Origin of the sequence: Streptomyces sp. NPDC005866 (genome assembly GCF_040629895.1) — a bacterium.
Classification (GTDB): domain Bacteria; phylum Actinomycetota; class Actinomycetes; order Streptomycetales; family Streptomycetaceae; genus Streptomyces.
The window spans coordinates 113,050-170,720 of sequence record NZ_JBEXWP010000015.1 but is presented as its reverse complement, the minus strand read 5'-3'; the positions used below and the strand labels follow the sequence as shown (position 1 = coordinate 170,720).

The window sequence follows — 57,671 nt, the reverse complement described above, 5'->3', positions numbered from 1 at the left end:
CGCCTCGGCCACGTCCGTCGGATCCGGGTGTCGGTCGGATAACTCCATCCGCTTAGCGGGGTCCGTCGCCCAGCGCGCCCCGATTGCGCTCAGACCACCTCCGTCTCGCAGCGCAGCATCCGGTCCGGCCCCAACCGCCTTACCGGACCCGTCAGTCGCAGCCGTACCGCGCCCCGGACCTCCGCGCTCGAAGCTCCCGCCCGCAGCTCCAGGGCGCCCGGCTCCACCACCCGTGTCCCCTCCCGGTCCGTGAACGCCGAGAGGTCCGCGTGGAAGCGGAAGGTCACCCGGCGGGTCTCGCCCGGGGCCAGGTCCACGCGCCGGTAGCCGATCAGGCGGACGTCCGGGCGGGTCACCGACGCCACCGGGTCGTGCAGGTACAGCTGCACCACCTCCGCGCCGGCCCGCTCGCCCGTGTTGCGGACCGCCACGGTCAGGTCGTACGAACCGTCCGTGCCGATCTCGGCCGCGCCCCGCGACACCAGCTCCCACGCGAACGTCGTGTACGAGCGGCCGTGCCCGAACGGGTACAGCGGGGTCGGGTCCAGATTGCTGACCTCGCCCGCCAGGCCGAGCGGGGGCTGAAGGTAGGTCCAGGGCTGGCCTCCGGGCACCCGCGGGACACTGACCGGCAGCCTCCCCGACGGGTTGACGCGGCCCGACAGCACTCCCGCCACCGCCGGGCCGCCCTCCTCCCCGGGGAAGAACGCCTGCACCACCGCGCCCAGCCGGCCGTGCCAGCGGCCCAGCGCGTAAGGCCGGCCGGTGAGCAGGACCAGGACCACCGGGATGCCCGTCGAGAGCAGCGCGTCCAGCAGGTCGGCCTGAACGCCGGGCAGCGACAGGTCGGTGACATCGCAGCCCTCGCCCGAGGTGCCCCGCCCGAACAGGCCCGCCCGGTCGCCGAGCACCGCCACGCACACGTCCGCCTCCGCCGCGTGTGCCACCGCCTCCTCGAAGCCGGCGGTGTCCGGGCCGGAGACATCGCAGCCCTCGGCGAACGTCACCTTCGCGTCCGGGAGCTCGGCGCGCAGCGACTGCAGGAGCGTCGGGACGGAGATGCCGAGGTCCACCTCCGGGTGGTGGGTCAGGACGTGGGACGGGAAGGAGTAGCAGCCGAGCATGGCCAGGGCATCGGCCGCCCGTGGGCCCACCACCGCCATGCGGGTGTCGGGGGCCAGGGGGAGCACGCCGTCGGGGTTGTCCAGCAGGACCACGGACTCCTCGGCGAGGCGGCGGGCCAGGCCGCGGTTCGCCGCAGAATCGAGATCGACGGGTCCGGCCGGTTCCGGGTCCCAGTCCTCGTCCAGCAGTCCCGACTCGCACTTCTGGAGCAGGACCCGGCGGGCCGCCCGGTCCACCAGGGACTCGGGGATCGTGCCCTCCCGCACCGCCGCCACCAGCGGGCGGCCGTAGCACTTCAGCGTCGGCAGTTCGACGTCGATGCCCGCCGCGAGGGCGAGACGGGCCGCCTCCGCCTCCGTGCCCGCCACCCGGTGCAGGGTCTGGAGGAAGCCGATGCCGAAGTAGTCCGCGACCACGGTTCCCGTGAAGTCCCATTCCTCGCGGAGCAGTTCGGTCAGCAGACGGGGGTCGGCGGACGCCGGCACCCCGTCCGTCTCGTTGTACGCCGCCATCACCGAACGGGCCCCGCCCTCGCGCAGCGCCATCTCGAACGGGGGCAGGGTGACGTCCGCGAACTCCCGTACCCCCGCCCGGACCGGGGCCAGATTGCGGGCTCCGGCGGAGGAGGCGTACCCGGCGAAGTGCTTCAGCGTGGCGATGATCCCGGCCGACTCCAGGCCCCGGACGTATGCCGTGCCGATCGTGCCCACCAGATACGGGTCCTCGCCGATCGTCTCCTCGACCCGCCCCCAGCGCGGGTCGCGGACCACGTCCAGGACGGGGGCCAGGCCCTGGTGGACGCCGACCGAGCGCAGATCAGCACCGATGCTCCGGCCCAGTTCCTCGACCAGCGGCGGGTCGAAGGCCGCGCCCCAGGCCAGCGGGACCGGGTAGGCCGTCGCCTGCCAGGCCGTGAAGCCGGCCAGGCACTCCTCGTGGGCGATCGCCGGGATACCGAAACGGCCGGCGGCGGTGATCCGGCGCTGGGCGCGGGCCAGCGCTCGCGCGCCCAGCGCCGGGACCACCGGGGCGGTGCCGAAGGAGCGGGTCAGCTGGCCGAGGCCGAGGGTGATCAGCTCGTCCCAGTCGTCGTCGGCGGTCATCTCGCGTTGCAGCGGGGCGACTCCGTCGCCGTCCGTGGTGGCGCCCACCCACACGCCGTAGAGCTGGGCGGTCTTCTCCTCCAGGGTCATCCGGGGGAGCAGGTCGTCGACCCGGGCGGCGGCGGGCAGTGCGGGGTCTCGCCAAGGAGCGGTGGTCATGAAACTCCCGTCCCGAATGTTTCGTACAACACACCGAATGTTCCGGGAACCTATGGCGTGCGCAGGTCTTCGTCAAGGGGGAGTGCGGGGATACGATCGCGGGCATGACGCCTCCGAAGCCCGCAGAAACGCAGACGGCGACGCTCGCCGAAATCGCCCGTGAGGCCGGCGTGTCCGCTCCGACTGTTTCGAAGGTCCTCAACGGCCGCGCCGACGTCGCCCCCGCGACCCGCACCCGTGTCGAGGACCTGCTGCGCGCCTACGGCTACCGGCGGCGCCGCGCAGAGGCCTCCCGGTCGCCGCTGATCGACCTGGTCTTCCACGAGCTGGAGAGCGCCTGGGCGATGGAGGTCATCCGGGGGGTGGAGAACGTGGCCCGGGACGCCGGGCTGAGTGTGGTGCTCAGTGAGAGCGCCGGGCGGCTCACTCCGGGGCGGACCTGGGCCGACCAAGTCGCAGCGCGGCGGCCGCACGGCGTGGTGCTGGTGCTGTCGGGGCTGGACGAGTCGCAGCGGGCGCTGCTGATGAGCCGGTCCATTCCGTTCGTGGTGATGGATCCGGCGGGGGACCCCGGGCCCGACGTCCCGTCGATCGGGGCCACGAACTGGCAGGGGGGCCTGGCCGCCACCCGGCACCTCGTCGAGTTGGGGCACCGGCGCATCGGGGCCATCAGCGGGCCCTCGCGGATGATGTGCAGCCGGGCCCGGGTGGACGGGTACCGGGCCGCGCTGGAGACCGCCGGGCTGCCCGTCGACCAGAGCCTGGTCAAGGCCGGGGACTTCCACCACGACGCCGGCTACCGGCTCGGCCTGGAGCTGCTGCGCATGCCGGACCGGCCCACCGCCGTCTTCACCGGCAACGACCTGCAGGCCATGGGGCTGTACGAGGCCGCGCGCGAGCTGGGGCTGCGGATCCCGGAGGACGTGAGCGTCGTGGGGTTCGACGATCTGCCGGTGGCCCGCTGGGTGGGCCCGCCGCTGACGACCGTACGGCAGCCGCTCACCGAGATGGCAGAGGCGGCGGCGCGGCTGGTGCTGGAGATGGGGCGGGCCGAGGAGGCCACCACCGCGACCCGGGTGGAGCTGGCGACCAGCCTGGTGGTGCGGTCGAGCACGACGGCGCCGGCCGGGAAGTGACGCCGGCGGCCGGAAGCCGGCGTGTTGACGGGCGGCGTGGCCACCTCCACACTCCTCCGAAGTCAATCGGTTGCGCGACCGAAACTTTCGGAAGGCGCGAACGCCGCCTATAACGCCGCCCGTCACCTTGGCCTGAATCCGGCCTCAGAAGAGTGAGATTTTCCGAAGAAAACGTCTTTGCCGTGCTCGTGCTAACAGTCCCCTAATAATTCGGACTTACGTTCCTGTCTTGTGACGGGACACGAGGAGCAAGGCGGCGCGGGCATGCGGGTGGGCCGGCGGTCCAGAGGGCTGAAGATCGTCGGCCTCGCCCTGGCGGGGGTCATGACGCTGGGGATCGCGGGCGCGGGGTGGGTCTACTGGCACCTCAACGACAACATCAAGAGCGTCGACATCAACAGCGCGCTCGGCGACGACCGTCCGGCGAAGGCGGTGACCACGCCGACGGCCACCGCGTCCGCCTCGCCGCTGCCGACCGGTTCCGTGAACGTCCTGGTGCTGGGCTCGGACTCGCGCAGCGGCAAGGAGAACCAGAAACTCGGCGGCGGCGACAACTCGGGCGCCCGCTCCGACACGGCGATGGTCGTCCACATCGACGCGGGCCGCACCGAGGCGACCGTCGTCAGCATCCCGCGCGACACGCTGGTCACCCGCCCTGCCTGCCCGCTGTCCTCCGGCGGCTCGACGTCCGTCGCCCACAACGCGATGTTCAACAGCGCCTACTCGATGGGCGGGGCGGTGTGCGCGGTGAAGACGGTCGAGTCGATCACCGGCGTACGGATGGACCACTATCTGGAGATCGACTTCTCCGGCTTCGCGAAGCTGGTGGACGCGCTGGGCGGGGTGACCGTGACCACCGACCAGGACATCGACGACAACGACAGCCATCTGCACCTGAAGAAGGGCACCCACCACCTCGACGGCACCACGGCCCTGGCGCTGGCCCGCACCCGGCACGGCATAGGCGACGGCAGCGACCTCGGCCGGATAGGCCTCCAGCAGAAACTGGTGAAGGCCCTGCTGGACCAGATGGCCTCCATCAGTCTCCTGAGCAACCCGGCCAAGCTCTACGAGGTCGCCGACGCGGTCACCTCCAGCCTCACCACCGACACGGGCCTGGACTCGCTCAGCGAACTGATGCGCCTCGGCCAGAGCCTCAAGGGCCTGACCTCGGACCACGTCAGGACGGTGATGATGCCCGTGCGGACCGCTCCCTCCGATCCCAACAGGGTGGTGGCGGAGGAGCCGGAGGCGAGCGAACTGTGGGACTCGCTGAAGTAGCGGGATCCTCGCCGGAAAAATACTTCGGGGAATTCGGCGTGCGTGTCGATCCCGGGGCGGGTCGTTCGACGCAAGGGTGAGATGCGGGGAGAGACCCCGCAGGAACCCGAGGAGTCACCATGCCCCGTTACCTGTCGCTCGTGCGGATCGACGAGGCCGCCGCCCCCGCCGAGGGGCCCAGCGAGGCGCTGATGCAGCGGATGGGCGAGCTGATCGAGGAGATCACCAAGGCCGGCGTGATGCTGGACACCGCAGGGCTCACGCCCACCGCCCAGGGCACCCGGGTGCACTGGGAGGGCGGGAAGATCTCCGTCACCGACGGGCCGTTCACCGAGTCCAAGGAGGTCATCGGCGGTTACGCGATCATGCAGTGCAAGGACAGGGCCGAGGCCCTGGAGTGGACCAAGCGGTTCCTCAAGGTGCACGAGGAGTTCTGGACGGTGACCTGCGAGGTGCGGGAGATCGCGGAGGGCTGACCCTCCTGGCGTACCGCCGTCCGGGGGTGTCGAATGGGGGGCTGTGAGACCACAGCCCTCCGCCGACGCCGATCCCCGGCACGCCATCGAGACCGTCTTCCGCCTGGAGTCGCCCCGCGTGATCGCCGGCGTCGCCCGGATCGTCCGGGACGTCGGCATCGCGGAGGAACTGGCGCAGGACGCGCTGGTCGCCGCGCTCGAGCAGTGGCCGCGGGACGGGGTGCCCGACAACCCGGGCGCCTGGCTCATGACCACCGCCCGCCATCGTGCCGTCGACCTGGTCCGGCGCCGGGAGAACTACGCCCGCAAGCTGGCGGAGATCGGCCGCGGCATGGAGACGGCCGCCCCGCCGGAGGAGCCCGCCGACCCGGACGACATCGACGACGACCTGCTCCGCCTGGTCTTCACCACCTGCCACCCGGTGCTGTCGCCGGAGGCCCGCACGGCCCTCACCCTGCGCCTCCTCGGCGGTCTGAGCACGGCCGAGATCGCCCGCGCCTTCCTCGTCCCCGAGCCGACGATCGCCCAGCGCATCGTCCGCGCCAAGCGCACCCTCGCCGCGAGGAACATCGCCTTCGAGGTGCCGTACGGCCCCGACCGCGAGGCCCGGCTCGGTTCCGTCCTCGACGTCATCTACCTGATCCACAACGAGGGGTACGCGGCCACGGCGGGCGACGACTGGCTGCGCCCGTCGCTGTGCGAGGACGCGCTGCGGCTGGCCCGCGTCCTGTCCTCCCTGATGCCGAAGGAACCGGAGGTCCACGCCCTCACCGCGCTCCTCGAATTCCAGTCCTCCCGTACGGCCGCCCGCACCGGCCCCGACGGCGAGCCGGTCCTCCTGAGGGACCAGAACCGCCGCCGCTGGAACCGCATGCTCATCGCCCGCGGGATCAGGGCGCTCGCCCGCGCGGAAGCCACCGCGACGGGGGCCCCGGGGCCGTACGTCCTCCAGGCGGCCATCGCGGCCTGCCACGCGCACGCGTACACGTACGAGGAGACGGACTGGACGGCCATCGCCACCCTGTACGGTCTGCTGGCCGCCCGGTCCCCGTCCCCGGTCGTCGAGTTGAACCGGGCGGTGGCCGTGTCGATGGCGGACGGCCCGGCGGCGGCCCTGGCGATCGTGGAACCGCTGACGGCAGAACCCGCCCTGCGGGACTACCACTTGCTGCCCAGCGTGCGCGGCGACCTGCTCGCACGTCTCGGGCGTACGACGGAGGCCCGCGCGGAGTTCGAAAGGGCGGCGGGGCTGGCACGCAACGAGCGGGAGCGGGAGTTGCTGCTGGCCAGAGCGCTGGAGCCGACGCCGGCACCTGGCGGGACGCGGTCTCCGCGGGCTCGGCGATGAACATCTACGGGCCCGTGCTGTGGACCTCCCGGCCCGCCCCGTCCGACGAGGCCAAGAGCTGTCTGCTGCGCGAGTCCGCCGGCACCCAGGCCGCGATCGCCTTCGGTGACACCGGCTCGGTCACGACAGGCGCGCTGAACACGGCCGGCTCGTCGATCAGCGCGAGCGGGAACGACTTCGTGCACCGGCCGTACTGCAACGGCGTCGCCTCGACCGCGAGCACGTTCCGGCTGCGCACGGACGCCGGTGACCCCGTCTCGGCCGCCGCCAAGTCCGGCCGGCCGGCGGCCGGGCCGAAACTCGGCTCGCTCAGGACGGCTCAGCACCAGTAGCCGGTGCGGGGGCGCCGACGAGCATGGTCGGCGCCCCCGCCACCCGGGTCAGGAACACGGTCGCCGCGTTCGGCCCCTGCGGCTTGACCTTCCTGCGCAACTCCTCCGGCTCCACCGCCGACCCGCGCTTCTTCACGGTCAGCGTGCCGACCTCGCGCTCGCGCAGCAGTGCCTTCAACTTCTTCACGTTGAAGGGGAGTTGGTCGGTGATCTCGTACGGCGTCGCGTAGGCGGTGGCGCGGAGTCCGTCGGCGGTGATGTACGCGATCGTCGGGTCGACGAGCCCGCCGTCCAGCTCCTCGGCGACCTCGGCGACCAGATGGGCGCGGATGACGGCGCCGTCCGGCTCGTACAGGTACCGCCCCACGGGACGGACCCGGGGATCGGGCAGGCCCCTGCCGAGCAGCGTGCGCGGGCCGGGCAGGAGGGTGGCGCGGATCGCCCCCGGCGCCGTCCCGAACCACAGGACCGCCTCCTTCACATCGCCCGCGTCCGAGATCCACTCCGCCTCGGCGTCCGCCGGGACCGCCTCGTGCGGGACGCCGGGGGCGATCTTCAGCGCGGCGGTGTGCGAGGCCCTGCGGGCCGCCTCGACCGCCCAGGACAGGGGCGGTGAGTAGGCCTCCGGGTCGAAGATGCGGCCGCGGCCGCCGCGCCGGGCCGGGTCGACGAACACGGCGTCGTAGCCGTCCGTGTTCACCTCCGTGACGTCGGCCTCCCGCACCTCGATCAGGCCGGCGAGTCCCAGCGCGTCGGCGTTCGCCCGCGCCGCGGCCGCCGTCACCGGGTCCCGGTCCACCGCGAGCACCCGGATCCCCGCCCGCGCGAGGGCGATGGCGTCGCCCCCGATGCCGCAGCACAGGTCGGCGACCGAGGTCACCCCGAGCTCCTTCAGCCGCTCCGCCCGGTACGAGGCGACGCTCGCCCGCGTCGACTGCTCGACCCCGTTCGGTGTGAAGAACATGCGGTCCGCGTCCGCGTCGCCGAACTTCGCCACCGCCCGCTGCCGCAGCCGGGCCTGGGTGAGCGCCGCCGACACCAGCTCGGCGGGGTGCTCGCGGCGCAGCCGGGTCGCCACGGCGAGTTCGTCGGCGGGCGCGGTGCCGCGCACCTCGGCGAGGAGGGCGCGGCCCTCGGGCGTGAGGAGGGGGGCGAGGAGGTCGTTCACCGGGTCATTGTCGGCCAGTCGGTGGATGGTTCGCCTCCGGCGGCGGTGTCGGCGCCGGTTACGGGGGAGGGCCTGGAAGGATCCGGCACCATGCGAGTAGTCGTACAAAATGACAAAAAAGGGTTGATGGTGGGCACGGCGGGCCTGCTGGCCGCGGCCGCCCTGATGTCCGGCTGCGCGGGGCCAGACGCCGGCTCCACTGCCCGTCCCGCCGCCGGCCAGCAGCCGCACCGTGCCCCCGACTCCCACGCCGCCCTGGTCGCCGCCGCCAGGCACTGGGGCCTTGACGCGGTCCCGCTGCGGCCGCCGGCTCCGCCGAAAGTGAAGCCGAGGATCACCGCGCGCGGCGGCTTCGAGGTGGACGGGCAGGAAGAGGAGGACCTGCCCCCGGTCTTCACCACGATCCCGACCAGACAACGGGTCGTCTTCCTCACCATCGACGACGGCTGGAACAAGGACCCGCGGTTCCTCCGGATGATGAGCGACCTGCGGATCCCCTACACCGCCTTCCTCAGCAACTACCTGATCAAGGACGACTACGGCTACTTCCGCACGATGCAGGCCGAGGGCCACACCCTCAACAACCACACCCTGACCCACCCCTACCTGCCGGGCCTGTCCTACGACGAGCAGAAGGACGAGATCTGCGGCATGCAGGCGATCATGAAGAAGCAGTTCGGCAAGGCACCGACGGTCTTCCGCCCGCCCTACGGCAACTACAACGGCGACACCCTGCGCGCCGCCAAGGCCTGCGGTATCAAGTACGCGCCGATCTGGGACGAGGAGGTGTTCGTCGACCACTGGGAGTACCGCGAGTGGGACCGCGGCCTGCACCCCGGTGACATCGTGCTCACGCACTTCCGCGGTCGGGACGACTGGGACGGCACGATGGTCGACGACATGCGCCGCTTTCTGAACAAGGTCACGCGCGAGGGCTATGCGGTGGCGCGCCTGGAGGACTACCTGTGAGCCGTCCGAGGGCGGCGGCCGCGATCCTGACCGCCGCCCTCCTGCTGTCGGGCTGCGCCCAGTCCGTCGACCCGATCGAACGGCTGGGCAAGAAGGCGGCCGACCGGGTACGAGCGCACGGCCCGGCCGGCGAACAGCGGTACCGTCACTGGGGCCTGAGCGCGCCCCTCCCTCCGGCGCCGCACCCCCCACCTCACCCGCTCTCCCTCCGCACGACTCTCCCCCCGGTCGTCGACCACATCCCCACCGCCGACAAGGTCGTCTTCCTCACCTACGACGACGGCGCCGAGAAGGACCCCCGGTTCGTGGACATGGTCCGTGAACTGCGCCTCCCGGTGAGCATGTTCCTCACGGACAGCGTGGTCGGCCCCGGCTACGGCCACTTCGCCCGCCTCCAGGAGGTCGGTGCGAGCGTCCAGAACCACACCCTCGACCACGCGGCCCTCCCCGGCCTGCCGTACGCCGGCCAGCGTGCCGAGATCTGCGGCCAGCAGGACAAACTGAAGTCCCGCTTCGGCATCCGCCCGCGCCTCTTCCGCCCGCCCTACGGCACGTACGACACAACCACCCTCCGCGCGGCGGCCGACTGCGGAGTGACGGCGGTGGTCCTGTGGCGGGCGGCGATGACGGCGGACAGCATCACCTACGAAAATGGCGAGAAGCACCTGCTCCCCGGCGACATCGTCCTGGTCGGCCCGGACGAGGCCACCGGCCCGACCCTACGAGAGCGCACGGCACGCCTGCTCCGCCGCGTACAGGCAAGCGGCCTGACGGTGGGACGCCTGGAGGACTACCTGTAGCCGAAGGCGACCCGACACCAAGACCAGCCGACCAGCCGATCGCCGCGAGGGCGCTCTGCATGGCATATCAGCCCGGTCCGGCGCCCGCGGAGAACGGCGCTCGGCCACGAGCATCGCCCGGTCGGGTGTCTGCGGAGGACGGTGCTCAGCCACGAGGATCGGCCCGTCTCCGGCGTTCGGCGACGATGGAGCTAGCCACGCGTATCAGCCGGTTCGGTGTCCCCGGAGGACGGCGCTCGGCCACGACCATCGGCCGGTCCGGCGCCCGCGGGGGATGGCACTCAGCCATGCGTATCAGCCGGTCTGGTGTTCGCGGAGGACGGCACTCGGTCACGCGTATCGACCCGCCCGGTGTCCCCGGAGGTTGGCGCTCGGCCACAAGCGCCGGCCGGTCCGGCGTTCGGTGACGATGGCGCTCAGCAACGGCTAGCAGCCCGTCCGGTGTCAGCGGAGGTTGGCGCTCGGCCACATGCGTCGGCCCGTCCCGCCTTCGACGACGATGCCGCTGGCCACCCGTATCAGCCGGTTCGGTGTCCCCGGAGGAGGGCGCTCAGCCACAAGCATCGGCCGTCCGGTGTCAGCGGAGGACGGCGCTCGGCCACAACTGTCAGCCTGTCCGGCAACTATCAGCCCGCCGGCGTTTGAGGACGAGGCCGTCCAGGCCGAAGCGGGGGGCTGGGGGCGGCAGCCCCCGGGGGCGGTCGCCGCGGCTCCGGTCACCCAATTTCGGCGCCGCGCCGCAGGCAATTGGCACTCCGCTTGACCGAGTGCTAATCGCGGTCATAGTCTCAGCATTGGCACTCGGCAGATGAGAGTGCCAACAAGCGACGGGCAGGTCCGGCACCCGCGACGACGGATCGACCTGGTCGCCACCTCAGACAGTTAACCCCGTGAGATCTCCGAAGGGGGAGGTCGGATCGTGACGACCGCCAGCTCCAAGGTTGCCATCAAGCCGCTCGAGGACCGCATTGTGGTCCAGCCGCTCGACGCCGAGCAGACCACGGCCTCTGGCCTGGTCATCCCGGACACTGCGAAGGAGAAGCCCCAGGAGGGCGCCGTCCTCGCTGTGGGCCCGGGCCGTTTCGAGAACGGCGAGCGCCTGCCGCTCGACGTCAAGGTCGGCGACGTCGTGCTGTACAGCAAGTACGGCGGCACCGAGGTGAAGTACAACGGTGACGAGTACCTCGTCCTCTCGGCTCGCGACGTGCTCGCGATCATCGAGAAGTAAGCCTGCGACTTACCACCTCAAGCACTCCGCTTGAAGCTGCGCCCCTGGCCCCCGCGATTCTCCGAGAAGCCGGGCGCCAGGGGCGCAGTCTTGTTCACCCGAGAATTCCGAGAGGGCTCCCGCTGCCATGGCGAAGATCCTGAAGTTCGACGAGGACGCCCGTCGCGCCCTTGAGCGCGGCGTCAACAAGCTTGCCGACACCGTCAAGGTGACGATCGGCCCCAAGGGCCGCAACGTCGTCATCGACAAGAAGTTCGGCGCCCCCACCATCACCAACGACGGTGTCACCATCGCCCGCGAGGTCGAGATCGAGGACCCGTACGAGAACCTCGGCGCCCAGTTGGTGAAGGAGGTGGCGACCAAGACCAACGACATCGCGGGTGACGGTACGACCACCGCCACCGTGCTGGCCCAGGCGCTCGTCCGCGAGGGCCTGAAGAACGTCGCCGCCGGCGCCTCCCCGGCCGCCCTGAAGAAGGGCATCGACGCCGCCGTCGCCGCGATCTCCGAGGAGCTCCTCGCCTCGGCCCGCCCGATCGACGAGAAGTCCGACATCGCCGCCGTCGCCGCGCTGTCCGCCCAGGACCAGCAGGTCGGCGAGCTCATCGCCGAGGCGATGGACAAGGTCGGCAAGGACGGTGTCATCACCGTCGAGGAGTCCAACACCTTCGGTCTGGAGCTGGACTTCACCGAGGGCATGGCCTTCGACAAGGGCTACCTGTCGCCGTACTTCGTGACGGACCAGGAGCGCATGGAGGCCGTCCTGGAGGAGCCCTACATCCTCATCCACCAGGGCAAGATCTCCTCCATCGCGGACCTGCTCCCGCTGCTTGAGAAGATCATCCAGGCCAACGCCTCGAAGCCGCTGCTGATCATCGCCGAGGACGTCGAGGGCGAGGCGCTCTCCACCCTCGTCGTCAACAAGATCCGCGGCACCTTCAACGCGGTCGCGGTCAAGGCCCCCGGCTTCGGCGACCGCCGCAAGGCGATGCTGGAGGACCTGGCGACCCTCACCGGCGCCACGGTCATCTCCGAGGAGGTCGGCCTCAAGCTCGACCAGGTCGGCCTGGACGTGCTGGGCTCCGCCCGCCGCGTGACGGTCACCAAGGACGACACCACGGTCGTCGACGGCGCCGGTGACCCCGCTGCTGTCGCCGGCCGTATCGCCCAGATCAAGGCCGAGATCGAGAACACCGACTCCGACTGGGACCGCGAGAAGCTCCAGGAGCGGCTCGCGAAGCTGGCCGGCGGCGTGTGCGTGATCAAGGTCGGCGCCGCCACCGAGGTGGAGCTGAAGGAGAAGAAGCACCGTCTGGAGGACGCCATCTCCGCGACCCGCGCCGCGGTCGAGGAGGGCATCGTCTCCGGTGGTGGCTCCGCGCTCGTCCACGCCGCGAAGGTGCTGGAGGACGGCCTCGGCAAGACCGGCGACGAGGCCACCGGTGTCGCCGTCGTCCGCCGCGCGGTCGTCGAGCCGCTGCGCTGGATCGCCGAGAACGCCGGCCTGGAGGGCTACGTCATCACCTCCAAGGTCGCCGAGCTCGAGAAGGGCCAGGGCTTCAACGCCGCCACCGGCGAGTACGGCGACCTGGTCAAGGCCGGCGTCATCGACCCGGTCAAGGTCACCCGCTCCGCCCTGGAGAACGCGGCCTCCATCGCCTCCCTGCTCCTGACGACCGAGACCCTGGTCGTCGAGAAGAAGGAAGAGGAGGAGCCGGCCGCCGGTCACTCCCACGGTCACGCCCACTGAGGCAACGCCCCAGTCGACGAAGAAGCCCCCGTCCCCGGTCGTCCGCCGGGAACGGGGGCTTCTCCCCTCGCGGGCTCTTCCTACTGTCGTACTACTTCTGGCTCCCGTACTACCTTTTCCGCTCCCGTACTGCCTTTTCCGTTCGCGTACTGCCTTTTGGGCGCTGTCGTCTCAGTTCTCCAGTGCGTCCAGCGCTCCGAGCCGGCCCATCAGCCCGAGCCGGTCGTACTGCCACCAGATCTCGGCGATCTTCCCGTCGTCGTCGAAGCGGTGGATCGTCATGCCGGTCATGGTGACCTGCCGTCCGGTGTTCGGAAGTCCCAGGAACTCCGCCTTCTGAACCCCCGTCCAGGTCCACCTGGTGCACACCCGGTCGTCCTGGGCGATCTGGTCCTCGACGAGGAACGAGAAGTCGAAGGCGTCCCGCCAGACTCCGAACTCGCGCCGTATCGCGTCCATGCCTATGGTGGCCTGCTCGTTGGCCGGATCGTGGTCGTGGCAGTCCTCGGTGATCAAGCCGTCCAGCGGAGCCAGCGGGCCGCCCGCGGCGATCGTCTCGAAGAACCGCCGCGCGGTGTCGGCGTACAACCGCTCGTCGCGCACCACGTCCAGATCGGTGAACGTCGGCATGCCGTCGCAGAGGGCCAGCATCTCGTGGAGGACCTTGTCGGTCTCCGGCAGGTTCGAGTTCCGCATCGCCTCCTCGTACGACGGGAACTCCACGATCTCGACGACGTGCGACGCATCGGAGCGGTCTCTGCCGACCACCGCGTGCGTCGCCGTCCGCTTCCCCTGGGTCTGCGCGAACCACCTGTCCATCAGCCGGTCCATCTCGTCCGGCCGGCTGGTCCTGCACTCGATGAGCTGTACGAACGTCATGCCGCCGCCTCCGGCCCCCCTGGGTCCGGTACCGTCACGCCCATTTTCCCACCGGGGCAGGCGGCACCACAGCCGTCACTGCGGCCCGTACTTGCGTCCCGTCTTCGAGCTAATGCCGCCCACCAGCCCGCGCGGGGCCAGCTTGGCCAGGCCGGTCAGCACCTTGTACCGAGGGTCCGGGATCGACAGCGTCTTGCCACGCGCGAGGTCGGCGAGCGCCGCCGCGACCAGCTTGTCGGCGTCCAGCCACATCCAGTCCGGGATGTTGTCCGTGCCCATCCCGGCCCGCTGGTGGAACTCGGTGCGGACGAAACCGGGCGCCAGCGCCATGAGACGGACGCCGGTGCCCGCGAGATCGCGTGCCGCGCCCTGCGTGAACTGCACGACCCACGCCTTCGACGCGCCGTAGGTGCCCCGGGGCACGAAGGCCGCCACCGAGGCCACGTTGACGACACCGCCGCGCCCGCGCTCCCGCATCGCCTCGGCCGCCGCCGAGGTCAGCCGCAGCACCGCCTCGCAGTGCACCTTGAGCATCTTCAGCTCGTCGGCCATCGGGACGTCCAGATAGCGGCCCTTGTTGCCGAAGCCCGCGTTGTTGATCAGCAGGTCGACCGGGTTCTTGCGGTCGCCGAGCCGGGCGGCGACCGACTCGATGCCGGTGTCCTCCGCGAGGTCGGCGGTGAGCACCTCCGCCTCGATACCGTGCCGGTCGTGCAGCTCGGTCGCCTGCTCGCGCAGCCGTTTGGTGTCCCGCGCCACCAGGACGAGGTTGTGCCCGTCAGCCGCCAGCCGCCGCGCGAAGGCGGCGCCGATCCCCGCGGTCGATCCCGTAATCAGAGCCGTTGTCATGGCCCAAGGGTAGTTACCCGGGCTGACAGATTCCGCTGAGCGCACCAGCTCTCCCGAAGGATGAAGCGCCGGTGAACGGCCCATGCTTGACAGCGGTTCAGTTCCGCCGCTCCGCTCCGTACTTCCGGGCCTGCGCCAGCGCCTCCGGGTGCAGTGCCTCGCCCGCCGCCAGAATCCGCGGCAGCAGCTCCCGCTCGGTGGTGACCGCGCGGAACTGCATCGCCGCCGTCACCCCGTGCGCCGGCCGGTACACGATCTCGATCGGGTCGCCGGCCAGGATGTCACCCGGTTCGATCACCCGGAGGTACGCACCGGACGCACCCTTCCGCGTGAACCTCTTCACCCATCCCCGCTCGCCCAGATGGCCCTGAAACGTACGGCACGGGATGCGCCCGGAGGTGACTTCCAGTACGACGCCGGAACCGATCCGCCAGCGCTCGCCGATCAGCGCGTCCGAAACGTTCAGCCCGTTTGTCGTGAGGTTCTCACCGAAACAGCCGTTCGGCAGCGGCCGGCCGAGCTCGTTCTCCCAGTCGTCGAGGTCCTCGCGCGCGTACGCGTACACCGCCTGGTCGTCACCGCCGTGGTGGCGCAGGTCGCACACCGAGTCCCCGGCCAGTCCACTGCCCGCGGTCCCCTTGGGCCCGGGGGCGGACACCCGCACCGGTATGTCCACGGGCTCCTTGCCGATGCCGGTCACACCGTCCGGATGGTCCGTGAACGGCACGGCACGCGCGCGTCCCAGGTTCACTGAGAGAAGCTCCATGCCCCGACGGTACGGGACCTGCCTCAAAGCGTCGACGCATTATCGAGCACCGTATCCAAGCGCACCTTATGCTCGAAGGGTGATAGAGGCCCGTCATCTCCGCGTTCTGCGTGCCGTCGCCACCACCGGTTCCTTCTCGGCGGCGGGGCGCGAACTGGGCTGCACCCAGCCCGCCGTCAGCCAGCAGATGAAGGCCCTGGAGACCTCCGTCGGCACCCCGCTGCTGGTGCGCAACGGCCGGGACATGCGTCTGACCCAGGCCGGCGAGGCCCTCGTCAGGCATGCCTCCGGGATCCTCGCCGGGCTCACCGCCGCCGAGGAGGAGGTCGCCGCGATCGCCGGCCTGCGCGCCGGCCGGGTCCGGCTGGTCTCCTTCCCGAGCGGCAGCTCCACCCTGGTCCCGACGGCGCTGGCCGCGCTTCGCGCCGCCCACCCCGGCACCCGCGTCTCCCTGGAGGAGGCCGAGCCCCCGAACTCCGTGGAGCTGCTGCGCGCGGGCGACTGCGACACCGCGCTGGCCTTCCGGTACGAAGGCGCGGCGGGTGCCGAGGAGTGGGACGATCTGGTGGTACGGCCGCTGCTGACGGACCGTCTCGTCGGCCTGGTGCCCGAACGGCACCGGCTCGCCCGCGCGGAGTCCGTCGCCCTGGGGGAACTCGCCGACGAGCCCTGGATCGCGGGCTGCCCGCGCTGCCGGGGACAGCTCGTCCAGGCATGCGAAAGCGCGGGCTTCACGCCCCGCATCGACTTCGCCACCGACGACTACCCGGCTGTGGTCGGCCTGGTCGGCGCGGGTCTGGGGGTCGCCGTGCTGCCTCAGTTGGCGATCGAGTCGGTACGCCCGAGAGGGGCACGCACGGTGGCGCTGGAACCCGCGGTGGTGCGGGAGATCGTCGCCCTCACACTGCCCGACCTTGCACAGGTGCCGGCCGTGGCGGCGACGCTGGAACAACTGGGCCGGGCGGCCCGGCGGGCCTAGGGCGACGGGCGGCCCGTCGGCAGCAGATGGCCAATAGTTTGAAGAAACGTTCTTTCAGGCGTGCGGGAGGGTGTCGCCGCTGGTCGTCGATGCCGAGACCAGCCTGTTGCGCGCCCGCCCCATGAGCTCTTCGCGCTCGTCCTCGGTCAGGCCGCCCCAGACGCCGTACGGCTCGCGCACCGCCAGCGCGTGCGCCGCGCACTCCGCGCGGACCGGGCACCTCATGCAGACCTCCTTGGCCGAGTTCTCACGGGCACTCCGAGCCGCCCCGCGCTCGCCCTCGGGATGGAAGAAGAGCGAGCTGTCGACCCCGCGGCAGGCAGCGAGGAGCTGCCAGTCCCACAGGTCCGCGTTCGGTCCGGGAAGGCGGGAGAAATCTGCCATTACGTGACCCCTTGTAGCCGTTCTGAGCGGATACGGTGCCAACGACCGTACATCTCCGGTCTAGAGAGATGAAAATATGACTCATTGCGAATCTAGCCCCAGACACCGTGAAACGGGAAGAAAAAGGGCTAAATGGGGCATTGGATGTGATGAAAAGTTGAGAGTCTGACGTTCATGTCTGCACCGTGTCCGCGCCCTCACGTAGAGTGCCGAATACGGCACGCAGCCCCGTAACTCTTTCGAGTGACCGTCGTTGAGAGTGCGGAGGCGGTTGAAACAACAAGCGCTCGGGCAGGCGTCCGAGACGGTCGACCGCACAGGTGACGATTCCGTACCAGCCTGGAGGCTCAAGGTGACGCGCATCAGCTGCGGAGGGCGGTCATGACATCCGTCCTCGTCTGCGACGACTCCCCGCTTGCCCGAGAGGCGCTGCGCCGCGCGGTTGCGACCGTGCCCGGCGTCGAGCGTGTGACGACGGCGGCCAACGGCGAGGAAGTCCTCCGCCGCTGGGGCGCCGACCGCTCCGACCTGATCCTGATGGACGTGCGCATGCCCGGACTGGGCGGTGTCGAGACCGTGCGCCGGCTGCTGTCGGCCGACCCCGGCGCGCGCATCATCATGCTCACGGTCGCCGAGGACCTGGACGGCGTGGCCCTGGCCGTCGCCGCCGGCGCCCGCGGCTACCTGCACAAGGACGCCTCGCGCGCGGAGTTGCGCGCGACCGTCACCCAGGCGCTCGCGGACCCCACATGGCGGCTGGCGCCCCGCCGTCTGCGCTCGGCCGAGATGGGCGCCGCGCCCACCCTCACCGCGCGCGAGATCCAGGTCCTGGAGGGCATGAGCCACGGCCGCTCCAACGCCGAGATCGGCCGCGAGCTGTTCCTCTCCGAGGACACCGTGAAGACCCACGCCCGGCGCCTGTTCAAGAAACTCGGCGCCTCCGACCGCGCCCACGCGGTGGCCCTCGGTTTCCGCTGGGGACTGGTCCGTTAGCACTGCGGTGAGCTGCGCCGCAGCGGGACCGCGGACCTGCCGGACGCCCCCGCCTACCCCATGGTGGGCGGGGTCCGCAGGGCGGAGCGCCGGAGGCGTGCTGCTCGTTTCGGCGCGGATGCCGCATCCTTGAGGTGTGGAGTCTCTCGGGGACGAGTCGTTCGAGCGGAAGGGGAGGGCGCAAGGGATGAGTTCCGGCGCACCTGCTCATAACGCTTCAGTGCACAACGACGGACGTGGTGCCACACAGCCGACGGCAGCAGGGCACGATGGACCGATGCGCGACGACGAGGCGGTCACTGCCATAGGGACGATCGGCGCTCTCGTCCACCGCGCCGTCGACGGGGACGAGCAGGCCACGCACGACTTGCTCGCCCATGTCCACCCGCTCGCGCTGCGCTACTGCCGTACACGCCTGTCCCGCCTCCCGGGCGACGCCCGCCATTTCGTGGAGGACCTGGCCCAGGAGGTCTGCGTAGCGGTTCTCCTCGCGCTGCCCCGCTACCGCGACACCGGCCGCCCCTTCGAGGCCTTCGTCTTCGCCATCGCCTCGCACAAGGTCGCCGACCTCCAGCGCGCCGCGATGCGCCACCCGGGCTCCACGGCCATCCCCTCGGACGAGATGCCGGAACGCCCCGACGACTCCCTCGGCCCCGAGGAGCGGGCGCTGCTCAGCAGCGACGCCGAATGGGCCAAGAAACTCCTGGCCAACCTCCCCGAGAACCAGCGCGAGCTCCTTCTCCTGCGCATCGCGGTGGGCCTCACCGCCGAGGAGACGGGCCAGATGTTGGGAATGTCACCGGGCGCGGTCCGGGTCGCCCAGCACCGGGCCCTGAGCCGGCTGCGCGCGCTGGCGGAGCAGTAGCCGCAGGCGTCCCCGCCCCCCGATGAACAGGCGGGCGCACATTTCCGTACGAACGTACGAAGCCCGAAGCTGAGTCGTACCGTGGAATTCGGGGCCTGTGGTTCCCGTTAGCATGGACATCCGCACCGTTCAAGGCCATTTGGGGAAGGTGTCATGACTGCAAACGTCGACGGAGTGCCCGGGAAATTCGCGACACTCGGGCTTACCTACGACGACGTGCTGCTGCTGCCGGGCGCATCCGAGGTGCTCCCGAACGCGGTCGACACCTCGTCCCGCATCTCCCGTAACGTCCGGGTCAACATCCCGCTCCTGTCGGCGGCGATGGACAAGGTCACCGAGTCCCGCATGGCGATCGCGATGGCCCGCCTCGGCGGCGTCGGTGTGCTGCACCGCAACCTGTCGGTCGAGGACCAGGTCAACCAGGTCGACCTGGTCAAGCGGTCCGAGTCCGGCATGGTCACCGACCCCATCACGGTGCGCCCGGAGGCGACCCTCGCCGAGGCAGACGCCCTGTGCGCCAAGTTCCGCATCAGCGGCGTGCCCGTCACCGACCCGGCCGGCAAGCTGCTCGGCATCGTCACCAACCGCGACATGGCCTTCGAGAGCGACCGCTCCCGCCGTGTGCACGAGGTCATGACCCCGATGCCGCTGGTCACCGGCAAGGTCGGCATCTCCGGCACCGAGGCCATGCAGCTGCTGCGCAAGCACAAGATCGAGAAGCTGCCGCTGGTCGACGACGAGGGCGCCCTCAAGGGCCTGATCACGGTCAAGGACTTCGTCAAGGCCGAGAAGTACCCGAACGCCGCCAAGGACGCCGAGGGCCGGCTCCTCGTCGGCGCCGCCGTCGGGGCCAGCCCCGAGGCCCTGGAGCGAGCCCAGGCGCTCGCCGAGGCCGGTGCGGACTTCCTGGTCGTCGACACCTCGCACGGCCACAACAGCAACGCCCTGAGCTGGATGTCGAAGATCAAGTCGAGCGTGGACGTCGACGTGATCGGCGGCAACGTCGCCACCCGCGACGGCGCCCAGGCCCTGATCGACGCCGGTGTCGACGGCATCAAGGTGGGTGTGGGCCCCGGCTCCATCTGCACCACGCGCGTGGTCGCCGGCATCGGCGTCCCGCAGGTCACCGCCATCTACGAGGCCTCCCTCGCCGCCCGCCCCGCCGGCATCCCACTGATCGGCGACGGCGGCCTTCAGTACTCCGGCGACATCGGCAAGGCACTCGCCGCCGGCGCCGACACCGTGATGCTGGGCAGCCTCCTCGCGGGCTGCGAGGAGTCGCCGGGCGAGCTGCTGTTCATCAACGGCAAGCAGTTCAAGTCGTACCGCGGCATGGGATCGCTCGGTGCGATGCAGTCCCGCGGCCAGGCCAGGTCGTACTCGAAGGACCGGTACTTCCAGGCCGGGGTGGCCTCCGACGACAAGCTCGTGCCCGAGGGCGTCGAGGGCCAGGTGCCCTACCGCGGTCCGCTCTCCAACGTGCTGCACCAGCTCGTCGGCGGCCTCCGCCAGACCATGGGTTACGTGGGCGCCGCCACCATCGAGGAGATGGAGTCCAAGGGCCAGTTCGTCCGCATCACCTCGGCGGGCCTCAAGGAGAGCCACCCGCACGACATCCAGATGACGGTCGAGGCGCCGAACTACAGCCGCAAGTAGTCACCACGGACTTTCCAGGGCGGCCCCGGGCACACCGGGGCCGCCCTGGTCGTACCCGTCGGCGATACTGGAAGACGCTGAAACGCAGAGGGAAAGGCCACAGACGTGACTGAGATCGAGATCGGGCGCGGCAAGCGCGGCCGCCGGGCGTACGCCTTCGACGACATCGCCGTCGTCCCCAGCCGCCGTACGCGGGACCCGAAGGAGGTCTCGATCGCCTGGCAGATCGACGCCTACCGCTTCGAACTGCCGTTCCTGGCCGCCCCCATGGACTCGGTCGTCTCCCCGGCCACCGCGATCCGTATCGGCGAGCTCGGCGGCCTCGGCGTGCTCAACCTCGAAGGCCTCTGGACGCGGCACGAGAACCCGCAGCCGCTGCTCGACGAGATCACCGAGCTGCCCGCCGAGCGGGCCACCCGCCGCCTCCAGGAGATCTACGCGGCCCCCATCAAGGAGGAGCTGATCGGCGCGCGCATCAAGGAGGTGCGCGACTCCGGCGTGGTCACGGCGGCCGCGCTCTCCCCGCAGCGCACCGCCCAGTTCTCCAAGGCGGTCGTGGACGCGGGCGTGGACCTCTTCGTCATCCGCGGTACGACGGTCTCGGCGGAGCACGTCTCGTCCTCGCACGAGCCGCTGAACCTGAAGCAGTTCATCTACGAGCTCGACGTCCCGGTGATCGTCGGCGGCTGCGCCACCTACACGGCGGCACTGCACCTGATGCGTACGGGTGCGGCGGGCGTGCTCGTGGGCTTCGGCGGCGGCGCCGCGCACACCACACGGAACGTGCTGGGCATCCAGGTCCCGATGGCCACGGCGGTCGCGGACGTGGCGGCGGCCCGCCGTGACTACATGGACGAGTCCGGCGGCCGGTATGTGCACGTGATCGCCGACGGTGGTGTCGGCTGGTCCGGCGACATCCCCAAGGCGATCGCCTGCGGCGCGGACGCGGTGATGATGGGCTCTCCGCTGGCCCGCGCCACCGACGCACCGGGCAAGGGCCACCACTGGGGCATGGAGGCGGTCAACGAGGAACTCCCGCGCGGCAAGAAGGTCGACCTCGGCACGGTCGGCACCGTCGAGGAGATCCTCACCGGCCCGTCCCACACCCCGGACGGCTCGATGAACCTCTTCGGCGCACTGCGGCGGGCGATGGCCACGACCGGCTACAGCGAGCTCAAGGAGTTCCAGCGCGTCGAGGTGACGGTGGCCGACAGCCAGCACAAGCGGTAGGCCGTACGACGAGTACAGGCACAGGGCCGGTAACCCGAGGCGGGTGACCGGCCCTGTCACGTGCCGTACGCCGGTCAGGCCCCTGCCTTCTTCGCGCCCGAGAACGCGGCCCACCCGGCTATCGCGAAGAAGACGAAGGTCAGCGGGTCGGCCTCCGCCTTCCACGCGTCCTGGACGACGCCGAAGTGCTGGAAGAACACCTCGGAGAAGCTCACGCCGAGCTGGTCGGCGCCGATCACCGCCTCACCGACCAGCTGGCCCAGGTAGACGGAGCCGAGCGCCAGGACGGCGCTGACGACGGAGAGCACCGGGCTGCGGCCGCCGAGCCTGCCGGCCGCGAGACCGATGACGAAGCCGACGCCGACCGCCGCCCAGCCGATCTCGTGCTTGGTGAGGCCTATGACCACGCCGTAGAGGGCGGCGGCGGCCACGGCCGCGACGACGGCGGCGACCAGGCCGAGGGCGACATTTCCGCGGGGCGGCGCGGGCGGCGCCGGGGGCGGGGTTACGGTGCCGGGCGGCTGCTGCTGGGCGAACGGGTTGCCGTCGGCCGGCTGCGGCTGCGGCTGGGCCTGGAACTGCGGCGGCGGTGGAGCTGACTGGCTCATGACAGAAATCCCGTTTTCCGTCCAGGCCAGGCAGGCCATGCGTGCCGTGCCCGATGTGCCCGCCCTGCCCGCCGTGTCCGCCGTGTCCGCCACGCGCTCAGAGCCGGTGCGCCGCCCCCGTCGGTGTCGCCCCGCGCGTGTCCAGCAGCAGCTGTGCCTTCACCGACAGGCCCTGGAGGTCGTACGTCCGGTGCTGCTGGACCAGGATGGTCAGATCGGCGTCGGCTGCCGCCTCGTAGAGGGAGTCCGCGCGCGGGACCGGGCGGTCCAGGACGTTCCAGGACGCGATGTGCGGGTCGTGGTAGCTGACCGAGGCGCCCAGTTCCATGAGCCGGATGGCGATCTCGCGTGCGGGGGTGGCCTGCTGGTCGGCGAGGTCGGGCTTGTAGGTGACGCCGAGCAGCAGCACGCGCGCGCCGCGGGCCGACTTGCCGTGCTCGTTGAGAAGGGCGGCGGCGCGCTGGACGACGTAGCCCGGCATCCGGTTGTTGACCTGCTGGGCCAGTTCCACCATGCGCAGGCCGCGGCCGGCGACGCCCGACAGGTCCTGGGCGACGCCGTGGCCGCCGACACCGGGGCCCGGGCGCAAGGCCTGGAAGCCGAACGGCTTGGTCTCCGCGCAGCGGATGACGTCCCACAGGTCGACGCCCAGGTCATGGCAGAGGACGGCCATCTCGTTGACGAGAGCGATGTTGACGTGCCGGAAGTTGGTCTCCAGGACCTGCACGGTCTCGGCTTCGCGCGGGCCACGCGCGCGTACCACCTTGTCGGTGAGCCGGCCGTAGAACGCGGCGGCCGACTCGGTGCACGCGGACGTGAGACCGCCGATGACCTTCGGAGTGTTGCCCGGGGTGAAGTCACGGTTGCCGGGATCCACCCGACTGGGCGAGTAGGCGAGATGGAAGTCGCGCCCGGCGCGCAGACCCGAGCCCTTCTCCAGCAGGGGACGCAGGAAGTCCTCCGTCGTCCCCGGGCGGACCGGCGACTCCAGGATCACCGTGGTGTGCGGTCGCAACCGCTCGGCCAGGGTGCGGGCCGCGGCCTCGACCTGGCTCAGGTCGAGGCCGCCGTCGGCGCCGCGCGGGGTCGGCGCGCAGATCACGGCCGTCCGCACCCGCCCCAGCTCGGCCGGGTCCTTGGCCACCCGGAAGCCCCCCGAGAGCATCCGGCGCAGCTCGGCCGGGCTGAGCGAGCCCGCCTCGGGACCGGTGGCGTACCCGATCGTGGGGATGCCGGCGGCCACGGCGGCCTGGGCGAGGGGCAGGCCGTAGGGACCGAGTCCCATGACGGCGAGGTCTGCGGGCATGGCGTGGGCCGTCCTTCCCAGTAACCGAAGCGGGACAGGTGCGCAAGCCCTGTGGACAGGATGAGCGAAGCGCAATGTCAGACTAGGAGTAAATATGAACGTTATGCGGGATTGTGTACGTGTGTCTTCCGGGGTTCGCTGACCGTTGTCCACAGGCTGGGGGCGCGTGGTGGCTGAAGTCGGGCAACGCGGTCAGAATTTGGGCAGGGGCCTCGCCTGCCGGGTGCGGCTCATGCGACAGATGACCGACGACGAGCTATGACCGATGGCGGCAGAGCGGGAGGCAGCGGTGAGGACAGCGACACTGGGGCCGAAGCAGCGGGCGGAGTCCTTGGCAGCCATGGCCGAGCGCGAGCTGGACGTGCTGGTCGTGGGTGGCGGAGTGGTCGGCACGGGGACCGCGCTGGACGCGGCCACCCGGGGCCTGAACACCGGTATCGTCGAGGCCCGTGACTGGGCTTCCGGCACCTCCAGCAGGTCCAGCAAGCTGATCCACGGCGGCCTGCGCTATCTGGAAATGCTCGACTTCGCCCTGGTCCGCGAAGCCCTCAAGGAACGCGGCCTGCTCCTGGAGCGCATCGCCCCGCACCTGGTCAAGCCGGTGCCGTTCCTCTACCCGCTCCAGCACCAGGGCTGGGAGCGCCTGTACGCGGGCTCGGGTGTCGCGCTCTACGACGCGATGGCGATGGTCCGCGGACACGGCCGGGGCCTGCCGGCCCACCGCCACCTGACCCGCCGTGGCGCCCTGCGTGTCGCGCCCGCCCTGCGCAAGGACGCCCTGGTCGGCGCCATCCAGTACTACGACGCACAGATGGACGACGCCCGTTATGTGGCGACCCTGGTGCGCACGGCGGTGTCCTACGGCGCGAAGGCCGCCAACCGTGCGCGCGTGACCGGGTTTCTGCGCGAGGGCGAGCGGGTCGTCGGGGCCCGGGTGCAGGACGTGGAGGGCGGCGGGGAGTACGAGATCCGCGCCAAGCAGATCGTCAACGCGACCGGTGTGTGGACCGACGACACCCAGGCGATGGTCGGTGAGCGCGGCCAGATCCACGTCCGCGCCTCCAAGGGCATCCACCTCGTCGTCCCCAAGGACCGCATCCACTCCACGACCGGCCTGATCCTGCGCACCGAGAAGTCGGTCCTGTTCGTCATCCCCTGGGGCCGGCACTGGATCATCGGTACGACCGATACCGAATGGAACCTGGACAAGGCGCACCCGGCCGCCTCCAGCGCGGACATCGACTATCTGCTGAACCACGTCAACTCGGTGCTCGCGGTGCCGCTGTCGCGCGACGACGTCCAGGGCGTGTACGCGGGACTGCGCCCGCTGCTGGCCGGCGAGTCCGACGCCACCAGCAAGCTGTCGCGCGAGCACACGGTCGCGCATCCGGTGCCGGGGCTCGTGGTCGTCGCGGGCGGCAAGTACACGACGTACCGGGTGATGGCCAAGGACGCCGTCGACGAGGCGGTGCACGGGCTCGACATGCGGGTCGCGGAGTGCGTCACCGAGGACATCCCGCTGCTCGGCGCGGAGGGCTACCGGGCGATGTGGAACGCGCGGGCGCGGATCGCCGCCCGCACCGGCATCCATGTGGTCCGTGTCGAGCATCTGCTGAACCGATACGGCTCGATGGCGGATGAGGTCCTCGACCTCATCGCCGCCGACCCGGGCCTCGGCGCTCCGCTCTCGGCCGCGGACGACTATCTGCGCGCCGAGGTCGTCTACGCCGCCTCCCACGAGGGCGCCCGCCACCTCGACGACGTCCTCACCCGCCGCACCCGCATCTCCATCGAGACCTTCGACCGGGGCACCCGCAGCGCCCGCGAGGCCGCCGAGCTGATGGCGCCGGTCCTCGGCTGGGACAAGGACCACATCGAGCGGGAGGTCGAGCACTACGAGAAGCGGGTGGAGGCGGAACGGGAGTCCCAACGCCAGCCGGACGACCAGACGGCGGACGCGGCGCGGCTGGGAGCACCGGACATCGTGCCACTCTGAAGCGGACGTCTCGCCGCGCCAATGTGAAGCCGCGCCAATTTGTGGCTCGGAAGACCCCGTTGGGAAGTCCGCGGGTCCGCTGGTGTGGGTGAGCAGGGCGCGCAGGGTGATTCTGCGCCCGTCGGTGCCGCGCCTGCGGAGCGGCCCCGGCAGACGCCGCTGCACGGTGTGGGACAGGGACAGCCCTTGTTCCGCGGCCAGTTGCGGGACGACGGTGGCGGTTGAAGGTCTTGGTGATGCTGCCCCGGCGCGGAAGTGGTCGGCGCGGGCGATGTGCCGGCCGGCGGCCGCGTAGCGGACATCGTCGCCGTCGCGGTCTAGAAGGGCGGCGGCGGGTACCCGGCCTTTGGAGAAGAACTGTGACAGGAGCGGGTCCATGGCCTCCGCCGAGGACGCGGAACCCGCCGTGACCGGGGCAAGCAGCAGAGGGAGGGAGACCGGTATGGCCACCAGTGTCCGAAGCGACGGCATCCGGGTTCCTCCCTTGTCGCGGCCCACCATCCAAGCCCGTGCGACGCCCTCGTCACCCGGGGGTTCCGGTCGGCCGGGCCCGATGCGCGGCCAGGGGCACCCTGGGCGTTGGGCACTTGTCGGGTGAGGGACAATGAAGGCTCTGTCAGGGCGGGTTGCATGAGGGGACGCATGTCGGAGGCGGAGCGGGCGGGTACTTCTCGTCAGGAGACTCGTCGGGACAACAGTGAGCGTCTCCTCGCCGGGCGGTACCGGCTGGGAGGGGTGCTCGGCCGCGGCGGCATGGGCACGGTGTGGCGGGCCGAGGACGAGACCCTGGGCCGGACGGTGGCCGTCAAGGAACTGCGGTTCCCGACGAACATCGATGACGAGGAGAAGCGGCGCCTGATCACGCGCACCCTGCGCGAGGCCAAGGCGATCGCCCGGATCCGCAACAACAGCGCGGTGACGGTCTTCGACGTGGTCGACGAGGACGACCGGCCCTGGATCGTGATGGAGCTGGTCGAGGGCAAGTCGCTGGCCGAGGTCATCAGGGAGGACGGCGTGCTCAAGCCCAGGCGCGCGGCCGAGGTCGGGCTCGCGATCCTGGACGTGCTGCGGTCGGCGCACCGCGAGGGCATCCTGCACCGGGACGTGAAGCCGTCCAATGTGCTGATCTCCGAGAGCGACGGCCGGGTCGTGCTCACCGACTTCGGTATCGCCCAGGTCGAGGGCGACCCGTCCATCACCTCCACCGGCATGCTCGTCGGCGCCCCCTCCTACATCTCCCCCGAGCGGGCCCGCGGCCACAAGCCCGGCCCGGCGGCCGACCTGTGGTCGCTCGGCGGCCTGCTGTACGCGGCGGTCGAGGGCGCGCCGCCCTACGACAAGGGGTCGGCGATCGCCACGCTGACCGCGGTGATGACCGAGCCGCTGGAGGAGCCCAAGAACGCGGGGCCGCTCAGGGACGTCATCTACGGGCTGCTCACCAAGGATCCGGCCAAGCGGCTGGACGACGCCGGCGCGCGGGCGATGCTCAACGCGGTGATCAACGCGCCGGCGGAGCTGCCCGTGGACACCACGCGGGTCGTGCCGCTGCCTGCGCAACTGGACGCGCCGCAGGAGGAGAAGGGCGCGGGGGCCAGGCGGCCTGAGGAGGCCGGGGAGAAGCTGCGCGGGGCGCTGCGCTCCGTGCGGAAGGCCGCGGGAGCGGCGAGTGCCGCGTCCGCGACCCGGACGAAGAGCACCCCTGCCGAGGCGGTCGGCGCCGCGGGTCCGGTCGCTTCCGGCCCGGGTTCGGTTTCCGGCCCGGGTCCGGCTTCCGGCTCTGCCGGCGGTAAGCGTCCCGCTGCCCCTGCCGTAGGGGCCGGTGCCGGCAGTGGATCGGTGGGGGCCAAGCCCGCCGCAGGCAAGGCGAGTTCGGGGTGGCCCGTGGTGCCGCCGCCGGATCTGGACGTGACGCCCCGGCCGGTGCCCCGGGCTCCGCTCACGGACGTGGTGCCGAAGCGGACCCTGGTGCTCATCGCCGTGGTGGTGGTGCTCGCGGTCCTAGGGACCGTGCTCGCCCTCACGCTGGGCGGCGGCGACGCCAAGGAGAGCGGCAAGAGCGGCGGTTCCAAGGCGGTGGCCTCCTCGGGCCCCAGCGCGAGCGCGAGTTCCGGTTCGGGGTCCGGCGCCGGGGCCGCCACCAAGCAGGACACGAGCGGCGGTACGCGGGCGGACGGTAACTCCGCGGCGGCTTCCGGGAGCGCAGGGAACACGGACGGGTCGGACAGCCCCAATTCCTCGGCGTCGAAATCCAGCGGCAGTAACGGTGCCGGCGCCTCGGCGGTCCAGACGTACCACGGAGGCCAGGGGTACTCCATCGGGCTGCCCAAGGGCTGGAAGTTCCAGGCCGGCAGCTCCGCCGGGGACCGGTTCACCGGGCCCGACGGGCAGAAGCTGCTGATCGCCTGGACCAGCAAGCCCAAGAACGACCCAGTGGCGGACTGGGAGAACCAGGAGCGTTACATGGTGCGCTCCCAGTACCAGAAGATCCGGATAGCGAAGGTGAGCTATCGCAGCTGGAACACGGCTGACTGGGAGTTCACTTACGTCGAGAGCGGCACCGAGTACCGGTCCGTCGACCGTGGGTTCGTCGTCAGCTCGAAGCAGGGATACGCGCTGATGTACACCGCGAAGGCCGCCGACTGGAACAGTGAGCTGCGCAAGGACACCTGGAAGACGCTGACGGCGAGCTTCGAGCCCAAGTGACAAATTCGCATCCCCACAATGCGAAATGTCTCCGGCACGTATCGTGAGTGGTTGCGGACCGTACGCATCCAGGTATGTACGCAGAACGGGCCGCGAAACGAACGGATTTGACCACCGGGCGGCCGGGGGAGGCAACGTGGACGACTACGCGGGTCGGGTACTCGCCGACCGCTACCGCCTGCCTCTGCCCCCCTCCGACGAGTACGAACACACCGAGACCCGGGCCTTCGACACCTACAGCGGGCAGGAAGTGTACGTCCGGCAGGTGCCGTTGCCGGAGGTCGTCGAGGCGGAGGTGCTCGACGCGGAGGGACTGCCCGACGGTTTCACGGCGCGTGACCGTGGCGCGCGTCGGCCACCGGCCGCCCGCACCGCGACACGCCGGCCCAGCGATCCCGCGGTGCGCCGCGCCGTCGAGGCCGCGCAGGCCGCCGCCCGGATCCCCGACCATCCCCGGCTCGACCAGGTCTTCGACGTGTTCGCCGAGGGCGGTTCGCTGTGGATCGTCAGCGAGTTCGTGGCCGCGCGCTCGCTGGCGACACTGCTCGCCGAGCGGCCGCTGACGCCCTACCGGGCGGCCGAGGTCGCCTCCGACGTGCTGATGGCGCTCCGGGTGCTGCACGCGCACGGCTGGGTGCACCGCAACATCACCGCCCGCACGGTCCTCGTCTGCGACGACGGCCGTGTGATGCTGACCGGCCTCGCGGTCGGGGCGGCGGAAGAGGCGCTGTGCGGGTACGACCCGGTGCCGGTGCCGGAGGGAGAAGGCGGCGCGGAGGCCGACGGCCGTCGGCGATCCGGGGAGGCGGAAGGTTCCGCCACACCCGGCGGTTCGGCCGGCCCCACAGGCTCCGGCGCGCTCGCCGTCGGGGGCATCGGGAGCGTTCGTGGCGCGTCGGGTGGTACGACAGGCGCGCGGACGGCGCCCAACGCCCCGGAGGCGGATCCCGAGGCCGCCCGGCGAGCCGCCATTCAGGCACGGGCCGCCGGCGGGTTGCCGGGGGGCGGGCCGGACGAGGGTTCGGGCGGTGCCGGTACGGGCGCGGTGGAGCGGCGGGCGTTGGAGACCGGTGCGGACATCCGGGCCGCGCGGGCCGGGGCGATCGCCGCGTACCGGGCGGGGGCCAGGGCCGCCGCCCGGGTCCAGGAGGCCCAGCAGAACGGGCGGGCCGCGCTGCCCGGCGCCCGGCCGCCGGTCGACGGCGACACCGGCACGCCCGCACCGCAGCCGCCGTACGGTTCCGGGCAGGACAACGGCGCCGCCCAACCGCCGTATGCCCCAGGGCACGCCACGCCGTACGCCCCGGGACACGCCAACGGGGCGGCCCAGCCGCCGTACGCGAATGGACGGGCGCAGGTGCAGGCGCCCGGCGGTGATCAGCGGACCGCCGGCGGTGTGCCCGGTCAGATCGCCGACCCGTACGGGGTGGGCGGTGCGCCGTCGCCCTGGCACGGGGCCGTGCCTCGCCCCCACCCCGGTACGCCTCCGGCGGTGGCCGCCGGCCACGGCCAGGAGCGCACCGCCCTCCCGGCCGTCGGTCCTGGCACCGACCTCCCGCCACCGGTCGTGCCCGCGCAGACCCCCCGTTGGGGCGGCGAGGCGGGTGCCGCCGTGACGACCGGGCGGCGGGGGCCCGCGACCGCGCTCGCCGCCGAACGGGCGCGGCAGGTGCGGATGACCGTGGTCGGGCCGGTGACCGAGCGCTGGGCGCCGGAACAGGCCGGGCCCGTGCACGAGAACTGGCAACTGGCGGCACCCATCGGACCGGCCACCGACCTGTGGGCGCTCGGCGCGCTGCTGTTCCGGGCCGTGCAGGGGCACGCGCCGTATCCGGAGGAGTCCACGGCCGAGCTGGTGCAGCTGGTGTGCTCGGAGCCGCCCGCCTTCGCGGAGGAGTGCGGGTCGCTCAGGCCGGTCGTGGAGTCGTTGCTGCGTCAGGACCCCACCGAGCGGCTGGACTTCGAGGAGCTGCGCGGCTGGCTGCGCTCGCTGGTGCGCTCCGCGCCCGAGCCGGACGCCGGCGCGCATGTCGTCGCCGCCCCGCCCGCCGCCGACCCGGCGCGGCTGCCGATCGTCCGCCGGCGGGGGCAACTGGTGCGCTGGCGCCGGGCAGGGGTCCCGGCGACCAGTCCGCACGGCCGGCACAAGCGGGCCCGCCAGGAGGCCAAGTCCCCGCGCAGACTGGGCCGTACGCTGCTTCTGCTGGTGCTGCTCCTGCTGGCCGCCGTGGTCGCGTACGCCATGCTGTTCCTGCCGAAGAAGGACAGCGCGGACAACGGCGGCGCGAGGAGCGGTGACCGGACGGGTGCGGCCGGCGAGGCCGGCCCCGCGCCGAGGCCGAGCCCGACTCCCACGCCGACACCGGCGCAGACGTCGACCCCGTCCACCGAGACGCAGACGACCGCCGGTTCGACGGGCGGCGGCACGGCCGCCGACGGCTTCACCCTGCGCCAGGACCCGGACGGCTTCCAGATCGCCGTCGCCAAGGGCTGGAGCCGCACGCCGCGCAACGGCAGCGGCCAGGTGATCTACTCGCACGGGAAGTTCGAGCTGATCGTCGTGGCCGGGCGGGACAGCGGGGCGACGTACGGCAACGACCCGATGACGTACCAGCGGGACAAGGAGCCGGAGCTGCAGCCGTACCGGGACTCCAGCTGGGCCACGGCGGGCGGGCTGCGAACCATCACGGTGGGCCGGCAGGTGTCGGCCGAGGGGCAGTTCACCTGGACGGACGGCCAGGAGGGCGACCTGTTCGTGCGGAACATGGTGTTCCTGATCAACGGGCGGTACCACATCGTGCAGGTCCGCGGCCCGGAGTCGGAACGGGACGAGGTCACACGGCTGTACGCGCAGGCGTCGGCGACGTACAAGTACACGGGCTGAGGGTCAACGCCGGTGCGGGCTGAATGGTTCCCGCTCCGATGGACGGATTCGGTTCACTTTCCGCGGTAAAAGCGAAAACCGTCACAGTGCTGTCTCCGTGGGACCCCACCGGTTCCATGACCGCGGGGTGGTCCTTAGTCTGACCCTGACAAGAGCATTGCGGGGCAACGTGAATCAGATGCAGGGCCTGCTCATCGCGGGCCGCTACCGGCTGGCCGACACCATCGGCAGCGGCGGCATGGGCCGGGTGTGGCGCGCCCACGACGAGGTGCTGCACCGGACGGTCGCCATCAAGGAACTGACGGCCGCGCTCTACGTCTCCGAGAGCGACCAGGCCATCCTGCTGGCCCGCACCCGGGCCGAGGCCCGGGCCGCGGCGCGCATCAACCACTCCGCCGTCGTCACCGTCCACGACGTGTTCGAACACGACGGCCGCCCGTGGATCGTCATGGAGCTGGTCGAGGGCCACTCGCTGGCCGACGAGGTCAAGGAGCGCGGGCGCGTCGAGGCGCGGGAGGCCGCTCGGATCGGGCTGTGGGTGCTGCGTGCGCTGCGCGCCGCGCACAGCGCCGGGGTGCTGCACCGGGACGTCAAGCCGGGCAACGTGCTGATCGGCCGGGACGGCCGGGTCCTCCTCACCGACTTCGGCATCGCGCAGATCGACGGCGACACGACGATCACCCGTACCGGGGAAGTCGTCGGATCCGTCGACTATCTCGCGCCGGAGCGCGTGCGCGGGCACGATCCCGGGCCGTCCTCCGACCTGTGGGCGCTCGGCGCGACGCTGTACACGGCGGTGGAGGGGCGCTCGCCGTTCCGCCGCACCTCGCCGCTGACCACCATGCAGGCCGTCGTCGAGGACGAGGCCGCCGGGCCGCGGAACGCCGGGGCGCTGGAGCCCGTCATCACCGCGCTGCTGCGCAAGGAACCCGCCCAGCGGCCCAGCCCTGAAGAGGTCGAGCAGATGCTCGCCGAGGCGGCGGAGGGACGGCGGCCGAGCGGGGCGCAGGCGTACGTACCGACGCGGTCGCAGGTCACCGGGGGTCCACGGCCCGACTCCGGGACGCCGTACGAGGGCCCGTACGACAGCTCGCGGGACTCGGCGTCCTACGGCAGCCCGTACAGCGGCACGCAGGGCGGTTCGTACGGCGGCTCGCCCGACGGCCGGAGCCCCTCGGGCGGCTCCACGAGCGCGCCGACGACCATCGGCCCGCAGTCCGCCTCCGGCGCCGCCCAGCCCAGGCGGCGCCGCCTGCGTACGCTCGCGCTGGTCGTCGCGGTGGCCGCGCTGCTCGGCGGGGGCGCGGCGGTCGCCCTGCAGAAGCGGGACTCCGGGCAGCGGAGCGGCGCCGGCAGCGTGGCCGCGCCGACCACGTCCGGCTCCTCCTCCGGCAGTTCGACGTCGGCGCCGGACGGCGCGGTGCCTGCCGGCTGGCAGTCCGTGGACGACCCCTTGGGCTTCAGGCTGACGCTGCCCAAGGGCTGGAAGCGGAGTGTCTTCGGCATCGACGGCGACCTCAAGCAGATCGACTACACGCCCGACAACGGCCGGCACTTCGTCCGTATCGCCATCGACAGCTCGCCCGACTTCGCCGACGCGCTCGCCCACCAGCTCGACCTGGAGCAGCAGTTGCAGCGGCTGGTCGACTACCAGCGCGTGACCATGAAGAAGAACCTGTACCGGGACCGGGACGGGTCGCTGTGGGAGTACACCTGGACCGCGCTGAAGAAGGACGGCGCGAACGCCGCCGGGCCGCGCCGCGCGATCGAGGAGACCTACTACTCACGGGCGGGCGCCGAGTACGCGATCTACATGTCGTCGCCGGCGAAGGACTGGGCGACCGCGAGCAAACAGTTCAAGTGGGTGCTGCAGAGCTGGGATCCGGGCACGTCCGGCTGACGCCGCGCGCTTCCGTGCGCCGCTACGGGCGCGTTTGTTGGCCGGTCACCGTCCGGAACGTGGGCGTCCGGTGGGGCATCATGGGGCCATGGGGACCGACGGGGAAGCCGTCCGTCTGATCGCGGGGCGTTATCGCCTGGAAACGCGGCTCGGGCGGGGCGGGATGGGTGTCGTATGGCGCGCGACCGATCAGTTACTGGGCCGGCAGGTCGCCGTGAAGGAACTCACCGTCGACGACTCCCTCCCGGACGACGACGCCCGGCTGCGCCGCGACCGCACCCTGCGTGAGGCGCAGGCCGTCGCACAGCTGCACCACCCGCACATCATCGTCGTGCACGACGTGGTGGAGGAGGGCGAACGGCCCTACATCGTCATGGAGTTGATCGACGGGGGCTCGCTCGCCGACCGTATCTCCCGGAGCGGGCCGGTGGACGTCGGCGAGGCCGCGCGGATCGGGATCGCCCTGCTGAGCGCGCTGCGGACGGCGCACACGGCCGGGGTGCTGCACCGGGACATCAAGCCGGCGAACGTGCTCGTCGAGGCGGACACCGGGCGGGTCGTGCTCACCGACTTCGGGATCGCCCAGGTCGCGGGCGCCACCACGCTCACCGAGACCGGTTCCTTCGTCGGGTCGCCCGAGTACACCGCGCCCGAGCGGATGTCCGGCTCCCGGTCCGGTCCGGCCTCCGACCTGTGGTCGCTGGGCGCGCTGCTGTGTACGGCGCTCAGCGGCGAGTCGCCGTTCCGGCGCGACTCGCTCGGCGGGATCCTGCACGCCGTGGTCTCCGACGAGATCCGGCCACCGGCCCAGGCGGAGCCGCTGCTGCCGGTCGTACGAGGGCTGCTGGAGCGGGATCCCGAGCGGCGGCTGGGCGCCGCGGAGGCCGAGCGGATGCTGCGCGGGTTCCTGGAGACGGGGGCGATCGCGGTCGCGAGTACGACGGAGAGTGCCGGTGTCTCCTCGTACACGCCGACCCAGCGGGACGTGCCGTGGCCACCGGCTCCGAGACCGGCCGGGCCACCCCGGTACTCGCCCCGCGGGGTGCTGGTCGCCGCGCTGCTCGTCGCGGCGATGGCCGGGGCCGGGGTGTCGGCGGCCGCGCTGCTGTTCAACGGCGGCGGAGGCGGCGGCGCCCCGGGCCCCGGGGGTACGACGACCGTCACCGCGTCACACACGACGGCCACAGCCTCGTCCCCGTCGCCGTCCCTGCCGTCCCCTTCGCCCTCACCCCCGGCCACCAACTCCCGCACCGCGCCGTCCGGTTACCGCCTCACGCAGGACCCCGCCGGCTTCTCCCTCGCCGTACCGGAGGACTTCACCCGCGACCCGCAGGGCGAGCGTGTCTTCTACCTGTCGCCGGGGCAGACCTTCCGGCTCGGCATCAAGGTCTCCGAGCCGCAGACCGGCGGACCGGGGACGGCGATACGGCGGGCGGCGGTCGACGGGCCGAGCACGAACCCCGGCTACCACGACGGCCGGGTCACCGACACCACCCACTCCGGACACCCCGCCGCCTTCTGGGAGTTCACCTGGAAGGGCTTCAGCGCGACGGAGGGCCCCCGCCACACGTACGACCTCTGCTGGGAGGAGGGCGGCCGGATGTACGACGTGTGGGTGTCGGCCCCGGTCGGGAAGGTGCGGGAGGCGCGGGAGTACTTCGATGTCGCGGTGGACACGTTCGCGGGTGGCTGAGGACCGGGGGTGCGGCACGGGTCCGTGACCGGTTCGCCTTCTCTGCGGCCCCGTTTCCCTACGGGGCGCGCCGCACGCGTCGCAGGGTGTCCGTCGCCGTGTCCAGGAGGCGGCGTGCCCCGCCGGGCCGGTACGCCGGGCCCTCCAGGCGTAGGACGACACCGTCCCGTACGACTGCGTACGCGACCGGGTCCGGTTCCTTCAGAAGGGCGACCGGGTGTCGGCCCGACGGCAGCTTCAGACGGGCCGGGAGGCGCAGCTGGACCGCCGCCGTGCCGGGGACCAGCTCCGCGTTCACCGTCACCGTGGCCACGGTGACCCTGAGGCGCGCCGCGGCCCCCGTGGTCGCCGCGATGTACGGCAGCGTGAGCGACGGACCCGTGCCCCGTGCGGAGTTCGCCGCCGCGGCCTCTGCCGTGTCCGGCCCCAGCCTCCGCTGCCGCTGGTCGATGTCGAGAGCCAACTGCCCGCTGCCCGTCCAGTACGGCAGCGCGAGCCGCCCGCCGGTCAGTGCCGGACCGGCGGCCGGGGCGCCATGGCCGCCGTCGCCCGTCACCCGGACCATCCGGTCGATGCCCAGCAGCTGCACGAACGCCCACACATCGTGCACCCCGCGCTCCAACGGCCGCCCACCGGCCAGCCGTTCGGGATCCAGGCACAGCCGCCCGGACGCGACGAGCTGCGAGCGCCCCTCGCCCAAGGGCCTCAGCCGCACCTCCAGATCGCCCTCCGGGTACCACCAGTCCTCCCGGTCCCGGTCCTTGACCACCAGCTCCGCGTAGGCCAGCCGGAACGGATCGCGGACCTCCCAGCCGTCCTCCGCCCCCGGCACCCCGGTCACCAGCTCCGGGTCGAGCCACTGCTTCCCGTCCCGTTCGACCAGGACCAGCGGTGCACCGTCGCCGCGCAGCAGGCTCAGCGTGATGTCGGCGACCAGGCGGCCGTCCTCCCAGCGAGGCCGGCCCACCTCGCTCCGCGCCTTCACCTCGCGGACGTGCACGGCGAGCGCCACGGCCCCGTCGAAGTCGTCGCGTTCGAGGAGCTCGGCGCGCAGGCGGGAGACGGCGGGAAGGCCCTCGCGTACGGCCGCCGGGAACTCCGCCAGCGCCAGGGCGCGGGCCGCCTCGAAGCGGGGGCGCTGCTCGGCGGGGTCCTCACGGAGGATCTCGGGTTCACGGGCGCGGGAGAGGATCTCTACGTGGTAGAGGCGGTGCAGGAGGCGGTTCTGCAGGGCGTCGAGGTCGTCGGAGGCCTGTGTGCCGTCCTTGACCTGGCGGACGATGGTGCGGGCGTTGGCCCAGAAGCCGTGGCGCGGGTTGAAGCGGTGCTGGGTGTTGTTGCCGCCGTCGTCCCGCTTCATCCAGTAGTAGCTGGGGTAGTCGGCGAGCACGGAGATCCGCTCGGCCCTGAGGTAGGCGGCGCTGACGAAGAGCAGGTCCTCCAGGATCCACGGTCCCTCGGGGAACTGCAGACCGTGCTCCTCGACGAAGGCCCGCCGGAACATCTTGTGCGGCGACAGGCTCTGCATGAGCTCGTCGTTCTCGATGGTGCAGGCGTCTACCGTGTGCCGGAACAGCCGCCGGGGCCGGACCATGGTGCTGGACATCTTGCCGAGCACGACGTCGGCGTCGTTGCGCCTGGCGTGCTCGTACAGCCGCTCCAGGGCCTCGGGACCGAGCGTGTCGTCGTGGTCGACGAACTGGATGTACTCGCCCTTGGCGTGGCGCATGCCGAGGTTACGGGGTGCGCCGGGCCAGCCCGAGTTCGGCTGGGTGTGCACCTGGACGTTCGGGTGCTCGGCGGCGATCTTCTCCAGCCGGGACAGGGTGTCGTCCGTCGACCCGTCGTCGACGTAGATCACCTCGTACTCGTCGGAGGGCAGGCTCTGCCCCAGCAGCGACGGCGCGCACTCGTCGACGTACTTCCCGGTGTTGTAGACGGGGACGATGACGCTGACCTTGACTCTCGGCATTCCAGGGACCTTACTCGCCCGGCCCGGCCTGGCCTTGGCGGGACCGTTTGCAGAGCAACCATGAGCGCATGCAGGCGAGCGGCAAATCCTGGAAGGGGGCGGCAGTCCATGGCCCGTTTACCGTGCCGCTTCGACAAGGGTGTGGTGCGCAGGGTACTCATGTGCCATGAACGCAGACGGCGAACGGCCGCCCGACGGACGTCTGATCGGTGGCCGGTACCGGCTCGGCGAGCGCATCGGCTCCGGTCCGGCCGGGACGGTGTGGCGCGCCCGTGATGAACAGGACGAGCGGTACGTCGCCGTCAAGGAGCCCCGGCTGACCGGCGAGCCGGACGACGAGGAGCGGCAGCGCGCCGCGCACCGCCTGCTGCACGAGGCCCGCGCCGCCGCCCGCGTCGACCATCCGGCCGCCGTCGCCATTCACGACGTACTTCTTGAGGCGGAACTGCCCTGGGTCGTCATGGAGTTGGTGGAAGGCCGGTCTCTCCAGGAAGTCCTGGCCTCCCACGGTCCCCTGGCGCCCGCCGAGGCCGCCCGGATCGGGCTCGCCGTGCTCGGTGCCCTGCACGCCGCCCACCGCGTCGGCATCCTGCACCGTGACCTCAAGCCGTCCAACGTTCTCCTGGAGGCCGGGGGAGAGCGGGTCGTGCTGACCGACTTCGGTATCGGCGCGGGGCAGCAGGGGCACACCGGTTCCGACGGTTCCGCTTCCGACGCCTCCGACGCTTTTGTCGCGCCCGAGTGTGCCGCGGGGCGCGGTGCCGGTCCCGCCTCCGACCTGTGGTCCCTGGGCGCGCTGCTGCGGGCGGCCACCGCACAGGACGCCGGTCCCCTCGGCCCGCTTCTGGAGTGGCTCCTCGCCCCCGACCCGGAGGCCCGGCCGGCAGCCCTGGCGGCTGCCGAGGTCCTCGCCGAGGTCGCGGGGGTGAGTCTGCCGAAGTGGGCCACGGAGCCCATGGCACCGGCGCCTGCACCGTCGCCGGCCCCGCCGGCACCGCCCGCGACAGCCCCCGAACCGCGCCGCCTCACCCCCTTCGCCGCCCTCGGCCTCCTCCTCGCCAAAAAACCGGAACGCGGCTGACCGGCGCCAATCGTCCCCGTCCATCCTCCTGATCAGTGCATTTCCCGCCAGTGATCACTGGCGGTGTGTGTGCGGTCGGTGAAACCGGGTTACCGACGGGTACCCAAAGGCCCCGCTCCCGAATACCCTGCGGCTCATGACGGACTCGCAGGCCCCGGCGCACGCACCGGCCCACACCGGCACGAACCCCCTCGCCCCCGCCCCCGCAGGGGCCAGAACGGCCGCCGACGTGGTCACGCCCGAGTTGGTCGCCCAGCTCACCAAGGGTGTCGTCGGCTCCGGACGCACGGCCAACCACACGCCCTTCACCGGCGAGAAGCTGGCCGACCTGCCCGAGTCCACCCCCGAGGACGTGGCGAAGGCCTTCGACGCGGCCCGCGCCGCGCAGGCCGTGTGGGCGAAGGTGCCGGTACGGCAGCGCGCGGCCGTCCTGCTCCGCTTCCACGACCTGGTCCTGGCCCGGCAGGCGGAGGTCCTCGACCTCATCCAGCTGGAGACCGGCAAGGCCCGCCTGCACGCCCACGAGGAGGTGCAGGCCGTAGCCGTCGCCGCCCGCCACTACGGCCGTAAGGCACCCTCCTATCTGCGGCCCAAGCGGCACACGGGCGCCATGCCCACCCTCACCAAGGTCACCGAACTGCGCCACCCGCGGGGCGTGGTCGGCCAGATCGCCCCCTGGAACTACCCCCTCGAACTCTCCGTCGGCGACGCGCTCCCCGCCTTCGTCGCGGGGAACGCGGTCGTCATGAAGCCGGACACCGAGACCTGCCTGACGGCTCTGTGGGCACGTGACCTGCTGATCGAGGCCGGGCTGCCCGCCCACGTCTTCCAGGTCGTCCTCGGCGAGGGCCCGGTCGTCGGCCCCGAGCTCGTCAAGCACGCCGACTACGTCTCCTTCACCGGCTCCACCCGCACCGGCCGCGAGGTCGCCCAGGGCGCCGCCGCCCGTCTGGTCGGAGTCTCGCTCGAACTGGGCGGCAAGAACGCCATGCTGGTCCTGGAGGACGCCGACATCGAGAAGGCGGCCGCCGGCGCGGTCCGCGCCTGCTTCTCCTCCGCCGGCCAGCTCTGCATCTCCATCGAGCGGCTGTACGTCCACGAGTCGATCGCCGACGCCTTCGTCGAGCGATTCGCCGCCCGTACCAGGGCGATGCGCCTCGGCCGGTCCCTCGCCTACGGCGCCGACATGGGATCCCTGGTCGGCGAACGGCAGTTGGCGACCGTCAAGCGGCATGTGGAGGAGGCCGTGGAGAAGGGCGCGACCGTCATCGCCGGCGGCACCGCCCGCCCCGACATCGGCCCCTACTTCTACGAGCCGACCATCCTCGACGGCGTCGAGGACGCGATGGCCGTCTGCACGGAGGAGACCTTCGGCCCGGTCGTCTCGATCTACCGCTTCAAGACGGAGGAGGAGGCCATCGAGCACGCCAACGCGACGCCGTACGGCCTCAATTCGTCCGTCTGGACGAAGAACGGCGGCCGCGGCCGCGAGGTCGCCGCCCGCCTGAGCACCGGCACGGTCAACGTCAACGAGGGCTACGCCTCCGCCTACGGCAGCGTCCAGTCCCCGATGGGCGGCATGAAGGACTCGGGCCTGGGCCGCAGGCACGGCTCGGAGGGCATCCTCAAGTACACGGAGGCCCAGACGGTGGCCCAGCAGCGGCTGCTGCCGATGGCGCCCGCGCTGGGGATGGACGACGAGAAGTACGCGCAGTTCATGAGCACGAGCCTGAAGGTGATGAAGGCACTGGGACTGCGCTGACCCCGGGGCGCGGGGCACCGCGCGATCAACCACAGACGGCCCGCACGCGAAACTCAACGAGGAGAACCCGTGCCCCAGGACACCTACGACTACGACGTCATAGTCGTCGGCTCAGGTTTCGGCGGGTCGGTCACCGCCCTGCGCCTCACGGAGAAGGGCTACCGCGTCGGCGTCCTGGAAGCCGGCCGCCGCTTCACCCGCACCACACTCCCCAAGAACTCCTGGGACATCAAGAACTACCTGTGGGCCCCCGCACTCGGCTGCTACGGCATCCAGCGCATCCATCTCCTCGGCAACGTCATGGTGCTGGCCGGCGCGGGCGTCGGCGGCGGCTCCCTCAACTACGCCAACACCCTCTACGTCCCGCCCAAGGCCTTCTTCGACGACCCCCAGTGGCGTGACATCACGGACTGGCAGGAGGAGCTGCGGCCGTACTACGACCAGGCGCGGCGCATGCTCGGCGTACGGCTCAACCCGACGATGACCCCCTCCGACGTCCACCTGAAGGCGGCGGCGGACAGACTCGGCGTCGGCGACAGCTTCCATCTCGCCCCCGTCGGCGTCTTCTTCGGCGACGGCAAGGACGCCGACGGTGAGGCGAAGGCCGCGCCCGGCGACCAGGTCGCCGACCCCTACTTCGGCGGCGCCGGCCCCGCCCGCAACGCCTGCACCGAGTGCGGCGAGTGCATGACGGGCTGCCGGCACGGCGCGAAGAACACCCTCAACGAGAACTACCTCCATCTCGCCGAGCAGGCGGGCGCGGTCGTCCACGCCATGACCACCGTCGTCGCCGTCACCGACGACTCCCAGGGCGGCTACGCGATCGCGACCCTCCCCACCGACGACAAGAAGAAGGCGAAGGGCCGGATCTTCAAGGCGCGCCGGGTCGTCGTCGCGGCAGGCACCTACGGCACCCAGACCCTGCTGCACCGGATGAAGGCCGGCGGCCAACTGCCGTACCTCTCCGACCGGCTGGGCAACCTCACCCGTACCAACTCCGAGGCGCTGGTCGGCGCCCAGACCGACAACCGCCGCTACCGCAAGGCGCACGGCGCGGCCAGGGCGGACTTCACCCGGGGCGTCGCGATCACGTCCTCGATCCACCCGGACGAGAACACGCACATCGAGCCGGTCCGTTACGGCAAGGGCTCCAACGCCATGGGCGGCCTGTCCATCCTCCAGGTGCCGTACGCGGAAGGCTCCTCCCGTGTCCTCGGCTGGCTGGCGAACGCGGCCCGCCACCCCCTTCTCGTCCTGCGCTCGCTCTCCAACCGGCGCTGGTCGGAGCGGACCATCATCGGCCTGGTGATGCAGTCGCTGGACAACTCGCTGACGACGTACCTGAAACCGGACGGCGTCGGCAAGGGCCTGCTCACCGCCCGGCAGGGCCACGGCGCCCCCAACCCCAAGCAGATCAAGGCCGCCTCGGAGGCGGCCACCGCGCTCGCCGCCGAGATCAACGGCTTCGCCGGCAGCAACGTCGGCGAGCTGATGGGCACCCCGCTCACCGCGCACTTCCTCGGCGGCTGCCCGATCGGCGACTCACGCGAGACCGGGGTCATCGACCCGTACCACCGTCTGTACGGCCACCCGGGCATCTCGGTCGTGGACGGCGCCGCCGTCTCCGCGAACCTGGGCGTGAACCCGTCCCTCACCATCACGGCGCAGGCCGAGCGCGCGATGTCGTACTGGCCCAACAAGGGCGAGGCGGACCCGCGTCCGCGGCAGGGCGAGGCATACGAGCGGCTGAAGCCGGTCGAGCCCCGCGACCCGGCCGTCCCGGCGGACGCGTTCGGCGCGCTGCGGCTGCCGTTCCTCGGCGTCCCGGCGGTCCCGCCGAAGCAGTGACCGGAGTCTCCGGACGTGAAAGAGGGACCTGAGCCCCCCTCCGAGCCCAGGTCCCTCTTCGTCCGTGCGGGACGTGTTTACGCCTCCGCCGCGGTGCTGCCCGCCTTCCGGCGCCGCACCACGAACACCGCACCCGCGCCGGCCACCACGGCGACCCCGCCGACGAGGCCGATGACCGGGAGCGCCGAGCTGGAGCCGGTGTTGGCGAGGTTGCCGGTCGGCAGGTCGGAGACGTCGCCCTGCGGCTTCTTCACGGAGTCCTTGCCGCCGTTGTCGCTGGGCGTGGCCGTACCCGGGTCCGGGTTGGACGAGCCGGCCTTGAGGACCGTGAAGTCGTACTGGGCCCAGCCCTCGGCGATGCAGTCCTGGCCGTCGACCTTGTCGAGGTAGGCGCCGGAGCCGAAGGAGTAGGCGTCACCGGCGGGCGCCTTGGCGTCGATGGAGACACGCAGGTCGACCGACTCGCCGGCGCCGGACTTGAGCTTCTCGACGTAGAAGAAGTAGTCGCCGGCCCAGTCGTCGCTGCCGATCCGGTCCCAGGAGCCGGTGTCGGGGTTCTTGAACTCCAGGTCGACGTAGGGGCTGAGGTACTTCGACTCCTGGAGCGCGTAGTTCTCGATCTCGGCGTAGAAGGCGACGCCCTCGACGTCGGTCTTGGACTCGTTGGTCACGACCAGCTGGAAGCCGTGGAAGCCGTCGCCGGCGACGATCTTGCCGGGCAGGCCCTTGATGTCAGCGGACACCTTGGCGTCGGTGAAGTTCTGGTCGAGGTCCTCGCAGTACGGGACGTCCGGGTCGGACGGGTTCTCGCTGGGCTCCGCCGACTGGGACGGCTCGGCGGAGGCGGATACGGACGCGCTGGCGCTGGCGCTCGCGCTGTCGCTGGGCGAGGCGGACGCCGGCACGGACGCGGACGCCGAGGCGCTGTCGCTCGGCGAGGCGGAGTCCGACGGGGAGGCCGAGGCGGTGTCGCTCGGGATCTCGTTGGGCGCGCTCTCGGACGCGGACGGCGACGGCGTCTCGTCCGCGAACGCGGTCGGTGCGGACAGCAGGGCGAGTGGCGCGATGACAGCCGTGGCGGCTGCCGCGGCCATGGCGCGGCGAAGCTTCATAAGGACCCCCGTGACTCAGGTGCGGCAAACGGATGTAACCGCTGGTTCCGGTGAAGTGACCCGTGAATCTTGTGAATGGTTGCCTCCGCATTGACGGGATCTTTATGTGACGGTCGTCACTTCAACCTGGGGACTCGTCGCAGTCACCCTCGTGCCGGCGGTGCTCGCGGACATCGAACCGCTGATGGGGGGAGGAGATGACGGGCCCGGGCGTCCTCCCTGGGGCGGGTGGCGCGGGCCGTTGACTGGGTGGGCCTGTCCACAGCCGAATCCGAGGTTGTTCTCGCCCCCGTCGAACGGCCGAACGAGAGAGTGTCATGTCTGACAGACGGTCCGAGCAGCCGTCGGGGGACGAACCGCCGTCGTCCTCCTTCATAGCCGACGAGGTGTGGGAGCAGTTCATTCGCGACACCGAGCGCGATATCCGCAAGTCCGCTCCGAAGGAGCCCTCCGCCCGGGCCCGTCAGGTGACCGAGCGGCTCAAGGGGCAGAAGGAGCCCGAGGGCTGGCGGACCGGGCCCGCCTGGCAGGAGATGGACGGGCGGGCCGTCCGCCGCCGCAGGATCTGGGCGGCCGTCGGCCTGCCGCTGGCGATCGCCGTGGCCGTCGTGGCCATGCGGCCCTCGCTGATCCCCGGCGATCCCTTCGGCTCGTCGTCCGGTTCGTCCTCCGGTACGGACACCGCCACCCCGCCGCTCCCCGCCGAGACCGCCGCCCCGACCGCGCCGCGCTCCGCGGTCGCCGCAGACACCCCCACCCTCGCCCACCCGTTCGCCGGTTCCCCGGCGCTGCGCTGGGCCGACGGCGCGGCCGGCATCGTGCTGCCGAAGGCCACCGCGCTCGGGTCGATCCCCAAGGACCGCGCCGAACTGGCCCTCCAGCAGACCAAGAAGCTGCTGGTCGCCGCCAACCTCGACCCCGACGTCGTGGCCGGCGCTCACCCCGATGCCGCCCTCGCCCTGCTCGACCCCCAGCAGCCCCGCCTGCTCGACGACCTGAACACGGCGCCGCGCACCCCGAGCGGGACCCACGACCCGCTGTCCCTCTTCAGCCGCTTCGACCCCGAGGACGTTCACCTGGCCGGCCAGGTCATCAAGACGCGTGGCCGGATCACCTTCGCGAAGGGCAAGTTCGAGGGCGTGGCCGTGCACGCCGACTTCACCTTCGTCTACCCGGTCGTCCGCGCCGACGGCTCCACCGAGGTCACCCGCACCATCGTGCGCCGGGTCATCGACACCGAACTCCCCGACCCCACGCGCTACCGGGTCACCCCCGGCCGCCTGACCCTCCTGAGCTACGACGAGGACGCCGGCAACTCGGCCTGCGACATCAAACGGCTATCTGCACCCGCAGTTCCCGTCGCAGGCGCCCACGGGCAGCGCCGCCCCGACGGGCCCGTCGATCGACCCGTACGACCGCAGCCGTGAACTCGGGAAGCAGCCGGCAGAGTGCGGCACGGTGAGCCGTACGTAGCCGTGCAACTCTCTGCCCTGTAACTGTCTGCGGGCAGGCGAAGGGCCCCGCGGGACGGAACCGCGGGGCCCTTCTTCCGTCAGCACCGACGTCAGGGCTGCGTCGGTGCCGGGGAGCGGCGCCGGGGGGTAGCGCCGCTGGTCTCTGCGCCCTGTACACCGTCCGTGCCCCGGGTCGTCGCCCCGGCGCGCTCGGGGGCAGACGGCAGGTCTCGACCTTTGACAGACGGTCGGCACACGGCAATTCCGTTGCCTGAACTGGGACTTGGGAGCTGTGAAGGCCTTGGGGGCCTGCTAGGCATCGTGCTGGATGTACGCGGCCTCCGCAACCGTTTGACCCAGGACTTGTGCATTTTTGCGATTTTCCGCCGGTCGGCCCCGGGCGTCCCCGGAGCCGACCGTCTCTGGTGTGACCGGGCGGCTGTCCCCTGCCGTCCGATCACATGACTGGAGCGAGGTCCCACGACGCACAGCATGATCCGTACGTCTCATCGCCCCAGTGAGCCACGCGTGGGTTCTTTCGGGCCCGCCCCTGGCTGACGCGGACACCCCACCAACGAAGCGGTTCGCGTGCCGGTCACGCGCCGTACGGGTGAGAAGGGCCCCGAACTCAGGTCCGCCCGACTCAGATGCGACCGCGGCACAGCTCCAGAAGCGTCATGGCGAGGGAGGTGCCCGGCTTGCCCAGCGCCTCGCTGAAGTGGCCGAGGACCTCCATCTCCCGGGACAGGTTCACACGGCGGCCACCGGAGGTGATCCGGGCCTGCTGGATGACGGCGGAGACCGCCATCCGTTCCTGGATCAGACAGATGATCCGGTCGTCTAGCGCGTCGATGCGCTCCCGCGCACCGGTGATCACATCGGCGGCCTCGGCGGTACGGGCGCCGGTCTTCTCGGCGGGGCTGAGGTTCGCGGCGGGGCTGACGGTCATGTCGGGGGCTCCTCGTTCTCGGAGGCTTCCGGGGGGCCCGGAAGGGCGGGAGACCCCGGGACCGGCACGATCCGGGAAAACACCAGGCGCCCCGGACCTTGTCGGCCCGGGGCGCCTGGGGAAGTCGCTTGTCAGTTGCTCAAGCGGCACGACCATGGCAGCCGGCGGGCCGGTTGCCATAGGTAAAGAGGAAGGTCGTCTGCGTGAGCATGGGGGTGAGTATGCCACATCACCTCGTCGGGGTGTCCGCGCCCGCCCCGTTAGAATCGGAACCACAGACCCCCGCCCCACCGCCGGAAGGCACCCCGTGTCATCAGCGACTCCCGCTGCCGCCACCCCCGACACCGTCCTGGTCGTCGACTTCGGCGCGCAGTACGCCCAGCTCATCGCCCGTCGCGTCCGCGAGGCCCGGGTCTACAGCGAGATCGTGCCCAGCACCATGCCGGTCGCCGAGATGCTCGCCAAGAACCCGGCGGCGATCATCCTCTCCGGCGGCCCCTCGTCCGTGTACGAGGAGGGCGCCCCCCGTCTGGACCGCGCGCTCTTCGAGGCCGGCGTCCCCGTCTTCGGCATGTGCTACGGCTTCCAGCTGATGGCACAGTCCCTCGGCGGCACGGTGGACAACACCGGCTCCCGTGAGTACGGCCGTACCGACCTGTATGTCGCCAAGCCGTCCTCCACCCTCTTCGAGGGCACCCCGGCCGAGCAGCACGTGTGGATGTCGCACGGCGACGCCTGCTCCGCCGCACCCGAGGGCTTCACCGTCTCCGCGTCCACGGACGTCGTCCCGGTCGCCGCCTTCGAGAACGACGAGAAGAAGCTCTACGGCGTCCAGTACCACCCCGAGGTCATGCACTCCACGCACGGCCAGCAGGTCCTGGAGCACTTCCTGTACCGGGGCGCGGGCCTGCAGCCGAACTGGACCACCGGCAACGTCATCGAGGAGCAGGTCGCCGCGATCCGCGAGCTGGTCGGCGACAAGCGCGCCATCTGCGGCCTGTCCGGCGGCGTCGACTCCGCGGTGGCCGCAGCCCTCGTCCAGAAGGCCATCGGCTCCCAGCTGACCTGCGTGTACGTCGACCACGGTCTGATGCGCAAGGGCGAGACCGAGCAGGTCGAAAAGGACTTCGTGGCCGCGACCGGCGTCCAGCTCAAGGTCGTCGACGCCGAGGAGCGCTTCCTGGAGGCCCTCGCCGGCGTCTCCGACCCGGAGCAGAAGCGGAAGATCATCGGCCGCGAGTTCATCCGGGTCTTCGAGCAGGCCCAGGCCGAGATCATCGCGGACGCGGGCCCGGCCGTGGAGTTCCTGGTCCAGGGCACCCTGTACCCGGACGTCGTCGAGTCCGGTGGTGGCACCGGCACCGCCAACATCAAGTCCCACCACAACGTCGGCGGGCTCCCCGAGGACCTGGAGTTCCAGCTCGTCGAGCCGCTGCGCAAGCTGTTCAAGGACGAGGTCCGGATGGTCGGCCAGGAGCTCGGCCTGCCGGAGGAGATCGTCCAGCGCCAGCCGTTCCCCGGCCCGGGCCTCGGCATCCGGATCGTCGGCGAGGTGACCAAGGAGCGGCTCGACCTGCTCCGCGAGGCCGACGCGATCGCCCGTGAAGAGCTGACCACGGCCGGCCTCGACCGCGACATCTGGCAGTGCCCGGTGGTCCTGCTCGCGGACGTCCGCTCGGTCGGCGTCCAGGGCGACGGCCGCACCTACGGCCACCCGATCGTGCTGCGCCCGGTCTCCTCCGAGGACGCCATGACGGCCGACTGGTCGCGGGTGCCGTACGACGTCCTCGCGAAGATCTCCACCCGGATCACCAACGAGGTCCGTGACGTCAACCGGGTCGTCCTCGACGTCACCTCGAAGCCGCCGGGGACGATCGAGTGGGAGTAGGCGAGTAGGCCCTATCTGCGCCTGACAGTGCGCAGGGGCTCGCCGGGCTGCCAGATCCCGACGACCAGATACGTGTCGTCCTCGACGTGGGTCCGTACGACCTCCGTCAGCTCGGTACGGAAGAGGTGGAACGGCTCCGGCGGTTCCACCTCTTCCCTGTACGCCCCCTTCACCGCCGTGTCCGCGACCTCGTGCGCCCGTCCGGCGATCCGTACGTCCCCGCCGCCCATGCCGGTGCCGTCCCCCGGATTGGCCTGGAGCGCGAACCGCGGGTCGCGCAGCAGATCGAGCGCCTTCACCGAGCCCGGCATCATGCCGAGCCAGAGCTCGCCGTTCAGGAAGCGCACCTCCAGGCCCGAGGTGCGGGGGGAGCCGTCCTTACGGAGGGTGGCCAGGACGTGGTGGCGGTGGGCGGCGAAGCGTTCCTCGACGGATCGCGCCAGGTCGGGCGCGGTGGTGGCGAAGGCGGCCCAGTCGGCGCCGGCCGTTCCGCCCGTACGGCTTGTGAGTGTCATACGAGGCAGTGTGCTGCCGATACCCGACATCTTCTGTCGCGATTTGCTCGCCCGCGTCATCTTTACAGAACAGCGCTGTTCTCCTGCACTGGCCGACGGTAACTTCCGCCCGTAACACAAACCCAGTGCTGGAGGACCTATGCACGGGCCGACTCCGCCCCTGCCGCTGCCCACCGATCAGCTCCGGTTCGCGATGCCGCCGATGTACGACTCGCTCGACGACGAGCGCCGGCATCGCAAGGAACGGCTCGCGGGCGCGCTGCGGATCTTCGGCCGGGCCGGATTCGAGGACGGGGTGTCCGGGCACATCACCGCCCGCGACCCCGAGTACTCGAACTGCTTCTGGGTCAACCCCTTCGGAATGCCGTTCAAGCACGTCACCGTCAGCGACCTCGTCCTGGCCAACCAGGACGGTCAGGTGATCGAGGGCGGCTACCACGTCAACCAGGCCGCCTTCACCGTCCACGCCCAGGTGCACGCGGCCCGCCCGGACGTCGTCGCCGTCGCCCACTGCCACTCCGTGCACGGCCGCGCCCTGTCCGCCCTCGGCGACCTGCTCGACCCCATCAGCCAGGAGAGCTGCGCCTTCTACGAGGACCACGCCCTCTACGACGCCTACAGCGGCGTCGCCGTCGACGCCGAGGAGGGCCGCCGTATCGCCGACGCCCTCGGCTCCCGCAAGGCACTGGTGCTGCGCAACCACGGACTGCTGACCGTCGGCGACTCGGTGGACGCGGCCGCCTGGTGGTTCCTGTCGATGGAACGGTCCGCACAGGTCCAGCTGACCGCGAAGGCGGCCGGCCGGCCGCTGCTCATCGACCACAAGATGGCCGTCGCCACCCGCGAACAACTCGGCGGCGACCTGGTCGCCTGGATCAACTACCAGCCCCTCTGGCAGGACATCAGCCGCGCCGAACCGGACCTGCTGAGCTAGAAGCTTCAGAAACTCCTGAGGACGGCCGCCTTCGTCATCGCGAACTCCTCGTCCGTGAGCACCCCGTCCTGGTGCAGCTCGCCCAAGTCCCGCAGCCTGCGCAGCAGTATGTCGTGATGGTCGGCCGACTGGCGCGGCACGGCCGCCGTGGGCCGCTCCCGGTCGGCGTACTCCGCGCCCGCCCGGGCCGAGGGATGCGGCAGCCGGGCCGTGACCGCCGCCGCGACCAGCGCCGTCAGCAGATCGCGGCGGACACTGCCCCACAGGTCGAGGGCGTACGGGTCGCGCTCCGCCGGCAGCTTCGAGAACACCGTCTCCCGGGTCACGAACCGCAAAAAGCCGTCCTCGTACCCGGAGTTGGGCAGCCACTCCACCTGCACCAGATCGCCGACGCCGATGATCCGCGGCCCGGTCGCCCGCTTGACCCGGTCGGCGGTGTCGGCCCAGTCGATCCGTACCTGCGTGCCGTCGAACGACACCGTGCCGTCGGAGGACCGCACCGACACCGGCACCGGCGGCCCCGGCAGCAGATACGCCTTCGTCGGCTCCGTGGGGATCTGGTCCAGCAGCAGCGACTGCCGGATCTCCGCCGCGACGTACTCCGCCACCCCGGAGCGGTCCCCGTCCACCGTCAGCCGATACGGATCCGCCGCCTCCGGCAGCCGTCCGCCCGTCGCCTGCAGCAACGGATCCGCGCCCTCGCGCAGCCGCATCCTCAGCCGCCCCCGTTTGCGCTCCGGCTCGTACACGACCCCCGACACCGCCTCCAGGGGTACGGCGATCTCCCCGTACGTCTGCCGGAGCAGCGGTACGGAGCGGTGGCGCCCCGGCGTGATGCGGACCGTGCTGCCGTCGAAGGCCCAGGTCCCGTCCCGCTGGATGATCTCGGCCATGGGGGAATTCTCGCAGCCGGGTCAACCTGTCGGCGGTACCTTCACTCGTCGTGACCGACCTGCTGAACGCGAACGGCGTGGCGTAGGGCACAATTCGCTCTCGACACAAGGGAGTTGCACGGCGTCGTCCGGCCCGGGGAAGGGCGGGCGCGCGCGTGCCCCGGGCGTGGGGAAGGCAGGCGTCGGGCGTGGCGGTGCAGGAGGCGAGGCAGGGCGCCAAATCGGGTGTCCACGGGGGCGGGTGCGCCTGCGGGGACTGTCCGCACGGCGCACGCGAGGGGCACCGGCGGGCGGTCGCCGAATTCCTCCTCAAACGTGACGAGTTCGCGGCCGGGCAAGGGCTGCCCGCGGCGGTGGCCCACTCCGCCTCCGCCTCCCGCCAGTGGGTCTCCGAGGAACTCTCCCAGTCCGCCGACGTGGTCGCCGAACGCGGCCACGCCGAGGGCGAGGCCTGGCTCGCCCGCCTCTGGCTGCGCACCACGTACACGGCCTGGGCAGCCGTCGTGGTCATGCTGCTCACCCAGTCCCTCACCGCGATCGGCGCGGGCTGGACCAGCGCCCGCACCGCCGGTCTGGTCGCCGCCGTGGTCGTGGCCCTCGGGCTGACCGCCGCCTCCTGGTTCCACCGCTCGCGCGGCGGAGTGCTCGCCCCCGTGATCGGCGAGGACAACCGCATGTCCACCTCCCGCACCGTGGCCGCCTCCTGGGTTCTCTTCGTCGCCTACGCCGTGCTCGTCCTGGCCGGCCGCCTGGCCGCCGCCTCCTCTCCCGCCGACCGGGACGCCCTCATCTCCGGCCTCGACCTCGCCCGCGGCGCCGGCGTGGTGACGGTCCTTGCCGTGATCTGCGGCATCGCCGTCCTGGTGCGCCGGGTGGTCGGCCTGCGCATCCTCGGCCAGCGCCTGCAGAAGGTGCGTGCCCACCGGCCCCGCGCAGCCGACCTGCTCACCGACGACTCCGGCCGGGGCACCTTCGCCGACATCCAGTACGTCGTGATCAGCGCCGTGGCCCTCGTCTTCGCCGGCGTGCGCCTCGCCCGCCGCCCCGACCAGCTCCCCGACCTCCCCTGGGGCCTCGCGACGGTGGTCCTGATCTCCGCCGCGACCTACCTCGCCGGCAAGTACGCCGAGGGCGGCCGCCCGGTCATCCTCTCCGTCGTCCGCGCCCGCGAGGCCGGTGACCTGGACGCCCCCATCCGCACGGGCGACGACATCGAGATCCGCGGCGCCGGCTTCGTCCCGCCCGGCGCCCAGACCGCCGACCGTCTCTCCCGCATGGTCGTCCGCGTCGGCGCCGTCAACGTCCATGTGCCCCTCGTCCCCGTCACCGGTGGCTTCAGCAACCCCACGGACAACGTCCTCACTGTCCCCGTACCCGCCGAGGTGGAACCCGGCTGGGTGGAGATCCAGGTGGTGACGGCGGCCGGAGCGGCCACCAATCGCTGCGTGGTCGAGGTGACCGAGTGAGGAGACCCGCGGGCGGCTGACGGACCATGTCCCCGCGCGGTCACCTCTTCGCTGTCACGGGCGACGAAGACCGGCCGAAATTTCGGAAAATCGTCCGGTGCAGGATTGAGCGGGTCGCGGCTGTCGTACGTATGGTCTGTTGAGGGCCCTGGGTACGGCGGCGAGAGGCGGCTACTGAAGATGACTCACGGCATTCGTACGGACAGGCACCCCCCATACCTCGACGGCGACCGCGGTCTGCGGGACACCGCAACCCGATACGCCCTCCTTCCCCTGCGGATCTTCCTCGGGGTCACCTTCATCTACGCCGGTCTGGACAAACTGACCGACAGTGCCTTCCTGAAGTCCGGCGGCTCCGGCTCGATCGGCGACACCATGCGCGGGGTCCGTGACACCGCCGCGATCCCGGCCCTCGTGGACCTGGCCCTGAAGAACCCCGTCGGCTTCGGCACCGCGATCGCCATCGGCGAGCTCGCCGTAGGCCTCGGCACCCTCTTCGGCCTGCTGGCCCGCCTGGCGGCCCTCGGCGGCGCGCTGATCTCGCTCAGCCTCTGGCTGACCGTGAGCTGGGCCACGTCCCCCTACTACTTCGGCAACGACCTCGCCTACCTGATGGCCTGGCTGCCGCTGGTCCTGGCCGGCGCCCCCTACCTCTCCCTGGACGCGATGCTCCGTGCCCGACGCCGACACCGGTCCGGGGGCCTGCGCTAGCTCTCCTCTAGCTCTCCGGTGCGCGGCGGCGCCTGCGTATCGTCCGGGTCAGGGTCGCGGTCACGCCTGCCAGGAAGAGGCCGACCACCATCAGGGGGATGACCGCGAACCACTCGGTCCTCCACAGGCCCGCCGCGTCACCGGCGTAGGCGACTCCCGCCGCCGTCAGGAAGACGCCGACGATCAGTCGTCCGGGCTGGAACTCATGCCGCAGCACGGCTCACCTCCACCTGTCCCGCGCCCACCTGGAGATTCAGGTCGAGCGTCCCCGCGTTCTTCGCGCCGCTCGTCGGCGGCAGTGTCACGTCCTTGTGCTTGCCGGACTGCACGTCCACGTCCTTCTTGTCGTCACCGGGCAACTGGATGTCGCCCACCCCCACGTCGATGCTCATCCGCACGGTCACGTCCGCCGGCACGATGATCTTCAGCCGGCCCGCCCCGACTTCGGCGGCCGTCGGCACCGTCTGCCCCTCGGCGATGCGTATGTGGGTCAGGTCGAGCGTGGCCACGCCCGTGCCGAGGTCGTACGCCGACGACACCTCCGCCGCCGTGGCCGGTGTCCAGTTCGCGCGCGTCCAGTGGGTGCTGATGTCGGACGGCAGGGCCGTCGCCGCCGCGAGCAGGGCCGCCGTGACGAGCGCCAGGAACAGCGAGCCGGCCCCCGTGCGTCCCAGGAACGAGCTGATCGCCGTACCCAGGCCGAACACGATCAGCGCGCAGGCCAGACCGGCCTGGAGGCTGGTGCCCAGCGGGTGCGTGTCCCATGTCAGGCCCGCGCCCAGGCCGCCCGCCAGCAGGGCGAGCAGAAAGATCCAGCCGCCGATCCAGCGCGGTCCGCGCGGCTTCGGGGGAGCGCTCTGCCGGGCGCGTATGTCCTGACCGTGGACCCACGGGGTACTGAGACGGAAGTCGAGCCCCGGGACGTCCCGGCCACGGGTGTCGGCCGGGCCCCACAGATAGCCGGTGCCCCCGACATGCGTGCCGTCCTTGACGATCGGGTCGCGCCACCACGACGGGTAGGTGATCGAGATCGGCGGTGCCTGGGCCTCGGGAGGGGCGTCGGCGACCGCCTGCGCGGCCAGCGGGTCGGGGTCCGGGGCGCCTCGCCGCCGCGACCAGTAACCGGCGCCCGCCAGCAGCACGGAGAGGACTACGGCGAACGCCAGCACCCCTCCGTTCCTGATCATCGTCAGCAGTACTCCGCAGCCGACCAGTGCGAACAGGACGGCCGCCAGGGCCTGCCCGTCGACCCGGCCGGTCAGCAGTTTTCGGACCTCGTTCTCCTCCTCGTCCTCGTACGGCACGAAGAGCCAGGCGAAGCCGTAGAAGAGGAGACCGATGCCGCCGGTCGCGGCCAGCACGGCCAGGGTGATGCGGAAGATCACCGGGTCCAGGTCGGTGTGGCGCCCGAGCCCCGCGCACACGCCCGCGATCATCTTGTGCCGGCGCTCACGCCGGAACCGGGGGAGCGTCTCGGCGCCCGCTTCCGCGCCGGTGGCGTCGGCCCCCGTCCCGGTCGCCTCCGTCGCGGCGGGCACGGCATCCGACGGCCCGGGGCCCGGGCCGGGCCGCGGGCCGGGGCCGGGTCCCGGACCCGTCGCGGCGTGCTCGTGATCTGTCATGAGTCAATGGTGACGGCCGGGCCGACGCAACGGCAGTCGGGATGACCCTGGCCGAACCCTGAAATCGGCCCCGAGGCCGGCCGGGAAGCGTTCGAACCGGGCCTCGGCGACGCGCTCCGGCCACTCACCGCCGCAGGTTCCGGCCCTCGCCGCCCGAAATCCCGGGACTAGCCGCGGAGAGAGGGGACTTGCCGCGAGGGGGAGGGCGAGCGTCGCGGGGGACGGCAGGGCGGGGGCTTGCCGCGGGTGAAGGGCGCCTGCCGTGGGGAGCGCAGGCGGGGGCTTGCCGCGGGAAGAGCGTACGGGCTGCGGAGGGGCACGTGTTGCGGGCGGAGGCCGTGTGCTGTGGGAAGAACGGGCCCGGCGCGTGGAAATCCGAAGATCAGGGGAGTCTCGGGGGCCGACCCTGATGCCCGGGGACTCGCGGCGTGTGAACATCGATGGCATGCCGGAAGCCGCAGCAGTGCCTCTCGACGACCCGCGGCCGCCGCGCAAGCTCTACCGCAGCAGCGACGGCCGTTGGCTCGGTGGGGTGGCGCGGGGCCTCGCCGGGCATGTGGGCCTGCCCGTCGTGTGGGTGCGGCTCGTCTTCGTCGGCCTGTTCATGGCCAACGGCCTCGGCGCGCTGCTGTATGCCGCGTTCTGGTTCTTCGTACCCCTCGGCGTCGGCGGCGTCGGCGGCCAGAAGCCGCCCTCCCTGGTCACCACCGAGACCTCGGCGGACGGCCGCCGCAGAATCGTCGCTCGCAAACCCGACCGAGGCCAGATCGTCGCGCTGCTCCTCATGGTCATCGTGTCCATGGTGTTCGTGGGCAGCGTCAACCTCACCAGCGGTGCCAAGGCCTATCTCCTGCCCGCGGTCCTGGTCGCCGCCGGTGTGGCGCTCGTCTGGCGCCAGGCGGACAACGCCCGCCGGGCCCGCTGGGTCGAGGTCGGCAGCCGGCGCCGTACGCTCTCGTTGCTGCGCGCGGCCGTCGGCGTCCTGCTCGTCACCGCGGGCGTCTCGGGCGTCTTCGTCATGCAGGGCACCGCCGCGCACATCGGGGCGGTGCTCCAGGCCTCGCTCGCCGTTCTCGTCGGCATCACGCTGCTCGCCGGGCCGTACCTCGTGCGGATGACCCAGGACCTCTCCGAGGAGCGGCTGATGCGTATCCGCGCGCAGGAGCGCGCCGAGGTCGCCGCCCATGTCCACGACTCCGTGCTGCACACCCTGACCCTGATCCAGCGCAACGCGGACAGCGCGAACGAGGTGCGCCGCCTCGCCCGCGCCCAGGAGCGCGATCTGCGCACCTGGCTCTACAAGCCCGAGGGCACCGGCAAGGACGAGGCCGACGAGCCCGCCACCCTCGCCGAAGCGGTCCGGCGCAACGCCGCGGAGGTCGAGGACAAGCACGGCGTCCCCATCGAGGTCGTGGTGGTCGGCGACTGCCCGCTCGACGAGCGGACGAGCGCACAGATGCAGGCCGCGCGTGAGGCAATGGTCAACGCCGCCAAGTACGGTGGCGACGGCGGCGCAGTCCAGGTCTACGCCGAAGTCGAGGGCAAGACGGTCTTCGTGTCCGTCCGCGACCGCGGTCCCGGCTTCGACCTCGACTCGATACCCGCCGACCGCATGGGCGTCAGAGAATCGATCGTCGGCCGCATGGAGCGCCACGGCGGCACGGCACGGCTGCGGTCCGTGCCGGGCGGCGGCACGGAGGTCGAGCTGGAGATGGAGAGGGCGGAGAAGACGTCATGAGCGACGCGACCGAGGCGAACGGCCCGGCGGAAGGCACGGAGAAGGCCGGGCGTCGGGTGCGCGTGGTCCTGGTCGACGACCACCGGATGTTCCGTACCGGCGTCCAGGCCGAGATCGGCCAGACCGAGCAGACCGGCGTGGAGGTGGTGGGCGAGGCCGCCGACGTCGACCAGGCGGTCTCGGTGATCACCACGACCCGGCCCGAGGTGGTGCTCCTCGATGTGCACCTGCCGGGCGGCGGCGGCGTCGAAGTGCTGCGCCGGTGCGCCTCGTTGACGGCGGACGCCGACCGGCCGGTGCGCTTCCTCGCGCTGTCCGTGTCGGATGCAGCCGAGGACGTGATCGGGGTGATCCGGGGCGGCGCCCGCGGCTACGTCACCAAGACGATCACCGGCACCGACCTGGTGGACTCGATCTTCCGTGTGCAGGAGGGCGATGCCGTCTTCTCGCCGCGGCTGGCCGGCTTCGTCCTGGACGCCTTCGCCTCCACCGACGCCCCTCCGGTCGACGAGGACCTCGACCGCCTGACCCAGCGCGAGCGCGAGGTGCTGCGTCTGATCGCGCGCGGCTACGCCTACAAGGAGATCGCCAAGCAGCTGTTCATCTCCGTCAAGACGGTCGAGTCCCATGTGTCAGCGGTGCTGCGAAAGTTGCAGCTGTCTAACCGGCATGAGCTGACCCGCTGGGCGACCGCGCGCCGCCTGGTCTGAGGCCGTTCCGGCAAGGGGCGGATACGCACGGAGGCCGATGGGGTCACACGACCCGTGTCGCCCCGGCCAACGGCATCTCGTCGATGGGGGCGATCCGCACCGGGGCCGATGGATTGGGGGCGTGGATCATCTGGCCGTTGCCGATGTAGATGCCGACGTGACTGATGCCCGAGTAGAAGAACACCAGGTCGCCCGGCTGGAGTTCGGAGCGCGAGACGCGGCGGCCGGCGTTGATCTGGGCGTAGGTGGTACGCGGGATGGAGACGCCGGCGGAGCGGTAGGCGGCCTGGGCGAGTCCCGAGCAGTCGAAGGCGTTGGGGCCTGTCGCGCCCCAGACGTAGGGGCTGCCGAGCTTGGCGTAGGCGTACGCCACGGCGGCCGCGGCCCGGGAATCGGGGGCGGCGACGCTGCCCGGGGCCAGGGTGGCGCGGGCGTCGGAGGCCGAGCGGGAGGCGCGGCCGGCCGTGACCGCCGCCCGCTGCTGCGGCGCGAGCCGGTCCAGCAGCCGCCGGGCCTCGCCGAGCTTGCCGCTGATGGCCGTCTTCTGCCGCTTCAGCTCGGCCTGCCGGGATCGCAGCGATGTCAGCTCGACATGCGCCGCCCCGCGTAACCGCTCGATCTCCCGCAGCTGTTGGCGTACCCGCGCCACCGCGCCGGCCTGCCGGGCACCGGCCCGCTCGGCGAACGCGGCGTCGTCCAGGTACCGGTCGGGATCGCTGGAGAGCGCGAGCTGCCACGCCGGATCGATACCGCCGGCGCGGTACTGCGCGGCCGCTGCCGAACCGAGCGCTTCCCGCGCGGAGTTGAGCTTCTCCTGCTTGCGGGCGCTCTCGTCCTGCAGCGCATTGAGGCGCCGCTGCTCCGCATCGGACTTCTCCCTCGCTCCGTCGTACTTCTGGGTGGCTGCCTCGGCCTCCTTGTACAGCTGGTCCACCTTGGTCTTCACCTGCGCCGGTGTCAGTTGCGGCTCGGCGTGTCCGGTCCCTTCGAAGCCCGTCGCGGTGGCCGCGCCCGCCAGGGCGAGGGTTGCGGCCGTGCGGGCCGTATTGCCGCTGAGCGAGCGCTGTCGGGGCTTGCGGTGCGCTGCCACCTGGACTCGTCACGTCCTTTCGTACGACCGCCGTGTCGTCCGTACGCGCGCCATGGAGAGCACGCATGCGGCCGCCGGGGGTGCGGATTGCGCGTCCGGCGGCGGCCCGCACAGGGGGAGAGGGCCGCCGCCGGACTTTCTCGGCGGTGGTGCCCGACTGCCGCCCCTGGCCCGGGCGGCGGTGGGGAGTCGGTCACCTGGGGGAGGACGCTAGGCCGGAGCGTGTCGGCTCGGTGACGCGATGCACGGAATTGGTGTGACCGGATCGTTACCCGACGGTATGTGACCGGGATTCTGGTCCGGAGTCGTCGGCTTCACGGGGCGTGATGACCGAAGCGGCGGTTCCGGGGGCGAGCGGGGGGCACGGGGTGCTATGGGGTGCATATATGCGACGCCGTGGAGGCGTTGGCCGCGGGTGCCGCGGGGAGGGGCCGGTGCGGGGCGCCCCCGGGGGCCCTGATTAGGCTCCGGTGCCATGGGCGTACTCATCCATCTCTTCGTCGGCCTGCACATCATCGGCATCGCCGCGCTCCTCGGCGGCTTCCTCACCCAGATGAAGGCGATGGGCCAGGGCACGGCCCGGTTCGTCCCCGGAATGCTGCACGGCGCGTTCACCATGCTCGTGACCGGTGTGATCCTGGTCGGCCTCAACGAGGCCGACCACCACCACGTCAACACCGTCAAGATCGGCGTGAAGCTCGCGCTGCTGATCGTGATCCTCGGACTCGTCTATGTGAAACGGGACGACGAGAAGGTGGAGAAGGGGGTCTTCGGCCTGGTGGGCCTGCTGACCGTGGTGAACATCTTCATCGCCGTGCTGTGGACGTGACCCTCAGGAAGTCCTCCTGAGGGCGGCGCGGGTGGCCGCCACCGCGCCGGCGGCCGCCACCAGCCAGGCCGCCACCGCGACCCACACCAGCACCCGCCCCGGCCACTTCAGCCACGGGATGCCGACCGCGGCCGCGACCGACAGCGTCGCCGCGGCCGTCATCCCCATCGGGAACACCGCCGCCCAGCGGCGCATGTCGTAACGCGGCCGGGGCCGTGCCACCTCGGCGGCCAGCAGGACGGCGTACCAGGCAAGGGCCAGGGTGAGCAGCGCCACCGTCATCGTGCGCAGGACGCCCCGGTCGTCGTTGTTCCACAGGTACAGCCGCGCGCTGTCGGCGGCCAGCAGCTGCGCCCCGGCCAGCGCGGAGATCGCGAGCGCGCCGCCCGCGATCCAGTGGTCGCCGGGCCCCTCGACGACCTGCCGCCACTCGAAGCAGGCCACGGCGAACCCGTACAGCACCAGCCCCAGCCAGAACAGCACCAGCGCCGTGTGCGCGAGCCACGCGGTCGTCAAGGCCGCCGCCAGCGT

General features: G+C 71.6%; 46 protein-coding genes and 1 pseudogene (1 of these 47 running past the window's edge). 30 read left to right on the top strand and 17 right to left on the bottom strand.

All coding sequences use genetic code 11. The annotated features are described in order from the left end of the window. Positions 1-89 precede the first annotated feature (89 nt). Positions 90-2,387, bottom strand: coding sequence for a glycoside hydrolase family 3 N-terminal domain-containing protein (locus ABZ396_RS23075; protein WP_358925422.1), 2,298 nt, complete (start codon positions 2,385-2,387; stop codon positions 90-92). A 104-nt stretch (positions 2,388-2,491) separates the two neighbouring features. Between ABZ396_RS23075 and ABZ396_RS23070 the strand changes: the two genes are divergently transcribed. From ABZ396_RS23070 to ABZ396_RS23050, 5 genes are all read left to right on the top strand, one after another. After that, positions 2,492-3,523 carry a LacI family DNA-binding transcriptional regulator gene (locus tag ABZ396_RS23070; RefSeq protein ID WP_358925421.1) on the top strand — a complete coding sequence of 344 codons (1,032 nt, stop codon included), beginning with the start codon at positions 2,492-2,494 and terminating at the stop codon, positions 3,521-3,523. Between the two features lie 264 nt (positions 3,524-3,787). Beyond that, positions 3,788-4,804, top strand: coding sequence for an LCP family protein (locus ABZ396_RS23065; protein WP_358925445.1), 1,017 nt, complete (start codon positions 3,788-3,790; stop codon positions 4,802-4,804). Between the two features lie 119 nt (positions 4,805-4,923). After that, complete coding sequence (locus tag ABZ396_RS23060) at positions 4,924-5,280, top strand: YciI family protein (protein ID WP_358925419.1); 357 nt, start codon at positions 4,924-4,926, stop codon at positions 5,278-5,280. A gap of 43 nt (positions 5,281-5,323) precedes the next feature. After that, complete coding sequence (locus ABZ396_RS23055) at positions 5,324-6,628, top strand: RNA polymerase sigma factor (protein WP_358925417.1); 1,305 nt, start codon at positions 5,324-5,326, stop codon at positions 6,626-6,628. Then, entirely contained in the window at positions 6,625-6,960 is a 336-nt protein-coding gene (locus ABZ396_RS23050; RefSeq protein WP_358925415.1) for a hypothetical protein, read from the top strand. The genes ABZ396_RS23055 and ABZ396_RS23050 overlap by 4 nt, the downstream gene beginning before the upstream one ends. Here ABZ396_RS23050 and ABZ396_RS23045 read toward each other — a convergent pair. Further along, positions 6,938-8,128: a class I SAM-dependent methyltransferase gene (locus ABZ396_RS23045; protein ID WP_358925413.1), complete on the bottom strand. Its 1,191-nt coding sequence runs from the start codon at positions 8,126-8,128 to the stop codon at positions 6,938-6,940. The two genes, ABZ396_RS23050 and ABZ396_RS23045, sit on opposite strands and share 23 nt — an antisense overlap. Positions 8,129-8,218: 90 nt before the next feature. Between ABZ396_RS23045 and ABZ396_RS23040 the strand changes: the two genes are divergently transcribed. The 4 genes from ABZ396_RS23040 (at position 8,219) to groL (ending at position 12,875) form a co-directional block, all read left to right on the top strand. Continuing rightward, positions 8,219-9,097 (top strand): polysaccharide deacetylase family protein, encoded by an 879-nt coding sequence (locus ABZ396_RS23040; RefSeq protein WP_358925411.1) that lies wholly within the window; start codon positions 8,219-8,221, stop codon positions 9,095-9,097. Then, a complete protein-coding gene (locus ABZ396_RS23035) occupies positions 9,094-9,897 on the top strand; it encodes a polysaccharide deacetylase family protein (RefSeq protein WP_358925409.1) in 804 nt (267 codons plus the stop codon). Before ABZ396_RS23040 ends, ABZ396_RS23035 begins: the two co-directional genes overlap by 4 nt. A 919-nt stretch (positions 9,898-10,816) precedes the next feature. Further along, the gene (groES, locus tag ABZ396_RS23030) at positions 10,817-11,125 is read left to right on the top strand and encodes a co-chaperone GroES (RefSeq protein WP_004955293.1); all 309 of its coding nucleotides are present in this window, start codon (positions 10,817-10,819) and stop codon (positions 11,123-11,125) included. A 127-nt stretch (positions 11,126-11,252) separates the two neighbouring features. Then, complete coding sequence (gene groL / locus ABZ396_RS23025; RefSeq protein WP_358925407.1) at positions 11,253-12,875, top strand: chaperonin GroEL; 1,623 nt, start codon at positions 11,253-11,255, stop codon at positions 12,873-12,875. A gap of 171 nt (positions 12,876-13,046) precedes the next feature. Here groL and ABZ396_RS23020 read toward each other — a convergent pair whose 3' ends face one another. The 3 genes from ABZ396_RS23020 to ABZ396_RS23010 form a co-directional block, all read right to left on the bottom strand. Continuing rightward, complete coding sequence (locus ABZ396_RS23020) at positions 13,047-13,754, bottom strand: ester cyclase (RefSeq protein ID WP_358925405.1); 708 nt, start codon at positions 13,752-13,754, stop codon at positions 13,047-13,049. Between the two features lie 75 nt (positions 13,755-13,829). Continuing rightward, entirely contained in the window at positions 13,830-14,603 is a 774-nt protein-coding gene (locus ABZ396_RS23015; RefSeq protein ID WP_358925403.1) for an SDR family oxidoreductase, read from the bottom strand. A 97-nt stretch (positions 14,604-14,700) separates the two neighbouring features. After that, complete coding sequence (locus ABZ396_RS23010) at positions 14,701-15,369, bottom strand: MOSC domain-containing protein (RefSeq protein ID WP_358925401.1); 669 nt, start codon at positions 15,367-15,369, stop codon at positions 14,701-14,703. Between the two features lie 79 nt (positions 15,370-15,448). On the opposite strand from ABZ396_RS23010, the gene ABZ396_RS23005 reads away from it, so the two are divergent. After that, positions 15,449-16,348 (top strand): LysR family transcriptional regulator, encoded by a 900-nt coding sequence (locus ABZ396_RS23005; RefSeq protein WP_358925399.1) that lies wholly within the window; start codon positions 15,449-15,451, stop codon positions 16,346-16,348. Positions 16,349-16,402: 54 nt separating this feature from the next. On the opposite strand, the gene ABZ396_RS23000 is transcribed toward ABZ396_RS23005, so the two are convergent. Further along, entirely contained in the window at positions 16,403-16,732 is a 330-nt protein-coding gene (locus tag ABZ396_RS23000; protein WP_358925397.1) for a WhiB family transcriptional regulator, read from the bottom strand. A gap of 381 nt (positions 16,733-17,113) precedes the next feature. On the opposite strand from ABZ396_RS23000, the gene ABZ396_RS22995 reads away from it, so the two are divergent. From ABZ396_RS22995 to ABZ396_RS22980, 4 genes are all read left to right on the top strand, one after another. Continuing rightward, on the top strand, positions 17,114-17,725 hold the full coding sequence (locus tag ABZ396_RS22995) for a response regulator transcription factor (protein WP_003948568.1): 612 nt from the start codon (positions 17,114-17,116) through the stop codon (positions 17,723-17,725). 277 nt (positions 17,726-18,002) lie between these two features. After that, on the top strand, positions 18,003-18,590 hold the full coding sequence (locus tag ABZ396_RS22990; RefSeq protein WP_358925396.1) for a sigma-70 family RNA polymerase sigma factor: 588 nt from the start codon (positions 18,003-18,005) through the stop codon (positions 18,588-18,590). A 153-nt stretch (positions 18,591-18,743) separates the two neighbouring features. Next, positions 18,744-20,246, top strand: coding sequence for an IMP dehydrogenase (gene guaB, locus ABZ396_RS22985; protein ID WP_358925394.1), 1,503 nt, complete (start codon positions 18,744-18,746; stop codon positions 20,244-20,246). A 105-nt stretch (positions 20,247-20,351) separates the two neighbouring features. Further along, entirely contained in the window at positions 20,352-21,476 is a 1,125-nt protein-coding gene (locus tag ABZ396_RS22980; protein WP_358925392.1) for a GuaB3 family IMP dehydrogenase-related protein, read from the top strand. A gap of 74 nt (positions 21,477-21,550) precedes the next feature. Here the strand turns inward: ABZ396_RS22980 and ABZ396_RS22975 are convergent, their stop codons facing one another. Together ABZ396_RS22975 and ABZ396_RS22970 are read right to left on the bottom strand one after the other, a co-directional pair. Continuing rightward, complete coding sequence (locus ABZ396_RS22975) at positions 21,551-22,084, bottom strand: hypothetical protein (protein WP_358925390.1); 534 nt, start codon at positions 22,082-22,084, stop codon at positions 21,551-21,553. 97 nt (positions 22,085-22,181) lie between these two features. Further along, positions 22,182-23,390, bottom strand: a complete 1,209-nt coding sequence (locus ABZ396_RS22970; RefSeq protein WP_358925389.1) for a nucleotide sugar dehydrogenase — start codon at positions 23,388-23,390, stop codon at positions 22,182-22,184. A gap of 289 nt (positions 23,391-23,679) precedes the next feature. Here ABZ396_RS22970 and ABZ396_RS22965 point away from each other — a divergent pair, with 289 nt between their 5' ends. The 5 genes from ABZ396_RS22965 to ABZ396_RS22945 all read left to right on the top strand — a co-directional run bounded on the left by ABZ396_RS22965 (position 23,680) and on the right by ABZ396_RS22945 (position 34,566). Next, the gene (locus ABZ396_RS22965; protein ID WP_358925387.1) at positions 23,680-25,386 is read left to right on the top strand and encodes a glycerol-3-phosphate dehydrogenase/oxidase; all 1,707 of its coding nucleotides are present in this window, start codon (positions 23,680-23,682) and stop codon (positions 25,384-25,386) included. Between the two features lie 642 nt (positions 25,387-26,028). Beyond that, a complete protein-coding gene (locus ABZ396_RS22960; protein WP_358925443.1) occupies positions 26,029-28,089 on the top strand; it encodes a serine/threonine-protein kinase in 2,061 nt (686 codons plus the stop codon). A 136-nt stretch (positions 28,090-28,225) separates the two neighbouring features. Next, on the top strand, positions 28,226-30,973 hold the full coding sequence (locus ABZ396_RS22955; protein ID WP_359185645.1) for a protein kinase: 2,748 nt from the start codon (positions 28,226-28,228) through the stop codon (positions 30,971-30,973). 178 nt (positions 30,974-31,151) lie between these two features. Further along, positions 31,152-32,873, top strand: a complete 1,722-nt coding sequence (locus tag ABZ396_RS22950; RefSeq protein ID WP_358923101.1) for a protein kinase — start codon at positions 31,152-31,154, stop codon at positions 32,871-32,873. 88 nt (positions 32,874-32,961) lie between these two features. Continuing rightward, the gene (locus ABZ396_RS22945) at positions 32,962-34,566 is read left to right on the top strand and encodes a serine/threonine-protein kinase (protein ID WP_358923099.1); all 1,605 of its coding nucleotides are present in this window, start codon (positions 32,962-32,964) and stop codon (positions 34,564-34,566) included. A 58-nt stretch (positions 34,567-34,624) separates the two neighbouring features. Here the strand turns inward: ABZ396_RS22945 and ABZ396_RS22940 are convergent, their stop codons facing one another. After that, a complete protein-coding gene (locus ABZ396_RS22940; protein ID WP_358923097.1) occupies positions 34,625-36,538 on the bottom strand; it encodes a glycosyltransferase in 1,914 nt (637 codons plus the stop codon). A gap of 166 nt (positions 36,539-36,704) precedes the next feature. Here ABZ396_RS22940 and ABZ396_RS22935 point away from each other — a divergent pair, with 166 nt between their 5' ends. The 3 genes from ABZ396_RS22935 (at position 36,705) to ABZ396_RS22925 (ending at position 41,229) form a co-directional block, all read left to right on the top strand. Further along, the gene (locus ABZ396_RS22935; protein ID WP_358923095.1) at positions 36,705-37,619 is read left to right on the top strand and encodes a serine/threonine-protein kinase; all 915 of its coding nucleotides are present in this window, start codon (positions 36,705-36,707) and stop codon (positions 37,617-37,619) included. A gap of 136 nt (positions 37,620-37,755) precedes the next feature. Then, a complete protein-coding gene (locus tag ABZ396_RS22930; RefSeq protein WP_358923093.1) occupies positions 37,756-39,381 on the top strand; it encodes a succinic semialdehyde dehydrogenase in 1,626 nt (541 codons plus the stop codon). 69 nt (positions 39,382-39,450) lie between these two features. Further along, positions 39,451-41,229, top strand: a complete 1,779-nt coding sequence (locus tag ABZ396_RS22925) for a GMC family oxidoreductase (RefSeq protein ID WP_358923091.1) — start codon at positions 39,451-39,453, stop codon at positions 41,227-41,229. Positions 41,230-41,306: 77 nt separating this feature from the next. Here ABZ396_RS22925 and ABZ396_RS22920 read toward each other — a convergent pair whose 3' ends face one another. Continuing rightward, complete coding sequence (locus ABZ396_RS22920; protein ID WP_358923089.1) at positions 41,307-42,341, bottom strand: LAETG motif-containing sortase-dependent surface protein; 1,035 nt, start codon at positions 42,339-42,341, stop codon at positions 41,307-41,309. A 317-nt stretch (positions 42,342-42,658) separates the two neighbouring features. Here ABZ396_RS22920 and ABZ396_RS22915 point away from each other — a divergent pair. Next, a pseudogene (locus tag ABZ396_RS22915) lies at positions 42,659-43,814 on the top strand (hypothetical protein). Between the two features lie 624 nt (positions 43,815-44,438). Here the strand turns inward: ABZ396_RS22915 and ABZ396_RS22910 are convergent. Next, positions 44,439-44,744, bottom strand: coding sequence for a chorismate mutase (locus ABZ396_RS22910; protein WP_358923087.1), 306 nt, complete (start codon positions 44,742-44,744; stop codon positions 44,439-44,441). Between the two features lie 307 nt (positions 44,745-45,051). On the opposite strand from ABZ396_RS22910, the gene guaA reads away from it, so the two are divergent. Continuing rightward, positions 45,052-46,632, top strand: coding sequence for a glutamine-hydrolyzing GMP synthase (gene guaA, locus ABZ396_RS22905; RefSeq protein ID WP_358923085.1), 1,581 nt, complete (start codon positions 45,052-45,054; stop codon positions 46,630-46,632). Positions 46,633-46,643: 11 nt separating this feature from the next. Here guaA and ABZ396_RS22900 read toward each other — a convergent pair whose 3' ends face one another. Further along, positions 46,644-47,147 (bottom strand): pyridoxamine 5'-phosphate oxidase family protein, encoded by a 504-nt coding sequence (locus tag ABZ396_RS22900; protein ID WP_358923083.1) that lies wholly within the window; start codon positions 47,145-47,147, stop codon positions 46,644-46,646. Positions 47,148-47,286: 139 nt separating this feature from the next. On the opposite strand from ABZ396_RS22900, the gene ABZ396_RS22895 reads away from it, so the two are divergent. Next, complete coding sequence (locus ABZ396_RS22895; RefSeq protein WP_358923081.1) at positions 47,287-48,081, top strand: class II aldolase/adducin family protein; 795 nt, start codon at positions 47,287-47,289, stop codon at positions 48,079-48,081. 5 nt (positions 48,082-48,086) lie between these two features. On the opposite strand, the gene ABZ396_RS22890 is transcribed toward ABZ396_RS22895, so the two are convergent. Further along, the gene (locus ABZ396_RS22890) at positions 48,087-48,974 is read right to left on the bottom strand and encodes a DUF4429 domain-containing protein (RefSeq protein WP_358923079.1); all 888 of its coding nucleotides are present in this window, start codon (positions 48,972-48,974) and stop codon (positions 48,087-48,089) included. Between the two features lie 188 nt (positions 48,975-49,162). Here ABZ396_RS22890 and ABZ396_RS22885 point away from each other — a divergent pair, with 188 nt between their 5' ends. Both ABZ396_RS22885 and ABZ396_RS22880 read left to right on the top strand, forming a co-directional pair. Continuing rightward, positions 49,163-50,440 (top strand): hypothetical protein, encoded by a 1,278-nt coding sequence (locus ABZ396_RS22885; RefSeq protein WP_358923077.1) that lies wholly within the window; start codon positions 49,163-49,165, stop codon positions 50,438-50,440. Positions 50,441-50,620: 180 nt separating this feature from the next. Next, the gene (locus ABZ396_RS22880) at positions 50,621-51,151 is read left to right on the top strand and encodes a DoxX family protein (RefSeq protein WP_358923075.1); all 531 of its coding nucleotides are present in this window, start codon (positions 50,621-50,623) and stop codon (positions 51,149-51,151) included. Positions 51,152-51,158: 7 nt separating this feature from the next. On the opposite strand, the gene ABZ396_RS22875 is transcribed toward ABZ396_RS22880, so the two are convergent. Continuing rightward, positions 51,159-51,368: a hypothetical protein gene (locus ABZ396_RS22875; protein ID WP_358923073.1), complete on the bottom strand. Its 210-nt coding sequence runs from the start codon at positions 51,366-51,368 to the stop codon at positions 51,159-51,161. Continuing rightward, entirely contained in the window at positions 51,355-52,773 is a 1,419-nt protein-coding gene (locus tag ABZ396_RS22870) for a PspC domain-containing protein (protein ID WP_358923071.1), read from the bottom strand. The genes ABZ396_RS22875 and ABZ396_RS22870 overlap by 14 nt, the downstream gene beginning before the upstream one ends. A 445-nt stretch (positions 52,774-53,218) precedes the next feature. On the opposite strand from ABZ396_RS22870, the gene ABZ396_RS22865 reads away from it, so the two are divergent. Next, positions 53,219-54,511 (top strand): PspC domain-containing protein, encoded by a 1,293-nt coding sequence (locus tag ABZ396_RS22865; protein ID WP_358923069.1) that lies wholly within the window; start codon positions 53,219-53,221, stop codon positions 54,509-54,511. Continuing rightward, positions 54,508-55,221, top strand: a complete 714-nt coding sequence (locus tag ABZ396_RS22860) for a response regulator transcription factor (protein WP_358923068.1) — start codon at positions 54,508-54,510, stop codon at positions 55,219-55,221. The genes ABZ396_RS22865 and ABZ396_RS22860 overlap by 4 nt, the downstream gene beginning before the upstream one ends. Positions 55,222-55,264: 43 nt before the next feature. On the opposite strand, the gene ABZ396_RS22855 is transcribed toward ABZ396_RS22860, so the two are convergent. Further along, a complete protein-coding gene (locus ABZ396_RS22855) occupies positions 55,265-56,311 on the bottom strand; it encodes an NlpC/P60 family protein (RefSeq protein ID WP_358923067.1) in 1,047 nt (348 codons plus the stop codon). Between the two features lie 475 nt (positions 56,312-56,786). Between ABZ396_RS22855 and ABZ396_RS22850 the strand changes: the two genes are divergently transcribed. After that, positions 56,787-57,140: a hypothetical protein gene (locus ABZ396_RS22850; protein ID WP_358923065.1), complete on the top strand. Its 354-nt coding sequence runs from the start codon at positions 56,787-56,789 to the stop codon at positions 57,138-57,140. A 3-nt stretch (positions 57,141-57,143) separates the two neighbouring features. On the opposite strand, the gene ABZ396_RS22845 is transcribed toward ABZ396_RS22850, so the two are convergent. Further along, positions 57,144-57,671, bottom strand: the 3' portion of a protein-coding gene (locus tag ABZ396_RS22845) for a tellurite resistance/C4-dicarboxylate transporter family protein (protein WP_358923063.1). 441 nt of this gene lie beyond the right edge of the window; the window shows 528 of its 969 coding nt (coding positions 442-969); the start codon falls outside the window, past its right edge; it ends in the stop codon at positions 57,144-57,146.

What these genes read in the sequence shown, in the direction of transcription:
- ABZ396_RS22940 (WP_358923097.1), bottom strand. Translation starts at nt 36,538, where the DNA reads ATGCCGAGAGTCAAGGTCAGCGTCATCGTCCCCGTCTACAACACCGGG.
- ABZ396_RS22975 (WP_358925390.1), bottom strand. Translation starts at nt 22,084, where the DNA reads ATGAGCCAGTCAGCTCCACCGCCGCCGCAGTTCCAGGCCCAGCCGCAG.
- ABZ396_RS22880 (WP_358923075.1), top strand. Translation starts at nt 50,621, where the DNA reads ATGACTCACGGCATTCGTACGGACAGGCACCCCCCATACCTCGACGGC.
- groL (WP_358925407.1), top strand. Translation starts at nt 11,253, where the DNA reads ATGGCGAAGATCCTGAAGTTCGACGAGGACGCCCGTCGCGCCCTTGAG.
- ABZ396_RS22995 (WP_003948568.1), top strand. Translation starts at nt 17,114, where the DNA reads ATGACATCCGTCCTCGTCTGCGACGACTCCCCGCTTGCCCGAGAGGCG.
- ABZ396_RS22960 (WP_358925443.1), top strand. Translation starts at nt 26,029, where the DNA reads ATGTCGGAGGCGGAGCGGGCGGGTACTTCTCGTCAGGAGACTCGTCGG.
- ABZ396_RS23000 (WP_358925397.1), bottom strand. Translation starts at nt 16,732, where the DNA reads ATGGCAGATTTCTCCCGCCTTCCCGGACCGAACGCGGACCTGTGGGAC.
- ABZ396_RS22865 (WP_358923069.1), top strand. Translation starts at nt 53,219, where the DNA reads ATGCCGGAAGCCGCAGCAGTGCCTCTCGACGACCCGCGGCCGCCGCGC.
- ABZ396_RS23015 (WP_358925403.1), bottom strand. Translation starts at nt 14,603, where the DNA reads ATGACAACGGCTCTGATTACGGGATCGACCGCGGGGATCGGCGCCGCC.
- ABZ396_RS22900 (WP_358923083.1), bottom strand. Translation starts at nt 47,147, where the DNA reads ATGACACTCACAAGCCGTACGGGCGGAACGGCCGGCGCCGACTGGGCC.
- ABZ396_RS23070 (WP_358925421.1), top strand. Translation starts at nt 2,492, where the DNA reads ATGACGCCTCCGAAGCCCGCAGAAACGCAGACGGCGACGCTCGCCGAA.
- ABZ396_RS22860 (WP_358923068.1), top strand. Translation starts at nt 54,508, where the DNA reads ATGAGCGACGCGACCGAGGCGAACGGCCCGGCGGAAGGCACGGAGAAG.
- guaB (WP_358925394.1), top strand. Translation starts at nt 18,744, where the DNA reads ATGACTGCAAACGTCGACGGAGTGCCCGGGAAATTCGCGACACTCGGG.
- ABZ396_RS23020 (WP_358925405.1), bottom strand. Translation starts at nt 13,754, where the DNA reads ATGACGTTCGTACAGCTCATCGAGTGCAGGACCAGCCGGCCGGACGAG.
- ABZ396_RS22945 (WP_358923099.1), top strand. Translation starts at nt 32,962, where the DNA reads ATGGGGACCGACGGGGAAGCCGTCCGTCTGATCGCGGGGCGTTATCGC.
- ABZ396_RS23040 (WP_358925411.1), top strand. Translation starts at nt 8,219, where the DNA reads ATGCGAGTAGTCGTACAAAATGACAAAAAAGGGTTGATGGTGGGCACG.
- ABZ396_RS22930 (WP_358923093.1), top strand. Translation starts at nt 37,756, where the DNA reads ATGACGGACTCGCAGGCCCCGGCGCACGCACCGGCCCACACCGGCACG.
- ABZ396_RS22950 (WP_358923101.1), top strand. Translation starts at nt 31,152, where the DNA reads ATGCAGGGCCTGCTCATCGCGGGCCGCTACCGGCTGGCCGACACCATC.
- ABZ396_RS23050 (WP_358925415.1), top strand. Translation starts at nt 6,625, where the DNA reads ATGAACATCTACGGGCCCGTGCTGTGGACCTCCCGGCCCGCCCCGTCC.
- ABZ396_RS22850 (WP_358923065.1), top strand. Translation starts at nt 56,787, where the DNA reads ATGGGCGTACTCATCCATCTCTTCGTCGGCCTGCACATCATCGGCATC.
- ABZ396_RS22870 (WP_358923071.1), bottom strand. Translation starts at nt 52,773, where the DNA reads ATGACAGATCACGAGCACGCCGCGACGGGTCCGGGACCCGGCCCCGGC.
- ABZ396_RS23010 (WP_358925401.1), bottom strand. Translation starts at nt 15,369, where the DNA reads ATGGAGCTTCTCTCAGTGAACCTGGGACGCGCGCGTGCCGTGCCGTTC.
- ABZ396_RS22910 (WP_358923087.1), bottom strand. Translation starts at nt 44,744, where the DNA reads ATGACCGTCAGCCCCGCCGCGAACCTCAGCCCCGCCGAGAAGACCGGC.
- ABZ396_RS22970 (WP_358925389.1), bottom strand. Translation starts at nt 23,390, where the DNA reads ATGCCCGCAGACCTCGCCGTCATGGGACTCGGTCCCTACGGCCTGCCC.
- ABZ396_RS23060 (WP_358925419.1), top strand. Translation starts at nt 4,924, where the DNA reads ATGCCCCGTTACCTGTCGCTCGTGCGGATCGACGAGGCCGCCGCCCCC.
- ABZ396_RS23065 (WP_358925445.1), top strand. Translation starts at nt 3,788, where the DNA reads ATGCGGGTGGGCCGGCGGTCCAGAGGGCTGAAGATCGTCGGCCTCGCC.
- ABZ396_RS22935 (WP_358923095.1), top strand. Translation starts at nt 36,705, where the DNA reads ATGAACGCAGACGGCGAACGGCCGCCCGACGGACGTCTGATCGGTGGC.
- ABZ396_RS22895 (WP_358923081.1), top strand. Translation starts at nt 47,287, where the DNA reads ATGCACGGGCCGACTCCGCCCCTGCCGCTGCCCACCGATCAGCTCCGG.
- ABZ396_RS22890 (WP_358923079.1), bottom strand. Translation starts at nt 48,974, where the DNA reads ATGGCCGAGATCATCCAGCGGGACGGGACCTGGGCCTTCGACGGCAGC.
- ABZ396_RS23075 (WP_358925422.1), bottom strand. Translation starts at nt 2,387, where the DNA reads ATGACCACCGCTCCTTGGCGAGACCCCGCACTGCCCGCCGCCGCCCGG.
- ABZ396_RS22990 (WP_358925396.1), top strand. Translation starts at nt 18,003, where the DNA reads ATGCGCGACGACGAGGCGGTCACTGCCATAGGGACGATCGGCGCTCTC.
- ABZ396_RS22920 (WP_358923089.1), bottom strand. Translation starts at nt 42,341, where the DNA reads ATGAAGCTTCGCCGCGCCATGGCCGCGGCAGCCGCCACGGCTGTCATC.